Source organism: Streptomyces sp. NPDC004629, from assembly GCF_042873595.1.
Classification (GTDB): domain Bacteria; phylum Actinomycetota; class Actinomycetes; order Streptomycetales; family Streptomycetaceae; genus Streptomyces.
This window is the reverse complement of sequence record NZ_JBIALO010000001.1, coordinates 478076-535144: the sequence shown is the minus strand read 5'-3', so window position 1 is coordinate 535144 and position 57069 is coordinate 478076. Positions and strand designations below refer to the sequence as shown.

Here is a 57069-nt window from a genome sequence, read left to right as displayed (position 1 = left end):
TCCCCTTCCTGAAACCAGCTCATCGTCTGCCGACGTCCCCTGAAGGGGCACGCGCGGTCCGTGCGAGACCCGCGGCACCGGCATCGAACACATTGCTTCCAAGCCATTATCCCGCATCTCAGGACCCGATGACCAACATCGGTCGGCATCGCTTGAGCAACGCGCGCGAGCAAAACCACTCAATTCGGCGATGTGGCTGCGATACTGCGCTGCCACACCGACGCCCCCCGGCCGGATCCCGGCGGAAATTGTTTGACGCAGGTCACACCCCGGGTCCGGCACCGGGCGGAGATCTCCGCCATGCTGTCCCGAGACAACGACGTACTGAGCGGTACGTCAGGGCCGAAACACCGGAGGGGATGCCCCATGGCCGACACCGTGCTCTACGAGGTGAGCGACGGACTCGCGACGATCACGCTGAACCGCCCCGAGGCGATGAACGCGCTGAACATCGCGACCAAGGTCGCCCTCCGGGACGCGGCGCGGGCCGCGGCCGACGACGCCGCCGTACGGGCCGTGCTGCTGACCGCGGCCGGGGACCGGGCGTTCTGCGTGGGCCAGGACCTCAAGGAGCACATCGGGCTGCTGGCCGCCGACCGGGAGGCGGGGTCGGGGCAGACGATGAGCACGGTGCGGGAGCATTACAACCCGATCGTGCGGGCCCTGGCCGGCGCCCCCAAGCCGGTCGTCGCCGCCGTGAACGGGGTCGCGGCCGGGGCCGGTCTCGGTTTCGCGCTCGCGGCGGACTACCGGGTGGTGGCCGAGACGGCGTCCTTCAACACCTCGTTCGCGGGGGTCGCGCTGACCGCCGACTCCGGGATCTCCTGGACGCTGCCCCGGGTCGTCGGCCCCGGCCGCGCCGCCGACCTGCTGCTCTTCCCGCGCAGCGTCAAGGCACCGGAGGCGTACGAGCTGGGCATCGCCAACCGGGTGGTGCCCGCGGACCGGCTGCGGGCCGAGGCCGAGCAGGTCGCCCGTGCGCTCGCCGAGGGGCCGACGGTGGCGTACGCGGCGATCAAGGAGGCGGTGGCGTACGGGCTCACCCACTCCCTCGACGAGACGCTGGACAAGGAGGACGAGCTGCAGACCCGGGCGGGCCGGTCCGAGGACCACGCCATCGCCGTGCAGGCGTTCGTGAACAAGGAGAAGCCTCGGTATCTGGGCCGCTAGGCGCTCCGCTGGATGGGCGGGGGTGGCGCGTCGGTCGGCTGCGGCGCCGTCGTGGCTGGTCGCGCCCGCGCGGCGGAGCCGCAGATCGACACAGCCGGGCCGGGGTGCTGCGTCGGTCGGCTGCGGCGGCGTCGTGGCTGGTCGCGCAGTTCCTCGCGCCCCTTCGGGGACTTCGCCGGACCGGCTTCGTGCTCTGCCCGAAGGGCCGGGGTGCTGCGTCGGTCGGCTGCGGCGGCGTCGTGGCTGGTCGCGCAGTTCCTCGCGCCCCTTCAGGGACTTCGCCGGGCCTGCTTGGTTGTGCTCTGCCGGGAGGGTCGGGGTGCTGCGTCGGTCGGCTGCGGCATCGTCGGGGCTGGTCGCGCCCGCGTGGTGGAGCCGCATATCGATACAGCCCCGCGCCCCTTCGGGGCGCTCAGGCCCCGGTGGTGCGGCTGGTGCAGCGCTCCAGGTGGTCGTTGACCAGGCCGCAGGCCTGCATCAGGGCGTACGCCGTTGTGGGGCCGATGAAGCGCAGGCCGCGCTTCTTCAGGTCCTTCGACAGGGCCGTCGACTCCGGGCTGACCGGAGGGACGTCGGAGAGGGTCTTCGGGGTCGGGCGGGCGGCCGCATCCGGGGCGTACGACCAGATCAGGGCGTCCAGCTCGCCCGGGGACCAGTCGACGAGCACACGCGCGTTGGCGAGGGTCGCGTCGATCTTGGCGCGGTTGCGGATGATGCCGGGGTCGGCGAGGAGGCGTTCACGGTCCTCGTCGGTGAAGGCCGCGACCTTCTGGATGCTGAAGTCGGCGAAGGCGGCCCGGAAGCCCGTGCGGCGGCGCAGGATGGTGATCCAGGACAGGCCGGACTGGAACGCCTCCAGGCTGAGCCGCTCGTACAGGGCGTCGTCGCCGTGGACCGGGCGGCCCCACTCCTCGTCGTGATACGTCACGTAGTCCTCGGTGGACAGGGCCCAGGGGCAGCGCAGCGCGCCGTCGGGGCCGGCCAGGACGGTGCCGTCGGTCACTGCTGGTCCTCCGGGTGTGCGGGCTTGTCCAGCCGGACGTGCGCGGCGGACTGGGCTCCGGCCAGGGCGGACTCCAGGTCGGTGATACGGGCGTCCCGCTCCGCGAGTTCGGCGGCGACGCGGCTGAGGGCGTCGTCCACGTCCGCCATGCGGTAGCCGCGGGCGGACAGCGGGAAGCGGAGTCGCTCCACGTCCGCGCGGCCCACCGGGCGGTCCGGGGGCAGCGGGTCGTGCAGCCTCTCCGGGGCCGCCTCCGGCAGCGGGCCGCTCTCGCCGCCGCCCACCACGGCGAGCGTCACCGCGGCGACCACCACGGCGAGCGCGACGACCAGGAACAAGAACATAACCATCGCCGGCTCCCCACGTTCGGTGTGCTCGGTGCACCCGATGTGCTCGGTGTCGAAAGTGTCAGGGTCCGATCGTGCCATGCGAGTCTGACAGTTAGGGTCACAGGCGGCTGTGCAGCGGGAAGTACCGGGGATGGATGAGAAGAGGTCACAGGGGATGCTCAGGCTGGGCAGGCGGGAATTCGGGCCGCACGAACCGGTGATCATGGCGATCGTGAACCGGACCCCGGACTCCTTCTACGACCAGGGGGCCACGTTCGGGGACGAGCCGGCGCTCGCACGCGTCGAGCAGGCCGTGGCCGAGGGCGCGGCGATCGTCGACGTCGGTGGGGTCAAGGCCGGGCCCGGGCAGGAGGTCACCGCGGAGGAGGAGGCGCGGCGGACCGTGGGGTTCGTGGCGGAGGTACGGCGCCGGTATCCGGACGTGGTCATCAGTGTGGACACCTGGCGGGCCGACGTCGCAGAGGCCGTGTGCGAGGCCGGGGCGGACCTGCTGAACGACGCGTGGGGCGGAGTGGATCCGCGGCTGGCGGAGGTCGCCGCGCGGCACGGGGTGGGGCTGGTGTGCACCCACGCCGGCGCGGCGCGGCCCCGGACCCGGCCGCACCGGGTGGCGTACGACGATGTCATGGCCGACATCCTGCGGGTGACCCTAGGGCTGGCCGAGCGGGCGGTGGCGCTGGGGGTGCCCAGGGAGTCGGTGCTGATCGATCCGGGGCACGACTTCGGGAAGAACACCCGGCACAGTCTGGAGGCGACGCGGCGGCTGGACGAGATGGTGGCGACCGGGTGGCCGGTGCTGGTGTCGCTGTCCAACAAGGACTTCGTCGGGGAGACGCTGGACCGGCCGGTGAAGGAACGGGTGCTGGGTACGTTGGCGACGACCGCGGTGTCCGCGTGGCTGGGGGCACAGGTGTACCGGGTGCACGAGGTGGCCGAGACCCGGCAGGTGCTGGACATGGTGGCGTCCATCGCGGGCCACCGCCCACCCGCGGTGGCCCGAAGGGGCCTGGCATGACCCACCGCCACCGACCGACGCGGGCGTCGACGGCTTGCGGACGGTTGCCGGGAGGCTGAGCGGGCCCTCGGGTGGTCGGGGGCTGCACCGGGGGTGATCGACCCACTCCGACGGGCGCGCCGGCCCCTCGGCGAGGTGAACGGGCCTCTCGGACGGGCGGGGCAACTCCCCGGTCCGGCAGACGGGACGCAGCCGAACGGCTCGGGCGCCGGGTGACCGGGAGATGGGAACCGCCCCGGCCGCTGCCGGGCGGTCGCCCCGGGCGCCGCGCCGCCGACCGACGCGGGCGTCGACCCCGGCAGGACCGCCACGACCGGCGTCCCGCCGAAAGCCACGACGCCCCACCAGCCATGACGGCCGCCCCGACCCGACACCCGCCCGAGCCCGACGCCCCGCAGGGCGTCACTGCCGGCCGAGCATGACGTCTCACACGGCATGGCTCTCGACCGCGTACAACGCCCGGCCAGGCAGGGCTGACGGCCGGGAAGAACACACCGCAGGGCATGGCTCCTCGGCCGCGCACGACGCCCCGCCGGGTGTGGCGGTCAGCCGACCACGACAGCCAGCCACACACAACGCCCGCCCAGCACACCGCTCAGCCAGACCCGACGCCCTCGCACTGGCATGGCACTGGACCCGGCACGGCACCCAACCGGGCACTGCCCGCCGCCAGGCAGGCACCAGAGCGCCAGCGCGGCGTGTCGCGAACTCGCCGGGCTGACGGCCGGGCCCGACGCCCCGCCCGGCATGGCTGCCGGCCAGGCGTCAAGCTCCGCTGGGTCTGACGGCCCGGCGCGATGTCTCGTCAGGGACACTCACCGCCGGACACGACGCCCCGCCTCGGCACCGCACTCCTACCGGCACAGCTGTCAGCCGGGCAGAGCCTTTGGCGAGGTGGGGTGGGGCTTTGCGGGTGGTGGGGGGTGCTGGGTCAGCGGGCTGCTTCCTTGGAGACCAGGGCCACCGCTTCCTCCACGTCGTCCGTGACATGGAACAGGAGCAGGTCCTTCTCCGCCGCCTTGCCCTGGGCCACCAGGGTGTTCTCCAGCCAGGAGACCAGGCCGCCCCAGTACGCGCTGCCGAACAGGACGATGGGGAAGCGGGTGACCTTCTGGGTCTGAACGAGGGTCAGGGCCTCGAAGAGTTCGTCGAGGGTGCCGAGGCCGCCGGGCAGGACCACGAAGCCCTGGGCGTACTTGACGAACATCATCTTGCGGACGAAGAAGTAGCGGAAGTTCAGGCCGATGTCGACGTAGGGGTTCAGCCCCTGTTCGAAGGGCAGTTCGATGCCGAGGCCCACCGAGACACCGCCCGCCTCGCAGGCGCCCTTGTTGGCCGCCTCCATGGCGCCCGGTCCGCCGCCGGTGATCACCGCCCAGCCCGCCTGCACCAGCCCCCGGCCGAGCCGCACTCCGGCGTCGTACTCGAACGACTCGGCCGCCGTACGCGCCGAGCCGAACACGCTGATGGCGGGCGGCAGTTCGGCCAGGGTGCCGAAGCCCTCGATGAACTCGGACTGGATCCGCAGCACCCGCCAGGGGTCGGTGTGCACCCAGTCCGAGGGGCCGCCCGCGTCCAGCAGGCGCTGGTCCGTGGTGCTCGCCGTGACCTGGCCGCGGCGGCGGAGGACCGGCCCGAGGCGCTGCTCCTCCGGCTGCTTCGTGCCCTCCGGGTTCCCAGTGGCCATGTGCGCTCCCTCAGATTGCGGACTTTCCACCTCAGCGTAGATCGGCGCGGGTTACACGCGGGGGACCTGCGCATGTCCGCCGTCGAGCGCCGCGCCCTCACCCCGGCCGTCCGACCCGGCCATGGCATCGGTCATGCCCTCGGTCGCGCCCTCAGACATGCCATCGGTCATGCCGTCAGCCACGCCCGCAGACGGGCCTCCCCCGCCAGAATCTTCCCTGTTTCCACCCTTTCGTCCCTTTTGTGGGCCAAGTGCGGATTTCCCGGGCCGTAGTTGACCGCGGGGATGCCCAGCGCCGAGAACCGCGACACGTCCGTCCAGCCGTACTTGGGCCGCGGCTCGCCGCCCACCGCCTCGATGAAGGCCGCCGCCGCGGGGTGGGACAGCCCCGGAAGCGCGCCCCCGCTGTGGTCGTCGACCACGAACTCCGCCACGCCGCAGTTTGCGAAGACCTCCCGGACGTGCGCGAGCGCCTCCTCCTCCGTGCGGTCGGGCGCGTAGCGGAAGTTCACGGTGACGACGCACTCGTCGGGGATGACGTTGCCCGCCACGCCGCCGCCGATGCCCACCGCGTTCATGCCCTCGCGGTACTCCAGGCCGTCGATCACCGGGCGGCGCGGCTCGTAGGACGCGAGCCGGGCGAGGATCGGGGCCGCCGCGTGGATCGCGTTGGCGCCCATCCAACTGCGCGCCGAGTGGGCCCGCTCGCCCGCCGTCCTGAGCAGCACGCGCAGCGTGCCCTGGCAGCCGCCCTCGACCTCGCCGTCGGAGGGCTCCAGCAGCACCGCGAAGTCGCCGCGCAGCCACTCCGGGTGGGCCTCGGCCACGTGCTTGAGGCCGTTGAGGTCGGCCTGGACCTCCTCGTTGTCGTAGAAGACGAACGTCAGATCGCGGTTGGGAGCCGGGACGGTGGCCGCGATGCGCAACTGCACGGCGACGCCCGACTTCATGTCGCAGGTGCCGCAGCCCCACAGGACGCCGTCGGCGTCGAGCCGCGAGGGCACGTTGCCGGCGATCGGGACCGTGTCGATGTGGCCGGCCAGGATGACCCGCTCCGGGCGGCCCAGGTCCGTCCGGGCGACCACGTTGTTGCCGTACCGGTCCACCGTCAGGTGCGGCAGGGCGCGCAGGGCGGCCTCGATCGCGTCCGCGAGCGGCTTCTCCGTGCCGCTCTCCGAGGGGAAGTCGACGAGTTGCGCGGTGAGCGCGGCGGCGTCCAGCGTGAGGTCAAGCGAGGTGTCGGCCATGGTCCCGACCCTAACGCGCCGCCACGCGCGGGATGTCGCGCACCGGCACGCCGCACCCGGCACGGGGGCCTCAGTGGCCTCCAGTACCTTGTAGGCGTGCCAGAGCCGACCCCCCCTTCCCCCAAGCGTCGTGGCCGCCTCTTCCGCTTCGGCGCGGCCCTCGTCGTCCTGTGCGCGCTCGCGGGCTATCTCGTCGTGCAGTACGTCACCGGTGGTACGCGGACTCCCGCCTGCAAGGTGGTCGCGAACGGGAACGACCGTACGTCGTACCGGTTCACGCCCGAGCAGGCGGTGAACGCGGCGACGATCACCGCCGTCGGCACCGGGCGCGGCGTGTCCGAGCGTGCCGTGGCCATCGCGCTGGCGACCGCGCTCCAGGAGTCCGGGCTGCGCAACCTGGGGCACGGCGACCGGGACTCGCTCGGACTGTTCCAGCAGCGTCCCTCGCAGGGCTGGGGCACCGACAAGCAGATCATGGACCCGGCCTACGCGGCGAGCATGTTCTACGACCACTTGGTCAAGGTGCGCGACTACGAACGGCTCCCGCTCACCGTGGCCGCACAGCGCGTGCAGCGCAGCGGCTACCCGGAGGCGTACGCCAAGCACGAGCCGGACGCCACGCTGCTGGCCGCGGCCCTGACCGGACGGTCGGCGGCCACACTGACCTGCCAGGGGCGCCCCACGGCCGGCGTGGAGGCGGCGGCCCTGGCCACGGGTGCCGACGCGGTACGGACGGCACTGGTACGGGACTTCGGCCCGCGGGACACCCTGGAGGAGGCCGGCGCCGAGGTGGGCGGCTCGAAGCGGCCGTCGCCGGCGCCGACGGTGACCGCCCGGGCAAAGGGCCGGACGGTGACCGTGCCGGTGCCGGAGGGCGCCAGGACCGACGCGGCGGGCCGGACCGAACTGGAGCGGGGCTGGCAGCTCGCGCACTGGGCGGTGGCCAACTCCTCGGCCCTGCGCATCCAGCGGGTGTCCTACGCCGGGCGCGAGTGGTCGGCCGGGAGCACGGACAGCCGGTGGCGTCCGGTCGTCTCGCAGGGCGCCGCGGGCGCGGAGCGGGCCGCGGGGTCCGTGCGGATCGTGACCGGGCAGTAGTACAGCGGCTCACTCTCAGGGGTTACACGACGCGGCTCGAAGTGGACGGCGCGCAGGTGGATGCGCGGTCACCCCCGCGACCGGGAAAACCCTTGGGAATGCGGGGATGCAAGGGTTCTGGAGGCGTCCCCATGGAGCGCTTTTTGCCCGTTTTTATCCACACCCGATAATGCGACGCGTCATCAATTCTTTACCTGGGGCCGCCGCAACCTTCGCGGGCTTCGAGCGGTAGTCACTGCGTCCGCGCCCGGACGATCAACAGCGGTCGGTCAACTTCCGGGTGCGGTCGGATACTTCACAGTTCTCCGTCGAATGGAGCATCATGTCCCTCCCCCTGACCCGCCGGATCGCCCGTACCGCGCTGCTCATCGCAGCGGGAGCGGCAGCCGGGGTCGGTGTGGCCGGCTCCGCCAGCGCTGCGCCGAGCCTCCCGGCCACCCCGAACCTCGGCGGGTTGACCGCCCTGGACGGGGCGGGCGTCGGCAACACCGTCGACGGCGCGGCCCGGCACGTCACCGGGGTCGCCGGCGACACGGGCGGCAAGGCCGTCGAGAAGGCGGTGCCGGTCGCGGGCAAGACCGGCGGCAAGGCCGTGAAGAAGGCGGCGGGCGACGCGGCCGGCACCGCCAGGGGCGTCCTCGGCGAGACGGCCCGGTCGGCCACGCAGGGCGGGCTGCCGACGAGCGACCTCACCCAGGGTGGGCTGCCCACCTCCCAGCTGCCGACGTCCCAGCTGCCGGTGCAGGGGCTCCCGCTGGGCGGCTGAGGCCGACGGTGGCCGATGCCACCGAGACCGAACGGTGCCGGGGTCCAGGACGCCTCCTGGGCCCCGTCGCCGTGTCCGACGGGCCGCGGACCGCCCGCGGTCAGCCGGACAGCCGCGTCGCCCCGACAGCCGTGTCGGCCCGGCAACCGTGTCAGACGGACAGCCATGTCAGTCGGACAGTGTGGGCCCGACAGCCATGCCAGTCCGACAACCGTGCCGGCCCGGCAGCCGCGTCAGTCCGACAGCCGTGTCGGCCCCACAGCCGTGTCGGTCCGGCAGCCATGTCAGACGGACAGCCGTGTCGGCCCCACAGCCGCGTCAGTCCGACAACCGTGTCGGCCCCACAGCCGTGTCGGTCCGGCAGCCATGTCAGTCGGACAGCCGGCGCGCCGCCGCCGCGATCCTCTCGTCCGTGGCCGTCAGCGCCACGCGTACGAACGTCTCGCCCGCCGTGCCGTAGAAGTCACCCGGCGCGACCAGGATGCCCCGCTCGGCGAGGTGGGCGACCGTGTCCCAGCAGGACTCGTCCCGGGTGGCCCACAGGTAGAGGCTCGCCTCGCTGTGCTCGATGCGGAAGCCGTGGGCGAGCAGCGCCTCGCGCAGGACCGTGCGGCGGGCGGCGTAGCGCTCGCGCTGCTCGCGGACGTGCGTGTCGTCGCCCAGGGCCGCCACCACCGCCGCCTGCGTCGGTGCGGAGGTCATCATGCCGCCGTGCTTGCGGATCTCCAGCAGGGGGCCGAGGACGGCCGGGTCACCGGCCAGGAAGGCGGCTCGATAGCCGGCCAGGTTGGAGCGCTTGGAGAGGGAGTGGACGGCGACGATCCCGTCGTACGAGCCGCCGTTGACGTCCGGGTGGAGCACCGAGACCGGGTCGGCGTCCCAGCCCAGTTCGAGGTAGCACTCGTCGGAGAAGACCAGGACGCCGTGCGCGCGGGCCCAGGCCACGATCCGGGTCAGCTCCTGCTTGGCCAGCACCCGGCCCGTCGGGTTCGACGGGGAGTTCAGCCACAGCAGCCTCAGGTTCGCGGGGTCCAGTTCCGTCGGGTCGTCGTAGACCACGTGCTCGGCCCGCGCCAGGCGGGCGCCCACCTCGTACGTCGGGTAGGCGAGGCGCGGGAGGGCCACCTTGTCGCCGGGGCCGAGGCCCAGCTGGGTGGGGAGCCAGGCGACCAGTTCCTTGGAGCCGACGACGGGCAGGACGTGGCGGTGGGTGACGTCGCGGGCACCGAGCCGGCGTGCCACCCAGCCGGTGATCGCGTCACGGAGTTCGGGGGTGCCCCAGACGGTCGGGTAGCCCGGCGAGTCGGCCGCGGCGATCAGCGCCTTCTGGATCAGCTCGGGGACCGGGTCGACCGGGGTGCCGACGGACAGGTCGACGATGCCGTCGGGGTGCGCGGCGGCCATCTTCTTGTACGGCTCCAGCTTGTCCCAGGGGAAGTCGGGAAGCCGGTCGGAGACTGCGGACACGGTGCGGTGGCTCACTTTCGTCGGTACGGCAAACGCCTCGGCCCCGCGCGGCGGCGATCGGGGCGACCGGGCCGTACGGGACCGAGGCGGCGCCTTGGCCCCGGTTGCCGGGAACCGGGGTGGCGGGCCGTCGTGCGGGTTACTCGGCCTGCGGCGGCAGCGCGGCGATGAAGGGGTGGTCGCGCTCGATCAGGCCCAGCTTGCTGGCGCCGCCGGGGGAGCCGAGTTCGTCGAAGAACTCGACGTTCGCCTTGTAGTAGTCCTTCCACTCCTCCGGAGTGTCGTCCTCGTAGAAGATCGCCTCGACCGGGCAGACCGGCTCACAGGCACCACAGTCGACGCATTCGTCCGGGTGGATGTACAAGGACCGCTGGCCCTCGTAGATGCAGTCGACCGGGCACTCCTCGATGCACGCCTTGTCCTTGACGTCGACACAAGGCTGCGCGATGACGTAGGTCACGCTGTCGTTCCTCCTCGATAGGGCGCTGGCGGGCCTCCTCAGGCTCCGCCGCCTGGCGCGCGGGAGCGCGGCGTCGTCGATGCCCGCCCCTAGTATCTCCGTTCTTGGGCATGATCCGAACAGGAGGGGTGAACTGACCTGTGGAAATCTCTGCCGCTGGACGACTTGAGGTCCGTATCACCGCTGCTGACGTGGGTAAACGGGTCTCCGTGCGGCGCCTTTGCGATCCCGGAAGTCCCACGGCGAAGTTCACCGACACGGTGGGTGTTCTCACATCCTGGGACGACGGTGTGCTGCTGATCACACGGAAGGACGGGCAGAGCGTCCGGATCCCGGAATCCGCGCTGGTCGCGGGCAAAACGGTGCCCGCCGCCCCGGCGCGTCGCCGGGGTCCCGCCGCCGCCTACGAGGAACTCGCGCGGGTGTCCGCGCGGGCCTGGCAGCCGGTGGAGAGCGAGCCGCTCGGCGCGTGGGAGCTGCGCGCCGCGGTCCAGGGGACGCCGCGCGAAGCGCGCCCTCGGGAGGCGGTGGCCGGGCGACGGGTGGGATTCACCAGGCGGGCCAACAGCGTGCTGCCGCTCGGCGACCCGGGGCTTCCGCTCGACGCGGCACTGCGGGCCGTACGACGCTGGTACGGCGAACGCGGGCTGCCCGCGTACGTGCAGACCGCGACCGGCGCCGCGGGCACGCAGGAACCGCTGTGCGCGGAGCTGGAACGGCGCGGCTGGCGGCGTGAGGTGACCGCCGAGCTGTGGACCGGGGCGCTCGCACCGGTCGCGGACCGGGCCGAGGGCGGCGAAGTGCTGCTGTCCCGGACCGCGGACGGGACATGGCTGACCAGATACCAGCGCAAGGGGGTGAGCGAGGTGGCCCTGCGGGTGCTGGGCAGCGGGCCGTCGGTGTGGTTCGCGACCGTGCCCGGGGCGGCCGGGGCCGCCCCGGCCGCGATCGGCCGGTGCGTCGTGGACGGGCGGTGGGCCGGGTTCGCCGCCGTCGAGGTGGATCCGGAGCAGCGCCGGCGGGGGCTGGCCACGGCCGTGATGGCCGCGCTGGCCAGGCGCGCCCTCGACGAGGGTGCCTCGGCCGCCTGGCTCCAGGTCGAGTCGGACAACGCGGGGGCGCGGGCGCTGTACGCCGGTCTCGGCTTCGCCGCGCACCACACCTACCACCACTACCGGGAGCCGGATGACACCGGCGGCGCCGACCCCCGGCGCGGACCGTCGTGACCGGGCACGGGCCAGCCGGGCGTCCCCCCTATCCCCCGTCCCCGGAGCGCTCCGCCGAGGTGCGACGCCGGTTCGCCGCGGAGGCCCGCTCGGAGCGGCCCGATCTGTCGCTGCTGTGTCTGCTGCTCGGCGCGGTGGCGGACGGGGCGCTGGACGAGGCGGGCGTGGACGCCGCGCAGCTTGAGCTCGACCGGCTCGCGGGGCAGCTGCCGTACCGTCCGGGCGGGCCGCCGGCCTGGGCCGCGGCGCTGCACCAGCTGCTCGGGGTGCGGCACGAGTTCCACGGCTCCCGGGCCGACTACCGGCGGCTGGAGTCGTCGCTCCTGCACGCGGTGCTGCGGCGGCGGCGCGGGCTGCCGATCCTGCTGTCGGTGATCTGGATGGAGGTGGCCCGGCGGGCGGGGGCGCATGTGTACGGGGTGGCGCTGCCCGGACACTTCGTGGTGGGGTTCGGCGAGGCCGGGGAACAGGTGCTGGCGGACCCGTTCGACGGCGGCCGGGTGCTCACCGGGACGGACACGGAGTTGCTGGTCGCCGGGGCGACGGGGGCTCCGCTGGAGCCGTCCATGCTGGTGCCCGCGGCGCCTGTCGACGTCGTCGTGCGGATCCTGAACAACATCCGGGCGTGGGCGGCGGCGCGGCCGGAGCGGTCGGATGTGGCGCTGTGGGCCGTGGAGCTGTCCCTGCTGGTGCCGTCGCATCCGGCGCGGCTGCGCTATGACCGGGCGCAACTGCTTGTTCAGCGGGGGGAGTTCGCCGCCGGGGCGGCGGAGCTTGATGCGTATGCGGAGGTGCTGGCCGCGGCGGATGAGTCGGGGGCGCGGCGGGTGCGGCGTCAGGCGAATGCGGCGCGGGCGCTGTTGAATTAGGCCGGGTTGGTGGGGTTTCGGGCGGGGGTCGCGTGCGGGTGCGTTTTGGCTGGTTGCGCCGTTCCCCGCGCCCCTATCGGGGCACGGTCTCGGCGTCGAGTGCGGGTGCGTTGTGGCTGAGCGCGCCGCTGCCGGGGCACCGTCTCAGCGTCGGGTGCGGGTGCGTTGTGGCTGAGCGCGCCGTTCCCCGCGCCCCTATCGGGGCACCGTTTCGGCATCGGGTGCGGGTGCGTTGTGGCTGAGCGCGCCGTTCCCCGCGCCCCTGGCGGGGCACGGTCAGGGCCTTGGGTGACTTGTCTGGATATAGGGGACCGTTCGTCCGGGCGATTTGGGGTCAGTTCGGGTTGGTGTCGATGGTTCCGGTGCGCTCGGCCGGCGTCTTGCCGCGCAGGGCCTTGCGCAGCGCGGCGACGACGTCCTGCGGCTGGACGGCGCGCTTCCCGGTCGCGGTCACGATCTGAACGCCGTCGTACGTGCTGCCGTACGCCTGCTTGAGCGCCTCAAGGTCGTAGGTCTCGACTAGCTTGCCGCCGACGGCCTTGACGCCGAGGATCTTCGGCAGGGACAGCGGGCCGAACGGGATGCTGTGCGCCGGGTCGGTCTGCACGTGGACGATGTCGGACATCGCGGGTTCGGCGAACTCCTTCATCATCCGGTCGACCTCGGCGTTGGAGATCGTCGGCTGCTGGGTCGTGGTGGGCACGGTCACCGGGGACGCCGTGCCGGTCTCCACCAGGGTGCGGTAGGCCTGTTCGACGGCCTGCACGGACCGGCCGGCGTCGACGCCCTTGCCCGCCTTGCCGTAGACCGCGACGGCCTTGCCGGACTCGAACTTGATCGTGCCCTCGGTGACGGATCCGGATGCGCCGCCGGCCTCTTTCAGGGCGGCCTGGAGCTTCTCCTCGTCGACCGGCATGTCCGCTTCGACCTGGCGCTTCTGGCCGAACAGGGACCCGACCACGGACATCGGGTTGTAGTCGCTGCGCGCGGCCGTGCTCACCGTGGTCTGGAAGTCGAACTGGAGGCCCGCCTTGTCGGGTGTCAGCGAGACGGTCTTGCCGTCCACCGACAGCTTCAGCGGCTTGCCGACCCGGCTGCCGAACGCGTCGTCGAGCTTCTTGACGGCGTCGTCGCGGGTGCCGCCGCCGATGTCGACGCCGAGCACGGTGGTGCCCTTGGGCACGTCGGAGTGGTTCATCAGCAGCCCGGCGCCGTAGACGCCGGCGCCGAGGAAGACGACGGCACCGCCGAGCAGCACCAGTTTGCTGCGGCCCTTCTTCTTCGGCTTGGCCTCGGGCACGTTCTGTGCGACCGGTTCGGGTGGCTTCGGGGCGGTGTGCGGCACCGGCCCCTCGGCCTGCGGGCCCGGCGCGAACCCGGCATCGGGGCCGGGCGGGACGACCGGGATGCCGCTGGTGACGGTGTGTCCGGAGACGTTGTCGGGCGGGACGCCGTAGCCGGGATCGGCCGGTTCCGGGACCTGCTTCTGCGGGGTGAGGATCGCGGTGTCGTCGCTCAGCCCGCCGCCGGGTCCGTGGTGCGTACCGGGTACGCCCGGCCCTGGGTGGCCGCCGGGGTTCGGGCCGTCGAAGGGCTCACCCGCGGCCAGGCCGTGGTCGCCGCGGACGGCGGGGCCCGCGGCGGGCGGCACCATCGGCCCGTCCCCGGTGACCGGTCCGCTGGTCGGTCCTGCGGGTCCGCCGCGGCCGGCGAGGCCCCCGGGGCCGCCGGGTCCGCCCTGGCCGCCGTGGGTGCCGCCCTGGCCGCCCGCGCCGGGCCCGTTGCCGCCGTGCCCGTTCTCCGAGAAGTACGGCAGGTCGTCGCGGCGCGAGTCGCCTGCGCCGTCCGGGCCGGGCCGCCTGCCGCCGCCCAGGGGGCCCGCGGCGAGCGCCTCGGTCACGTCGAAGGAGCCGGTGCCGCCGCCGTGTCCGGGGGCGACGGGTCCGCCGGTGGCGCCGGGCAGCCCCCCGCCGTTGGTGCCGCCACCGCCGGGCCTGGACCCGCCGGACACGCCCATCGCGCCGACGATCCCGCCGGGCCGGCCGCCGCCGGGCCGCGCCGCGCCGGGCGTGCCCGGGGCCGCGGCCCCGCCGACCGCCGAAGCGCCGGGCGCCGGGGCCCCGTTGGCGTCGGCGCCGCCCGGACCGCCCTTGGCCGGGCCGGACTTGCGGGGGGCGAACCAGTCGCTCGTCTTCTCCTTCTCGGCGGCCGGGGCGGCGGGTTCGGCCGGGGCCTGGCCGGGGCCGGTGGGCGACTGGGCGGGAGCCGGCCGCGCGTCGGCACCCTCGTCGGGACTCTCCGTGTCCGCGACGGGTGTGCGCACGACGACCGGCGGGATGGGCCGCGATCCGGGGATGTTGATCCGGATCCGGGTCGTCAGCGTGGTCTCGGTCTTACGCTCCTCCGGCTGCGCGGCCGAACGGCCCGCGCCCGTGCCGCCGTCGGCTGCCATGGGGGTCCCGTACGGCGGTGTCCCCGACGGGTATGCGGCTCCGCCGCGCCCGTCGGGCCCGGAGGACGGAGTGTCAGTTTCACGACTCAAGGCAGGTTCTCCCGGTTGGCTCCGCCGCCCATGATGACCTCAGTGTGGGGGTCCCCCCGGCACGAGCGGAGTCGAGTGCTTGGGGGAGGCTCGGCGGCGCGCACCACCATACTGTCCGCTTAGGCCGTGTATCCCATGACCACCGGGGAAATCCACACCGGACTCGCACGTGCGTCGCACGGCGAAGTGGTACGTCACTTGCCAAGTCGGGCGGCGCCCCCGTTCGGTTGCCGCCCCGGCCCAAGGGTGGCGCAGATCACAGCAACGGCCATCCCGCCGAGCAGGTACAGATACGAGCCGATTCCGGCGCCGAACAGAAAGTCACCTTCGGGGCGGCTGGCGGTGAGCAGCATGACGGCGATGATCCAGCCGGCGGCGGGCGCGACCGCCCCGGCGCGGGAGCCGATGGCCCGGGCGCCGCCGAGGAACAGCCCGGCCGCGCCCACCAGCGCGAGCAGCAGCCCGCCGGGGAACCAGCCGCTCTGCACCAGCGCCCCGGCCAGCGCGACCACGGCGCCGAGCAGGAGCAGCCCGGCGCAGGCCACGATCCGCCCGGCGGAGGGCCGGTGCAGCGGCTGGGCGAGCGCCGGTCCGTGGCGTTCCCGGCCCGCCCCGCTCATGACGCCTCCTCGGGGGCGAGCCCGGCGAACAGGTCGCTCTCGCGCTCATCCGGCCGCGGGCCCCGCACCAACTCGTAGTACTCCGTGCTGAACAGCGGCTGCGCCAGTTCGTTGGACAGCGCGAACCAGGGCTCGGCGACCTCGATCTGGGTGGCGTGGGCGCGCATCGCGGCGGCCTTGGCCACGGCGTGCGCGGCGCCGTCGACCGCGGTGGTGATCCGGTCGTCGTCCACCACGCCCGGCAGGTCGTCGACGGAGCCGCCCTTGGCGAAGGGGAGGCCGGGCAGTTCCTCCCGGAGCCGGGCGAAGGCGGCCTCGGCGACGGAGCGCGGGATGCGGTTCCAGTAGACCTTGGGGACGCTCCAGCCGGTGCCGGCGGCCAGTTCGACGGCGCGCATGGCGACGCGGTGGGCCTGGATGTGGTCCGGGTGCCCGTATCCGCCGTTGTCGTCGTAGGTGACGAGGACCTGGGGCCGCACCTCGCGGACGATGTCGGCGAGCCGGCCGGCGGCCTCGTCGAGGTCGGCCTGCCAGAAGCAGTCGGGGTCGTCGTTGTCGGGCAGGCCCATCATCCCGGAGTCACCGTAGCGGCCGGCGCCGCCGAGCAGCCGGACGTCCGTGACACCCAGCTCACCGAGGGCGGCCCGCAGCTCGGTCAGCCGGTGCGCGCCGAGTGCGGCTCCGGTCAGCTGCCGCAGCCGCGGCGGAATGACCTCGCCCCGCTCCCCCAGGGTGCAGGTGACCAGCGTCACCTGCGCTCCCTGGGCGGCGTACCGGGCCATGGTCGCGCCGTTGTTGATCGACTCGTCGTCCGGGTGCGCGTGCACCAGCAGCAGACGGCGGGATGGCTGTTCGGTCATGCACCCCACCCTACGCAGCCGCACCGACGGTGCCGGGCCACCTCCCCGCCCGACCGTCACCCTTCCTCGTCGAGTACGTGAGCGATGGCCAGCGCGATGCGCTCGATCCAGTCGATGGCGTCGTTCACTGACGACTCGTCGATGGGGCGGCGCTGCCTCAGGTCCCCGTCGATCAGGTCGGCGTCGTGCGCGATCTTGTTACGCCGCTGAGTGATCTCCAGATAGCGGCTGCGAAGTGTCTTCTCGTTCAGGGAGGTGCGCGCTTGAAAGAACGTCTTGTTGATCCACCCGGCAGACAGATACCAGACCTTTCTGTCCGTGACGAGCTTGAGCACCTCCGAGATCTTTCCAGGGTGCTGGAGAGACTGGGCCGCGAGCTTGTCCCGCAGATGCTCGACCACGGCGCTGGGAAGGGTGACGTCACCCTTCCGCACCGCCTCGACGGTGTGCAGTGGCAATTCGTAGACACGGAGCTGGTAGGGCATGTCGGGACTGTCCTTGGCCCCCAGTTCAGCGACCCGGCGCAGCACCTCCTCGTGCAGCCAGTGGTCGATGGCGGCGACTGCCTGCACCCAGGCCGCACGGTAGAAGTCGTCGATGTCGATCGTCGGGGACTTGAAGGGGGTCAGCATCCGGCCCGCTTCGACCATGCGCCGGGCGTACGACAGGTTCGTCATGAACGCCTCGAACCGAGCCGTACATGCTCCGGTCAAAGTGACCTGTTCTGCCCCCTCCGCTTCCAGATCGTGCCGCTCCAGTCGCCATGGACCCTCAGAAGCCCAGATAGTGATCTGGACGACGTAGATACGCTGGCTCCGTACAACGACCTGATACCTGAACAGCCGCCGGAGACGATGATTTCGCTGCCCTTCGGGTCCATCCCGTCATAGGCCCGGCCGTGGATGTGAAGGATGTCAGCCGCCCTGACCAGTCCTCGGCCAGCGTGAAACAGCGGCCAAGAAGCCCGCCGGAGCGGCGCGGGCGGCCTCTTCTGCCCCGAAGGCGTACTCCCCTTTCCAGCTGACGCCCGCACTGCCTTCAGCGCCTCTTCGAGGACCGCACTCAGCTCGCGAAGGGCCTCCCGCGCGATGGCCGGATCGTCGTGCTCCAGGTTATGGCCTGCATCTCGTCAAGGCGCGCCGGAGCGACGACGGCGAGGGCCGCACGGAGGGCATCCGGTGTCAGCTCGGGACGGGGGATCAGTCGTTTCCGTGGTCGGCGTCTCACGCGGCGGTGGCAATGGAAGTGCGGCAGTCATGACAGCGTCCTGGTTTCGGAGAGCGGAAGGCACGGTCGCAGCCGTCGCAGTTCTGGAGCGGAGCCCGGACGGCAGGTGGTGCGGCCGAGGCCCGGAACGGCGGCGGGGGTGGCAGCTGGGCGGCGAGTCGATGGGCCGGCAGGGCCGTCGGCCGACGAAGCAGCCCCTCGGGTGGCAGGCCCGCGGTGAGCGCGTGCCGTACGGCGACGGTGCTGACGTCACGCTCCAGCCAGGCGGCCACGCCGGGCGCGAGATGGGCCGTGTCTCGGGCGGAGAGGAGCAGGCGTGGGTCGTCGCGATGGAGGGCGGCGAGAAGATCGGTGGCCGCCTGGATGAGCTTGGGATGGGGGTGCGAGGGCCGCGGTACGGCGGGCAGGGGCTTGTGGGGTGCCTTCGATTTCGGCGCCGCCGCCGGTCGCCGTAGAGGCGCGCAAGCAGTGGATCGGGGCTCCCGGCATTCCGCCGTCGGCTGGTTGCAGGAGATGGTCCGGGTGACGATACGGCCGCCGGACACGCGTTCACGTTCGCGGCGCAGGTAGCCGTGGGCCTCCAGCTCGCGCAGCGCGGCGGCGATCCGCGTCGCACCCTCCTGGAAACGGGCAGTGAGGGACTTGATGTCGACGCGAGCGCCCTTGGGCAACGACTGGATGTGACAGCCGAGTCCGATCGCGAGGAGGGACAGTTCCGGGTGTTGGGTGAGGTGGTTGCCGATCACCGCGAAGCGCTCGGTGTGGCGGGTGTTGTCGTGGATGAGGCCGCCGCCGGACGGGGAACCGGTGTGCCGCTTCGGGTGGTTGTTCTCGGCAACACGGGCCTGGGCGCGTGAGGGCGCGCTAGGGTTCTGCGTATCCATCTGGGAAGTTGATGCCTTCCTCGGTGGTCAGGCCCTCGCACTGGGATTGCCGTCCCGGCGGGGGCCGTCGCATGTCTGCGGTTGTGTTGGGCCGAGCGTAGGGCAGGCAAGGGGCCACAAATCCAGTCGAGTTCGCGATGTTCACTCGCGTGAGTGAGCTTGAGCGGCGGGCGGGAGAGGTGGGGCTTGGAAGGGTCCTTTTCCGCCGTCGTGGTCCTTGGGAAAGAGGGCGCCCCTGCCACCGGAGCATGGGCGCCCGGGTTCCGGTGGCAGGCGAACAGGCACGTACACCGTCCGGGACGGCCTGCTCGACGAGTGGGTGGAGAGGTGGCGGGAAGGGATCGTTCCGTTGCGGCTGAAGCTGAGGTTCGCGATCGGGAGTGCGTGGACGGACCGGGAGCACAACCAGTTCATCTGGCTGAACTCGTACGACGGCCCGGGGACCTTCGCCGAGCGCAACGCGCTGTACTGGTCGCCGCCCGAGCGCTCAGCCATGGGCCTGAACCCGGATCACTACCTGGTCGCCGCGGAGGAACGCGCGATCGAGTCCGTGGCGGCGAGCATGGGTCCCGCAGGAAGACCGGCTAACGCCCCATACAGGAATCCCGAAGCCGAACAGACACTCTAGGCGATAATGTCGTCACGCTCAGAGCTGGGCCTTCAACAGATGCTGGCACCTGGAGGAGACATGGCGAAGAAGTGGAAAGCCGATTCCGAAGCGTCCTTTGCGCGGCGACTGGGTAAGTCGTCTCTTGAGCTGGGGCAGACTTCCGGAAACACCGGCTGTCCGGACATGTGGGAGCTGGACAACGGAGATGTCGCGGTCATCGGGTCGGATCTGACCGACTCCTACGAAGGGCGGCTTCCGGACGGCGTACGTGTCGATCCCGGAGAGCGGCTGGTCATCATCCCCAGGGCGACGATCCTTGCGGCCAAGGCGGACATCCCGGATGTGTAGTCCGCTGATCGGCGCCGTCAGCGAGCGTATGGCTCTCAAGGACTACTACGCCGACTTCGAGAAGTACTTCTGGGACTGTGGCGATCTCGGGTTCTGGAAGCTTGAGCGGCGGCAGACATTCAAGGAACCCGGCTACGACAGCTGGGAGGCGTTCTGGCGTGGCGACTGGGATGAGTCTCTGCGCTTGCTGGAAGCGGGCCGCACGGACATGGCGGAGTACCACCGCAAAGTCGAGCAGAACGGCTTCGTGGCCCGGCGGGCCCGCGTGGTCGAGGAACCGCTCAGCGACTACATGCAGTGGGAGCTGCACGCGCTGCGTATCCGGGACCAGTGCGGAGGCCCCATCCATGTCACCGACGCGGACCGGGTGGCCCGGTACGAGCAAGACGGCCCGCTGCCTGAGATCTGCACCCTGGGAAACCAGGTGATGTATCAGGCACTCTATGACGAGCGGGGCATCCTGGTAGCTGCGCTGAAGTTCGTCGACCGCCAGCTCATCCTGCGTTGCCGGGAGCTGATCGTGAGCGTCTACAACGCCGGTGAGCCATTGGCGCACTGGTTCGACGGGCATGTGGCCCCCCTTCCGCCCCCGCAGCAGCAAGCGCCGAGATGAGCGAAGACATCCCGGGGCACGTCAACCGGCTCGACGGCTCGGCTTCGGCACACAATGTCGTGCAGGCTCGCGAGGTCAGTGGCGGGGTGCATTTTCATCACCAGGCGCCGCTGCCCGCGCCGCTCATCGTGCCCCATCAGTTGCGCAGTCCCGTACGTCATTTCGTCAACAGGTCCGAGGAACGGGCCCGCCTGAGCAGTCTTGTGGCGGACCGCCGTGAGGAGCCGCACGTTGTGCGCGTAGCGGCTATCACCGGGACTGCCGGAGTCGGCAAGACCTCGCTGGCGCTGCACTGGGCACACAGCATCCGGTCGCATTTCCCGGGCGGTGAGCTCTACGCCAATCTGCGGGGTTTCACCGCGGGTTCGCCTGCTGCACCCCAGGAGATACTGGGCCGCTTCCTGGAGGACCTCGGTCTCCCCGCCATGCATGTACCGGCCGAACCGGAGCGCCGGGAGACGATGTTCCGGTCGCTGCTCGCCGGGCGCCGCATGCTGCTCGTACTCGACAATGCCGCGGACAGCTCGCAGGTCCGCCCTCTGCTGCCCGCCACCTCCGGTTGCCTCGTCGTCGTGACCAGCCGGGACGATCTGTCCGGCCTGGTCCGCCAGGAGGGCGCACTACGCCTGGACGTCACGACGTTCCCCACGACGGACGCCGTAGAACTGTTGCGTGCGGCCACCGCCGACTACCGGACCAGCGACCGTCGCGGAGACTTGGCAACGCTGGCCCGGCTGTGCGCGGGACTGCCCCTAGCGCTGCGTATCGCCGCCGAACGCGCGGCGGGCTGGCCATCCGTGCCGCTCGGCGAGCTGATCGACGATCTGCGCGACGAATCGGCCCGATGGAGCGTTCTGACAGCCGAGACCGAGGAGGGGTCCGACGCAATGCGCAGCGTTTTCGAGTGGTCGTACCAAGCGCTGTCCGACCCCGCGGCCCGGCTGTTCCGACGACTCGGGCTGCACCCTGGCAACGAGTTCGGCCTGCCCGCAGCCGTGAGCCTCGCCGGGAGCGACCCGTCCATGTGCGGGGCCTGTTGGACACATTGGTGCGATCCCATCTGCTGGAGCGGCGCCCCGGCGGTCGCTACGAGTTCCATGACCTGCTGCGGGCCTATGCGGCGGAGCAGGTCCGGCGGGAGGAGAGCGAGACGGAGCGGACAGAGATCCTCAGGCGCTGTCTCGCTTGGTACCTACACACCGCGTACGCGGCACAGTGCGCCATGGCGCCGTTCGACCGCTACGACATGGACGACCGGATTCCCGCACCCGCCACTGCCCTCCGCTTCGAGAACTACCGGTCCGCGTTCGACTGGTACCGCGCGGAGAGCGCCAACCTCGTCACCGCCACTCGTGCCGCCGCCGATGCCGGATTCCCGGAGATCGCATGGCGATTGGCCGTAGTGCTGCGGGCCGTCTACATGCATCAGAACGCCTTCGACGACTGGGAGGCGACTGCCCGGATCGGCGTCGAGGCCGCAGCACGCACCGGAGAGCAACACGGTGAGGCGGAAGCGCTCGAAACTCTGGGAAAGGCCGCCTTCCAGGCATTGCGGCTCGATGAGGCGGAGGAACATCACCGCGACTCGCTAGCCCTTCGCCGGCGTATCGGCGACCGCCGAGGCATGGCGGTGTCCGTCAACGCTCTCGGCCTGCTCGGACTACGTCGGCGACGGCTCGACGAGGCCAGTGCGCACTTCGCGGACGGCGCGGAGATCTTCCGTGAACTGGGCGACCGCCGATGGACGGCATTAGTACGGAGCAACCTCGCGGAGACGCTGTGCGAACTCGGTCGGGGTGAGGGGGCCCAGGCCCTCATCGAGCAGGTGCTGGCCGACTTCCGCGAACTCGGTGACCGCGCCTGCGAAGGCAATGCTCTATGCCTGCTGAGCTGGGCACAGCGCACATCAGGCGAGGCCGAAGCAGTTGCCCGCTCGATCCACGCTGCCCTGTCGATCGCTGACGACGAGAACAACGAAGTGTGGCAAGGGCATTGGTGGGCCGAGGCGGCACGAGTCGAGCGGGCCCGCGGGAATCGTGAGGAATCCCTCCGCCTGTTCCAGAAGTCCGCCGCCGTTCAGCAGAAGCTCGGTGACGCGTTCAGGGAAGCCAACGCACTGGACGGAGCGGGCGAAGCGTACCAGTCGCTGGGACGCTTCGAGGAGGCAGCAGAGCTGCACCGACGCGCCGCGAATACCTACCGCCGGCTGGACTCCCCCTGGCAGCTCGCCCGCGCCCAGGCACATCTCGCCGACGCGCTGACGTCCTCGGGCGATCACGAATCGGCGCGCGCCACCCGAGAGGAAGCGCTGCACCTGCTCGGTTCGTTCGACGACCCCAGAGCAATCGCGCTGACAGAGAAGGTGGCACAGCGTCTGAGTGATGATGACGGATAGCTAATCGCCAGCTGCCACGAACTCCGAAGCCGTGATCCATACGGGCGCGTCGGCACAGTCCAGACGGATTCCGTCGACTGAGGTGAGACTGGTCCGCAGGACCTTCAAGCGACGGCCGTCGACCGTTGCCGTAGGGCCGAGGCCGGCGCCCATGAACTGGAAAGTCCGTACCTGGTTATGGACCTGACGCGCGGTCATCGTGGTATCGACTGCGAAGAACTCAGGTTCCAGCAACCCCGCATAACTGACGCCGTCGGCGGACTGCGGTTCGCCCGCTGATGGGTCCCGCACCCGTTCCAGGGCAATGGTGAGCTGTTCGCGCAGCACCGGGGACAGACCAGTCCACAGGCTCCGGCGAGTCACATCGTCGGGCAGCGGAACGCCGCCTTGCTGGGCCAGCACCGGGCCGGTGTCGAATTCCTCATCCATGCGGTGAACTGTCACGCCCAGGTCCGGGTCGCCATTACGGATCGCCCAGAGCACTGGAGCCGGGCCGCGATATTTGGGGAGCAGCGAGGAGTGAATATTGAGCACGCCGTAGCGCGGGATCTGCAGTACGGATCGTGGCAGCCGCCACGAGAATCCATAGCAGACGAGCAGGTCAAGACCGTAACCTCGTAACGAGGCACCCAGTCCTTCGGAACTGCCCGGCAGCAGCAGGTCGACGCCCCTCGGCAGCGCTGCGGTGATCTCGCCTGCGATGCGTGCCGCACCCTCGTCCGTGGGCTTGCGGGGGCGCATCGAACGCGAGAACGCGTAGACGACCGGGTCATGGCCCGCTACGGCGCACGTTTCATGTAGGGCGGCGAACTCTGCCGCGCCGAAGGAGACCAAGCCGATACGCATGCCGTCAGCCATGGGCAGGAGCCTAGTGGGACGGGCCACGCTTGTGAGCTGCAATTCGGCCTCCTCACCCTGGCTATGGGCTCTCCCCCAGCGACGCTCTGGCACGGCGTCGTGTCTTACGGTGCTCGTCAGTGTCCCCGTCGGAGCGGCGCCAGGGTTTCGGCCCTGTGGGGCGGGTCAGGCGTACCCCCGTATCACGGTAAGACCCTCACTTCGGCCCAAGTGGTCTTCCGCGGACACAGCCCATGGGTGACGCCCCAGCGATCGGCGAGCGCGTCGACCAGGCACCTTCTCGCCGGCGCCGCCTTCGAAGAGGACGTTGTCGGGGAGGACGACGGCGGCACGGCCCCCGACCGGCGTGAGCGACATGATGCGTTGCAGCAAGTTCAGCTGCTTGTTGGTGGTCGTGGCAGTGAAGTCGTGACGGTCGTACTGGATGTCCTCCTTCTCGTCCTCGCCGTCCTGGCCGATGACGGTGATCGCGGACTTGCGGCCGAAGGGCGGGTTGGCGACGACGAGGGTGGCGTGCCGGCCGCTTGACTTCTCGGCGAGGGCGTCGCCGACATGGATGAGGCTGGGCCCGTCGCTCCTGCCGATTCCGTGGAGGAGCATGTTCACGGCATGGTCGGGAATGCAGGACTGCGCGGCGATGAGGAAGCCGCCAGTGCCGCGGCGGGGTCCGTGATGGTGTCGTCGGGGCCGGGTCGGGTGACGTCGATCAGGGCGCGGGGCGTCGGCGAATATCGTGCCGATGGTGGTGTCGGGGTGCTGGCCTAGGTGTTCGAGGATGTTCCGGTAGTGCTTCTCCAGCTCCGGGCCGCGCTTGCCGACGAGCGACATCGGCGACGTACGCCGACTTCGAGTTCCGCACGCTCTCGATGAGCGCCTCGGCCCGGGCCCGCCGCTCCGCCTCAATGCGGTTACTCGCCTCGGACAGCTTGATGCGTGACTCGGCCAGGGAGCGCCGATGGCCCTCCAGCGCCTCCTGGAGTTCCGCGATCTCCTCGGGGTCGACGGAAGCCGCCTCGACCGAGAGCGTCGGCGAGACGAACGCAGCCACGGTCCGTTTGCCGCCCATGGACCGGTCGAAGAGATCGCCCAGCCGCCAGCACAGATCCAGCGCTTCGAGCGCCTTCGTGGTGTCGAAGAGATGGTTGTGCGCGGCGTCGTTGCGTCCCCGGCGCAGCTTGTCGAACGCCTCACGGCTCCAACCGACGAGCACACCGGCCCGCGTGAGCGCGTTGAGACGGTCGAACTGGGTCGATCCCTGGACGCGCGTGCCCGTACGGGTGACGAACTCCTCGGCCAGTACCTCACCGAACTGCCCCGCGCTGACGTACGCGGCGTGAGGATTGGTGAAGACCGTGAACCGCCTGCGATCCGTAGATGGCCAGAAGAGGCTGGGCCCTAGATCCGCCTATCTTACGGAGCCGGGGACCACGAAACAGCGGAACAGGACAGGTGACGGCCGACCGCCGGTCGCGTCAGCGTCCGGCGGTCCACGCTGAGGCACGGGTCAGAACTTGATGCCGCCGATCATGCTGGCGACGTTCGTGGTCAGCTCGCTGATCGTGGGCGCGATGGTGGAGGAGGCGAGATAGAAGCCGAGCAGGATGCAGACGACCGCATGGCCGCCCTTCAGCCCTGACTTCTTGATCAGCAGGAAGACGACGATCGCCAGCAGCACCACCGCCGAAATCGAAAGTGCCACGGCGGCTCACCTCCAAGGATCCCAGGGACGCGGGGGTTCGGACTATGGGGGTTGTGGATCGGTTGTAGAGCAGAACAGCACATCCATGCAGAAGCCAGCAGGTTCATACCCACTCAGCGGTAGTGATCATAACTATCCGTGCTCGCGCATCGGTCGGCGCACGGCCGCACAAGGGGGCGCATGGCCAATATGGTCAAGGCATGACGACCGAGCCTGACTCCTTCCCCCGGCGGCACGCCCGCACCCAGCGGTTCACCCTCGGCGCGCCGCGCGCGTTCAGCGTGGCGCCCGACGGATCGCGTGTCGCGTTCCTGCGTTCCGAATCCGGTACGGACCGGGCCAACTCCCTGTGGGTGCTCGACACGGAGGACGGCCAAGAGCGCCTTGCGGCCGATCCGCGCGCCCTGTTGGGCGGTGCCGTGGAACACCTGTCGCCCGAGGAGCGGGCCCGCCGCGAGCGCAGCCGTGAGGGCGGTGCCGGCATCGTCGGCTACGCCACCGACACGGCCGTGGAGTTGGCCTCTTTCGCCTTGTCAGGGCGGCTTTTCACGGCGGAGCTGCGGGCCGGCACGGCGCGCGAACTCCCGGTGCCGGGGCCGGTGATCGATCCCCGTCCCGCCCCCGACGGACGGCATGTCGCCTATGTGGCGCGGGGCGCGCTGCGAGTGGTGGACACCGCGGGCGAGCACGACCGGGCGCTGGCGGAGCCGGAGTCGGACGGGGTCGCCTACGGGCTGGCCGAGTTCGTGGCGGCCGAGGAGATGGGGCGGGCGCGGGGCTTTTGGTGGGCGCCGCAGGCGGACCGGCTGCTCGTGGCGCGGGTGGACGACACGCCGGTGCAGCGGTGGTGGATCGCGGATCCCGCCCGGCCGGAGCGTGAGCCACACCACGTCGCCTATCCGGCGGCGGGCACGGCGAACGCGGACGTACGGCTGTTCGTGATCGGTCTGGACGGGTCGCGCACGGAGGTGGTCTGGGACCGGGCGCGCTATCCGTATCTGGCTCGTGTGCACTGGTCAGAGGCGGGTGCGCCGCTGCTCCTCGTGCAGCCGCGCGACCAGCGCAGCCAGCTGTTTCTGGCCGTCGAACCGGAGTCGGGGGCGACCCGGATGGTGCACGCGGATGAAGATCCAACATGGCTTGAACTTTTCCCCGGGGTGCCCTGCTGGAGCCCGTCCGGACAGCTCGTCCGGATCGCCGACGAAGGGGGCGCGCGGGTGCTCGCGGTGGGTGAACGCCCGCTGACGGGAGCACAGTTGCACATCCGTGCGGTGCTCGACGTGGGCTCCGACGACGTGCTGGTCTCGGCCTCGGCCGGCGAGGAGGCCGGCATCGGTGAATCGGCCGAGATCGGGGAGGTGCATGTCTACCGGGTGAACGAGCTGGGCGTGCAGCGGGTGTCGCAGGAGCCCGGTGTGCACACGGCGGTGCGCGCCGGTGGTGTGACGGTGCTGATCTCGGCCGCCCTCGACCGGCCGGGCGCCCGGTGCCAGGTGCTGCGTGACGGAAAACCGCCCGCGACTGTCCGGTCGCACGCCGAAGACCCCGGTTTGTCCCCGCGCGTGACCCTCACCCAGGGGGGCGCACGTCGAATTCCGTGCGCCGTGCTTATGCCGCGGGACTACCCCTCCGACACACTCCTGCCCGTGCTCCTCGACCCCTATGGCGGGCCGCACGGACCGCGCGTGGTCGCCGCGCACAACGCACATCTGACCTCGCAGTGGTTCGCCGACCAGGGCTTCGCGGTGGTCGTCGCCGACGGCCGCGGCACCCCCGGCCGCTCGCCGGCCTGGGAGAAGGCGGTGCACGGCGACTTCACCGTCGCCCTGGACGACCAGATCGAGGCGCTCCAGGACCTCGCCAAGACCCATCCGCTCGACCTGAGCCGGGTGGCGATCCGCGGCTGGTCCTACGGCGGCTGGCTGGCGGCCCTCGCCGTGCTGCGCCGCCCGGACGTCTTCCACGCGGGCATCGCGGGCGCCCCGGTCACCGACTGGCGGCTGTACGACACCCACTACACCGAGCGCTACCTCGGCGACCCGGAGCGCGACGCGCAGGCGTACGCCCGCAGTTCCCTCGTCACCGACGACGGCCTGTCGGCACCGGCCGAACCGCATCGCCCGCTGATGATCGTGCATGGGCTCGCCGACGACAACGTGGTGGTCGCGCACGCGCTGCGGCTGTCCTCCGCGCTGCTGGCCGCGGGCCGCCCGCACGAGGTGCTGCCGCTGTCCGGCGTCACCCATATGACCCCGCAGGAGCAGGTCGCCGAGAACCTGCTGCTGCTTCAGGTGGACTTCCTCAAGCACTCCCTGGCATAGCGGGCAAAAACCCGCGAACCGCCGTAACACACAGGCAACTTCACGGAAGCGGTACCGATATACGGACGCGGGACGCTGAACAGCGTACGGCCGTGCGGGTGCCGTAAACGGGCCGGGGTGCGCCATGTCATCCCGGCCCGTTGCCGTGCTTCTCGACCGGCACCACCTGCTTCTCCTCCGCGAAGTGGCAGGCCGAGTCATGGGCCGCGGGACCGGAGGTGTGCCGGAACGCCTCCGGGACCGCGAGGGCCGGCACCTCCCGCGCGCACCGCTCCTGCGCCTTCCAGCAGCGGGTGCGGAACCGGCAGCCGGAGGGGATGTCCGTCGGCGAGGGCACATCGCCCGTCAGGATGATCCGCTCACGGTGCGCACGGGCCTCCGGGTCGGGCACGGGCACCGCGGAGAGCAGCGCCTGGGTGTAGGGGTGTGTCGGGTGGTCGTAGATCTCCGTGTCGGTGCCGCTCTCCACGATCCGCCCGAGGTACATCACCCCGACCCGGTCCGCGATGTGCCGCACGATCGACAGGTCGTGCGCGATGAAGACGTAGCTGAGGTCGAACTCCGCCTGAAGCCGCTCCATCAGGTTGATCACCTGTGCCTGCACCGACACGTCCAGCGCCGACACCGGCTCGTCGGCGACGATGATCTCGGGACGCAGCGCCAGCCCGCGGGCGATGCCGATGCGCTGGCGCTGGCCCCCGGAGAACTGGTGCGGATAGCGGTTGGCGTACTCCGGGTCGAGTCCGACGACGTCCAGCAGCTCCCGGACCCGCCTGCGCCGATCGCCCTTCGGGGCCGCCTCCGGGTGGATCTCGAACGGCTCCCCGATGATGTCGCCCACCGTCATCCGCGGGTTGAGGGAGGTGTACGGGTCCTGGAAGACCATCTGGATGTTGCGCCGTACGGCCTTCAGGGCGCGCCCGGAGAGCCTGGTGATCTCCTCGCCCTTGAACCGGATCGAACCGGCCGTCGGCCGTTCGAGGCTGCACAGCAGCCGCGCGACCGTCGACTTGCCGCAGCCCGACTCGCCGACCAGGCCGAGGGTTTCGCCCCTGGCCAGCGTGAAGTCGACGCCGTCGACCGCCTTCACCGCGCCGACCTGCTTCCTGAAGAGGATGCCGCGGGTGAGCGGGTAGTGCTTGACCAGCCCGCTGACCGCCAGGATCGGCTCAGCCATCCAGGCACTCCCGCCAGAAGTGACAGGCACTCCCGCGGTTCTCGTCCACGGTGTACAGCGGGGGTTCGTCCGTGCGGCACACGTCCCGCGCCATCGGACAGCGTGGATGGAAGGCGCAGCCGGGCGGGATGTGCATGAGGTTCGGCGGCAGGCCCTTGATCGCGTACAGCTCCCGGCCCTTGCGGACCAGGCGCGGGATGGAGTCCAGCAGCCCCCGGGTGTAGGGGTGGGCGGGGGCCTTGTAGAGGTCGTGCACCGGAGCCGACTCGACGATCCGGCCCGCGTACATCACGGCGATCCGGTCGGCGACGTCCGCGACCACGCCCAGGTCGTGGGTGATCAGGACGAGCCCCATGGTGTACTCGCGCTGCAACTCGGCGAGCAGGTCCATGACCTGGGCCTGGACCGTGACGTCGAGCGCGGTGGTGGGCTCGTCGGCGATCACCAGGGCCGGTTCCAGGGCCAGCGCCATGGCGATCATGATGCGCTGGCGCATGCCGCCGGAGAACTGGTGCGGATAGTCGCGCACCCGCTGCGCCGCGCCCGGGATGCGCACCCGGTCCATCAGCTCGACCGCCCTGGCCCGGGCGTCCCTCTTGGACATGCCGCGGTGCACCACGAACATCTCGCCGAGCTGGTCGCCCACGCTGAGCACGGGGTTGAGGGCGGACAGCGCGTCCTGGAAGATCATGGCCAGTTCGGCGCCGCGGATCCTGCGCCGCCCGTCCTCCTTCAGTTGCAGCAGGTCGCGGCCCTGGAAGAGGATCTCCCCGCCGGTGATCCGGCCGGGCGGCATGTCCAGGATGCCCATCACGGCCTGCGCCGTCACCGACTTGCCGGAGCCCGACTCGCCCAGCACGGCCAAAGTCTCCCCTGCGGCCACCCGGCAGGTGACGCCGTTGACGGCTCGGGCGACGCCGTCCCGCGTCGTGAACTCCACGTGCAGGTCGCGCACTTCGAGCAGCACGCGGCTCACCTCAGCTTCGGGTCGAGGGCGTCGCGCACCGCGTCGCCGAGCATGATGAACGCCAGGACGGTGATCGCCAGGGCGCCGGAGGGCCACAGCAGCGCGTGCGGGGCGTTGCGGATGTACAGGGAGGCGGCAGAGATGTCGATCCCCCAGGACACGCTGGGCGGTTTCAGTCCGACGCCGAGGTACGACAGGGTCGCCTCCAGCGCGATGTAGGTGCCGAGCGCGATGGTCGCCACCACGATCACCGGCGCGACCGCGTTGGGTGCGATGTGCCGCAGCAGGATGCGGGCGGGGGAGGCGCCGAGCGCCCGGGCGGCCTGTACGTAGTCGTTCTGCCGGGCGGTGATCACCGAGCCGCGGGCGATGCGGGAGATCTGCGGCCAGCCCAGCAGCACCATGAACCCGACGACCGGCCAGACCGTGTTGCTGGTCACCACGGAGAGCAGCACCAGACCGCCGAGCACGACCGGGATCGCGAAGAACACGTCGGTGAGGCGGGACAGCACCCCGTCCCACATCCCCCCGAAGAAGCCGGCCAGACCGCCGAGGACCGAGCCGAGGACGGCCACCCCCAGCGTGGCGCAGACGCCGACCGTGACGGACGCCCGGGCGCCGTACACGGTCCGCGTGTAGACGTCGCAGCCCTGGCCGTCGTAGCCGAAGGGGTGGCCGGACATGGGCCCCTCCTGGGCCTTGGAGAGGTCGCAGGCGAGGGGGTTGCCGGAGGCGATCAGCGAGGGCCACAGGGAGATCAGCACGAGGAAGAGGATCACCAGGCCGGAACCGACGAAGACCGGGTCGCGGCACAGGTCGTGCCAGGCGTCGGACCACAGGCTGCGCGGCCTGCCCCGGGGGCCGGTGCCCTCGGGCCCGCCGGGCGTCCGCTCCAGGGTGGCCGCCTCGCTGGCCGCGAGGTCCATCGCGCCGCCCATGCCGGCGGCGGAGATGGCGCCCTCGGGCTCGTGCCGCTCAGGCATAGCGGATCCTCGGGTCGAGTACGGCGTACAGCAGGTCGACGAGCAGATTGGCGATCAGGAAGACCAGCACGAGGACGGTGACGAAGCCGACCACGGTCTGTGTGTTCTGCCGCACGATCCCCTGGTAGAGCTGGTAGCCGACGCCGTGGATGTTGAAGATCCGCTCGGTGACGATCGCGCCGCCCATCAGGGCGCCGATGTCGGCGCCGATGAAGGTGACCACGGGGATCAGGGAGTTGCGCAGCAGGTGCCGGGTGATCACCCGGCGCCGGGGCAGTCCCTTGGCGACGGCCGTGCGCACATAGTCGGCGCGCCGGTTCTCCGCGAGGGAGGTACGGGTCAGCCGGGTGACGTAGGCGAGCGAGACGGAGGCCAGGACGAGTCCCGGCACGATCAGCTCGCCGAAGGCGGCCTCCGGCGGGACCGACGGTCTGATCCAGCCCCACTCGACCCCGAGCAGCAACTGGAGCAGCAGACCGGTGACGAAGGTCGGTACGGAGATGACGACCAGGGTGGCCAGCAGCACGCCCGTGTCGCCGGGCCGTCCGCGGCGCAGTCCGGTCAGCACGCCCAGCGCGACGCCGACGACGATCTCGAAGAGGATCGCCACGACCGTGAGCCGGACGGTGACGGGGAAGGCCGTCGACATCAGCTCGGTGACCGGCTGGCCGTTGAACGCGGTGCCGAAGTCCCCGGTGAAGACCTTCCCCATGTAGGCCAGGTACTGCTGCCACACCGGCCGGTCGAGGCCGAGGTCCCGTTTCAGCTGGGCGGCCGTCGCCGGGTCGCACTGCCGCTCGCCGCACAGGCCGGCGACGGGGTCGCCCATCACGTTCACCATCAGGAAGATCAGCAGCGTGGCCCCGACGAACACCGGGATCATCTGGAGCAGCCGCCGCACGACATAGCGCCCCATGACGGCTCAGCCGACCTTGATCTCGTTGTAGACGGGGACGCTGAAGGGGTTGAGCGCCACGTCGGACAGCCGCCGCGAGTAGCCCGCGCTGCCGTTCTGGTACCAGAGCGGGATGGCGGCCATGTTGTCCCGGACGACCCGCTCGGCCTGCTGGAAGGTGGCGACCGATCTGCGGGTGTCGGTCTCGGCGTTGGCCCTGTCGACGAGCCGGTCGAAGTCCTTGTCGGACCACTTGCCGTCGTTGGAGGAGGCGCCCGTGTAGTAGAGCGGCTGGAGGAAGTTCTGGATGAGCGGGTAGTCCATCTGCCAGCCGGACCGGAACGGGCCCGTCATCCGGTGCCGGCCGATCTGGTTGCGGAAGTCGGCGAAGGTGCCGACCGGGCGGCCGATGCAGGCCCTGTCGTTGCCGAGCGCGTTGTTGATGGAGTTGCAGACGGCGTCCACCCACTCCCGGTGCGAACCGGTGTCCGCGTTGTAGGTGATCGTGACCTGGCCGCCGGGGATGCCGCCGCCCTCCTGGACCAGTTTCCTGGCCTGGGCGGGGTCGTGGTCGCAGGCCCTGCCGCACAGGCCGGCCTGGTGTCCGCCCTCGGTGCCGAGCACGGGCGAGGTCCAGTCGGTGGCCGGGGTGCGGGTGTTCCGGAAGATGGTCTCGGTGATCTGCTTGCGGTTGATCGCCATGGACAGGCCGGTGCGGACCTTCTCCGCGCCGGGCCTGCTCCAGTTCTTGTCGTAGTACGGGAAGGCGAGGGTCTGGATGATGCCGGCGGGGCTGTTGATGTAGCGGCCTTCGAGGTCGCTCCTGACGTTCTTGAGCTGCGCGGCCGGTACGTCGTCGACGAGGTCGAGATTGCCGGCCAACAGGTCGGTGTAGGCGGTGTTGTTGTCCGTGTAGACCGTGAGGTTCACGCCGTCGTTGCGGGCCTTGTCGGCGCCGGGGTAGGCGTCCCACTTCTTCAGGGCCAGCTGGAAGCCCCTGGTGTAGGAGTCGATCCGGTAGGGCCCGTTGCCCACGGGTTTGGCCAGCCAGGCCGCGTGGTCGGTGAAGAACGCCCGGGGCAGCGGGGCGAAGGCCGCGTAGCCGAGGGTGTCCGGGAAGCCGGAGAACTGCTGGTTGAGCCGGACCGTGAAGGTGCGGTCGTCGACGACCCTCAGTCCGGAGAGCGTGTCGGCGCTCTGGGCCCCGGTGTCCGGGTGGACCTTGTCGTAGCCGTCGATGTAGCCGAAGAAGTAGGCGTTCTTCTGGTTGTTCCTCAGGCTCGCGCCGTAGTTCCAGGCGTCGACGAAGGACCTGGCGGTCACCTTCTCGCCGTTGGAGAAGGTCCAGCCGTCCCTGAGCGTGATCCGGAAGTTCCGCGAGTCCGTGGTGTCGATCTTCTGGGCCAGCATGTCCATGGCGCGGCCGGTCTTCGGGTCGTAGCGCTTCAGGCCCCGGAAGATCAGGTCGAGCACCTTGCCGCCCTGGACCTCGTTGGTGTTCGCCGGCTCCAGCGGGTTCTGCGGATCGCCCCAGGATGCGCTGAACACCGAGCCGCGCTGCGCGTCGGTGCCGCTCCCGCCGCAGGCGGCTGCCGCGAGCACCACCGCGGCCGGCAGAGCGACCCGCGTGAGGTGTCTGGCTCTGCGCATGGAGGGCCTCCTCTGGACCACGCGGGTACGCACCGTGACGCCCACCCCTGAGCATCGATCGATCACCCGCTCATATCACCGCAAGAGATGCATAAAAGGCATGAGGGACACTCGTCGGCGCAACAGTCCACCCGTACGAGGGGTGACGCCTACCGTTCGGTTCATCGGCGTGTGACACACTGCCGCGGTGGTCGATCGCTCGTTCAAGGATCTTTCGCTCGCCTCGCTGTACGACACCCTCAATCCATGGGGTCCGGGCGACGACTTCTATCTGGACCTGGTGATGTCCGCCCGCTCGGTGCTCGATGTGGGATGCGGTACGGGCCGGTTGCTGGCGCGGACCAGGCGGGCCGGACACGACGGCCGGCTCATGGGACTGGACCCGGCCGCCGCGATGCTCGTGCAGGCGCGCCGGCGCGAGCCCGGCGTCGACTGGGTGCTCGGCGACCTGCGGACCCGGCTGTGGGACGGCGGGTTCGACCTGGTCGTGATGACCGGGCACGCCTTCCAGACACTCGTGGACGACGAGGAGTTGCGGCTGGCGCTGCGCGCCGTCAGGGCCGCCCTGTCACCCGGCGGCCGGTTCGTGTTCGAGACCCGGCATCCGGCGGCCCACGCCTGGACCGGGTGGAACCCGGAGCGCATACGCTTCGTCGACGATGCGGACGGCCGGGTCGTACGGGTGTGGCACGAGGTCGACGGGCCGCTCCTCGGCGACCGCGTGGCGCTCAAGGAGACGTTCGACAAGGAGGGCTGGGACCGGCCGCGGGTCAGCCGCTCCACCCTGCGCTTCCTCGGCCCCGACGCGCTGACACGGTTCCTCGGCCGGGCGGGACTTGGCGTGGTGGAGCAGTACGGGGACTGGGCGCGCGGGCCGTTGACGCAGGACAGCGCCGAGATCATCACGGTCGCGGCGCCCTCGCGCTGAACGCGGCCGCACCGGCGCCAGCGTGCCACCAGGTCCCCGTCACCGGTCTACACCAATGTTTGCTTCATCGAACATCAACTCGTCGTTTCCGCAGGCCAAAGGCGCTGGACACGGGCCGTTGACGCGCGCAGACCGCCGCTGATAGACACACTCATCACCCGCCCGGCGCCACCAGACCACATCCGGTTGAAGTCCGAACAGGCTGTTCCTGTGCGAGCGATGACGCGAGGTCACGATTCATGAGCACGCAAGACCGGTACGGCAGAAGGCGTTCACAACCGAGAAGCCCGCGATCCCGTACGGCCCGGCTCGTCGCCGCCGCCGGCGCCCTCGCCGTGACGCTCACCGCGGGCCTCGCCACCCCGCTCGACCCGGCGCCCCGGCGGGCGGAGGCCGCCCCGGCCGACAAGGTCCTCACCGTCGCCGTCGCGCAGAGCGTCGACTCGCTCAGCCCCTTCCTGGCGGTACGGCTGGTCAGCACGAGCATCCTGCGGCTGACGTACGAGTATCTGACCGACTACGACCCCGCCGACGCCCACCCGGTCCCCGGCCTGGCCACCAGCTGGGCGCCGTCCGCCGACAAGCTCACCTGGACCTACACGATCCGCTCCGACGCCAAGTGGTCGGACGGACAGCAGGTGACCGCGCAGGACGCGGCCTGGACGTTCAACAAGCTGATGACCGACGAGGCGGCCGCCACCGCGAACGGCAGCTTCGTCACCAACTTCCGCAAGGTGACGGCCCCGAGCCCCACCAAGCTGGTCATCGAGCTGAAGAAGCCCCAGGCCACGATGACCGCGCTGGACGTGCCGATCGTGCCCCAGCACGTCTGGGAGAAGGTCACCGACTTCTCGAAGTTCACCAACGACAAGACCTTCCCCGTCGTCGGCGACGGACCGTTCGTGCTCACCGACTACCGGCCCGACAGCTATGTACGGCTGAAGGCCAACAAGACGTTCTGGCGCGGGGCGCCGAAGTTCGACGAGCTGGTCTTCAAGTACTACAAGGACCAGGACGCGGCGGTGGCCGCGCTGCGCAAGGGCGAGGTCTCCTTCGTCGCCGGCTCACCCTCTCTGACGCCCGCCCAGGCCGCCTCCCTCAAGGGTGAGAAGAACGTCCGCGTCAACGACGCCCCCGGCCGCCGCTTCTACGCCCTCGCCACCAACCCCGGCGCCAGGGCAAAAAACGACGAGAAGTTCGGTGACGGCGATCCCTCCCTGCTCGACCAGCGGGTGCGCAACGCCCTGTTCATGGCGGTCGACCGCAAGGCCCTCGTCGACAAGGTCTTCCAGGGACACGCGGTCGAGGGCCAGGGCTACATCCCGCCCCGCTTCGCCGGCTACTTCTGGAAACCGTCCCCGAGCCAGGAGCTGGCCCACGACCCCGCGAAGGCCGCCCAGCTCCTCGACCGGGCCGGCTACCGGAAGAACAGCGACGGCAAGCGGGTCGGCAAGGACGGCAAGCCGCTGAACTACCGCGTCCTGTGCCACGCCACCGACCCGAACGACAAGGCGGTCGGCCAGTACCTCAAGGAGTGGTGGGGCGAGCTGGGCATCGGCATGCGGCTCGACTGCCTCGACAACGTCACCGACCCCTGGCTCGCCGGCACGTACGACCTCGCCTTCGACGGCTGGTCCGTCAACCCCGACCCGGACTTCGTCCTGTCCATCCACACCTGCGCGGCCCTGCCCGCCGCGCCGAAGGACACCGGGGCCACCGACAACTTCATCTGCGACAAGACGTACGACGACCTGTACGCGCGGCAGCTGGCCGAGTACGACTCCGCCAAGCGGGCCACACTCGTCAAACAGGCCGAGTCGAGGCTGTACGACCTGGGGTACATGAACGTCATGGCGTACCCGAACGCTGTCGAGGCCTACCGCACCGACCAGATCAAGTCGATCACGACGATGCCCAAGGCCGCCGGCAACATCTACGGCCAGGACGGCTACTGGAGCTGGTGGTCGGCGGTCCCGGCCGAAGACTCCCGCTCGTCCGGCGGCGGCGGTTCCACCGGCATTGTCATCGGCGTCGTCGCGGGCGTCGTGGTCCTCGCCGGCGCCGGGCTCTTCCTCGCGAGCCGCCGCCGCGCCACCGCCGACGACCGCGAATAGCCGATGCACCCGACCCTCGCACCCACACAGCGGGCGGCCCGCCATGGCCGCTGACACCGTGTCGACGCCGGCCGAGGCCGCCGGTCCGGTTCCCACCGGGCCGGCGGCCCGGGGGCCGCGGTCCCGCTCCTGGACCGGATACCTGCGCTACGGGGCCGCAAAGGTGGGCGGCGCCGTCGTCTCCCTGCTCGCCGTCCTCGTCACCGGCTTCTTCCTGTTCCGGCTGATCCCCGGCGACCCAGTCAAGACCCTGACCGGCGGCCGGCCCGTCTCCGCCGAACAACTGGCCCAGTACCGGCGTGAGTTCGGGCTGGACCTGCCGCTGTGGGAACAGTTCACGGACTACTGCGGCAAGGCGCTCACCGGCGATCTGGGCACGTCGTACCAGTTCCGCGCCCCGGTCATCGACAAGATCACCGAAGCCCTGCCGAACACCCTGCTGCTGACCGGCACCGCGTTCGTGCTGTACACCGCGCTCGGCATGTACCTCGGCACCCGCTCGGCGTGGCGGCACGGCCGCCTCGGCGACCGGCTGAACACCGGCCTGGCGCTGACCCTGTACTCCGTCCCGCAGTTCTGGCTCGGTCTGCTGCTCATCATCGTGTTCTCGGTGGGCCTCGGCCCCGTGCCCGGACTGTTCCCGACCGGCGGCATGGAGTCGGGCGGCGAAGAGGGCTTCGCCTACGTCCTCGACGTCGCCCACCACCTCGTCCTGCCGGTGCTCACCCTGGTCGCCGTCGAGTACGGGCAGACCCTGCTGGTCACCCGCTCGGCGCTGCTCGACGAGATGGGAAGCGACTATCTGACGACCGCGCGCGCCAAGGGCCTGCGGGACGACCTGGTACGGCGTCGGCACGCCGTGCCGAACGCGCTGCTGCCCACCGTCACCCTCGTCTTCGTCAACCTCGGCCGGACCGTCGCCGGCGTGATCCTGGTCGAGACGGTGTTCTCCTGGCCCGGCCTCGGCGGGCTCTTCTACCAGGCACTGAGCGTGCCCGACCTGCCCCTGGTGCAGGGCCTGTTCCTCTTCTTCGCCTCGGCGGTGATCGTCATGAACACATTGGCCGATCTGCTCTATCCGCTGCTCGATCCGCGGGTGGGCCGATGAGCACCGAGGCGGCACAGCCCGGCCCGCGGGCCCTGGCCCGGCAGCGCCGCCGCCGCTCCGCCGCACGCTTCTGGCAGCAGTACCGCGCCCATCGCGCCGGACTGCTGGGCCTCGCCGCGCTCGTCCTGTTCGCGCTCGCGGCCCTGACCGCACCGCTGACGGTCGGCTCCGACGTCTCCGACGTGACCGACGCGCCCGGCAGTCCCCTGGAGGCGCCGAGCGGGCGGTTCCCGCTCGGCACGGACCGGTTCGGACGCGATCTGCTCGGCCTCGTGATCTGGGGCTCGCGGGTCTCCCTGCTGGTCGGACTGCTCGCCGCCGTGCTGTCGGTGGCGATCGGCGCGGTGGTCGGGATCTGCGCCGGACACTTCCGGGGCGCGTACGGGACCGTGCTGATGCGGATCACGGACTGGTTCCTGGTGATGCCGACGCTGGTGCTCGCGATCGCGCTGGCCACCGTCATGTCCCGCTCCCTGGGCACGGTCGTCCTCGCCATCGGTGTCACCTCCTGGCCGACCACCGCCCGGCTGGTGCGGGCGCAGACGCTGGCGGTGGAGTCCCGTCCGTACATCGAACGGGCCAGGGCGCTCGGCGGCGGCCACTGGCACGTCATGACCCGGCATGTGCTGCCCAACGTCATGCCGCTCGTACTGGCGCAGACCACGCTGATGGTCTCCTCCTCCATCCTCGCCGAGGCGACCCTCGCGTTCCTCGGTCTCGGCGATCCGACGGTCGTCTCGTGGGGCGGACTGCTCCAGGACGCGCGTGAGGCGGGCGCGGTCAGCGCCGGCGACTGGTGGTACCTGGTGCCGCCCGGCATCGCGATCGCCCTGGTCGCGCTGGCGTTCACGCTGTGCGGCCGCGCAGTGGAGTCCGTGCTCAATCCCAGGCTGGGGGTGGCCCGTTGACGCTCCTCGAAGTCCGGAACCTGACGGTGACGTACGCCGGCGGGGCCGCCGCCGTACGCGGCGTGGACCTCTCCGTGGCGGCGGGACAGAAACTCGGGATCGCCGGCGAGTCGGGCTGCGGCAAGTCCACGCTTGCGCTCGCCCTGCTGCGACTGCTGCCCGCCGACGCCCGGGTGAGCGGGGAGATCCTGCTCGACGGCGAGGACGTCCTCGCGATGCGCTGGGGGCGGGTGCGGGCGGTGCGCTGGGCGGGCGCGTCGATCGTCTTCCAGGGCGCCATGCACTCGCTCAACCCCGTGCACCGGGTCGGCGACCAGATCGCCGAGCCGATCCTGCTGCACGGCAGGGCGACCGCGGCGGCGGCGCGGAGGCGGACCGGCGAACTCCTGGAACAGGTCGGCCTGCCCACGGCACGGGCGACGGCGTACCCGCACGAACTCTCCGGCGGCCAGCGGCAGCGTGTCATGATCGCCATGGCGCTCGCCTGCGACCCGCGGCTGGTAATCGCCGACGAGCCGACCACGGCCCTGGACGTGATGATCCAGGCGCAGATCCTGCGGCTGATCGAACAGCTCGTCGCCGAACAGGACCTGGGGCTGATCATGATCAGCCACGATCTGGCGGTGCTCGCCGACACCTGCGACCGGCTGGCGGTGATGTACGCGGGCCGGGTGGTCGAGGAGGGCCCGGCGCGCACCGTCCACGAGGACGCCCGGCACCCGTACGGCAGGGCGCTGTCGACGGCGTTCCCGCACATCGGCGATCCGGCCTCCCGGTTCGCCCCGCAGGGGCTGCCCGGCGACCCGCCCGATCCGTTCGCGCTGCCCTCCGGTTGCGCGTTCCATCCGCGCTGCCCGGTCGCCCTGGACGTCTGCGCCGCCGAGGACCAGGTACTGCGCGAGATGACCGGGGGACGGCGGGCCGCGTGCGTACACGTCCCGGCGGCCGTCCCGGGGCCGGCCGCCGGGGCAGAGGACACCAGGAGCACCGCATGACGACACCAGCGTCTCCCCTGCTCAGCGCCCAGGGGCTGCATGTGACGTTCCCCGGACGACACGGTGCCGCCGCGGCACGCGCCGTGGACGGCGTCGAACTGGACATCCGGCCCGGTGAGATCGTGGCCCTGGTCGGCGAGTCGGGCTGCGGCAAGACGACGCTGGCACGCTCCCTGCTCGGTCTGGAACGGCCCGCCTCCGGAAGCGTGCGCTTCGACGGGAAGCCGCTGACGTACTCCTCGCGGGCCCTGCGGGCCTACCGGCGCCGGGTCCAGCTGGTGCTCCAGGACCCCAGCGGATCGCTCAACCCACGGCACACGGTGTACGACGCGGTGGCCGAGGGGCTGCGCATCCACGGGCATGCGGGGGACGAACGGACGGCGGTCACCGACGCCCTCTCCCGGGCGGGGCTGCGGCCGCCGGAGCGGTTCTTCCTGCGCTACCCGCACGAGTTGTCCGGCGGCCAGCGGCAACGGGTGGTGATCGCGGGCGCGCTCGTCCTGGAACCCGAACTCCTCGTCGCCGACGAGCCGGTGGCCTCGCTGGACGCCTCCGTGCGCGGTGAGATCCTGGCCCTGCTGCTGCGGCTGCGCACCGAACTCGGGCTCGCCGCCCTGGTCGTGACCCATGACCTCGGCCTGGCCTGGAACATCGCCGACCGGGTCGCGGTGATGTACCTGGGCCGGATCGTGGAGACGGGACCGGTCGAGGAGGTGCTGACCGCGCCCCGACACCCGTACACCCAGGCCCTGTTGTCGGTGCTGCCGGAGGCGCCGGGCGAACCGGTCGTGCTCGCCGGTGAACCCCCGGACCCCTCCCGTATCCCGTCCGGCTGCCGCTTCCGGGCCCGCTGCCCGGTCCTGGCGAACGGCGAGGCCGAGCGGGCGGGCATCGCCGACCGCTGCCGCACCGAGGATCCCGGCGTACTGGACGGCAGCGCCACCCCCCAGGCCGCCTGCCACTGGGCCCACACCCGCGTAACCACCTGAACCCCACCCACCGCCACGCATGGTCCGGACCCCGACATCGGCCCCCTCACAGCCGGCCACCCGACACCAAGACACAGCCCAGGCCAGGGCCGGTGGCTGTAGGCCGACGGCAGGCGGCTGAGCACCTACGCCACCGACCGCGAGCACCCGGACCACCCGCCGGCCGGCCATGACCCGTCCGGCGCCGTGGCACCGGACGGCGACCCATGAGACATGGCCGCCGCGGCGAGGCCCCCGGGGTGCGGGACCGCGGCGGCGCGCCCGAGGCCGCCTGCGACCGGGCCACCACCGCAAGGCCAGGCACTCGCCTGCCGACGCACAGCGGCTGGAGCCGCGCATGGTCCGTTTCCCGACATCGGCCCCCTCACAGCCGACCACCCGACACCAAGACACACCCCGGCCACCGCGGCGGCGCGCTGCAAGTCGTCCGTCGCTTGGCGCGCGGCCGTCTGAGCCTGCACGCGCTCCTTCCCGCCGGAGGCTCGTGCCGCAAGGTGTGGCCCGTGAGACGCCGAATCCCGGCGCCTGAAGGAGGTGCCGGGAATCGGGGTGGGGCGGGTGGGGTCAGGCCGCGTGGACTATGTCCTTCTCCTCGGCGAAGTGGCAGGCCGACTCGTGGGCCGCCGGAGCGTCCGAGGTCTTGAAGCGCTCGGGGACCGCCAGCAGCGGGACCTCCTGGGAGCACTTGTCCTGGGCCTTCCAGCAGCGGGTGCGGAAGCGGCAGCCCGACGGCGGGTTGGCCGGGGACGGCACGTCACCGGTGAGGATGATCCGCTCGCGGTTCTCGCGGGCATCCGGGTCCGGCACCGGGACCGCCGACAGCAGCGCCTGGGTGTACGGGTGCGTCGGGTGGTCGTAGATCTGCTCGTCGGTGCCGATCTCGGCGATCCTGCCGAGGTACATCACCCCGACGCGGTCGGAGATGTGCCGGACGATCGACAGGTCGTGCGCGATGAAGATGTAGGACAGGTTGAACTCGTCCTGCAGGCGCTCCATCAGGTTGATGACCTGTGCCTGGACGGACACGTCCAGGGCCGACACCGGCTCGTCGCAGATGATGATCTCCGGGTTGAGCGCGAGGCCGCGGGCGATGCCGATGCGCTGACGCTGGCCGCCGGAGAACTGGTGCGGGTACCGGTTGATGTACTCCGGGTTGAGGCCGACGACGTCCAGGAGTTCCTGCACCTTGCGGCGCCGGTCGCCCTTGGGGGCCGCCTCGGGGTGGATGTCGAAGGGCTCGCCGATGATGTCGCCGACCGTCATCCGCGGGTTGAGCGACGTGTACGGGTCCTGGAAGACCATCTGGATGTTGCGGCGCACGGCCTTCAGGGCGCGCCCGGACAGCTTGGTGATGTCCTGGCCCTTGTAGAAGATCTCGCCGGCCGTCGCCCGCTCCAGGTTCATCAGGAGCTTGGCGACGGTCGACTTGCCGCAGCCGGACTCGCCGACGATGCCCAGGGTCTCGCCCTGGTGCAGGTCGAAGGAGACGCCGTCGACGGCCTTGACCGCACCGATCTGACGCTTGAACAGAATGCCCTGGGTGAGCGGGAAGTGCTTCACCAGGTCGCGTACCTGGAGGATCGGCTCGCCGCGCTCGACGGGCGCCTCGATGGCGGTGACCGCCTCGTCCTCGCTGCGGGCCTCGACGACGTCCACCTCGGAGACGTTCGGCGTGGCGTCCTGCGGCTCGTCGTTCTTGCTGAGCTCAGCCATGGATCGTCTCCTTCCAGAAGTGGCATGCCGAGGCACGGCCCACCAGTTCGGTGCCGTCCTGCTCGGCGACCGGCAGCAGCTCCGGTACCTCGGTGCGGCACACGTCCTGGGCCTTGGGGCAGCGCGGGTTGAAGGCGCAACCGGTCGGGACGCGCAGCAGGTTGGGCGGCAGGCCCTTGATCGCGTACAGCTCCTGGCCCTTCTGGTCCAGGCGCGGGATCGAGTCCAGCAGGCCCCGGGTGTAGGGATGCGCGGGACGCTTGTACAGCTCGTGGACCGGGGCCCGCTCCACGATCCGGCCCGCGTACATCACCGCGATCTTGTCGGCGACGTCGGCGACGACGCCCAGGTCGTGGGTGATGAGGATCAGGCCCATGTTGTACTCGCGCTGGAGTTCCGCGAGCAGGTCCATCACCTGGGCCTGGACCGTCACATCGAGGGCCGTGGTCGGCTCGTCGGCGATGATCAGGTCCGGTTCGAGCGCCAGCGCCATGGCGATCATGATGCGCTGGCGCATACCGCCCGAGAACTGGTGCGGGTAGTCGTTGACGCGGGCCGCCGCGGCCGGGATCTTGACCCGGTCCATCAGCTCGATGGCCTTGGCCTTGGCGTCCTTCTTGGACAGGCCCTGGTGGACCCGGAACATCTCGCCGAGCTGGTAGCCGACGCTCAGCACCGGGTTGAGCGAGCTGAGCGCGTCCTGGAAGATCATCGCGATCCGGCTGCCGCGGAGGGTGCGGCGCTCCTCGGCGCTCATCTTCAGCATGTCGTGGCCGCGGAAGAGGATCTCGCCCTGCGGGATCTTCGCCGGCGGCATGTCGAGGATGCCCATGATGGCCTGCGCGGTGACGGACTTGCCGGAGCCGGACTCGCCGAGCACGGCCAGCGTCTCGCCGGCGTCCACGCTGTAGTTGACGCCGTTGACGGCCCGGACGACGCCCTCACGGGTGTGGAACTCGACGTGCAGGTCACGCACTTCGAGCAGCGGACCGCCGTCCGCGCCGTCGTCGCGGGACGACGGCACGGGAACGACTTCTTCGATGGTGGTCACGTACGCCTCCCTCAGCGCATCTTCGGGTCGAGGGCGTTGCGTACGGCCTCACCGAGCATGATGAACGCCAGCACCGTGATGCTGAGCATGATCGACGGGTAGAGCATGATCCACTGGGCGACGCGGATCTGGGCACCGCCGTCGGAGATGTCGTTGCCCCACGATACGCCGTTGAGACCCAGGCCCAGGAAGGACAGCGTGGCCTCGGCGCCGATGTAGACACCGAGCGAGATGGTCGCGACCACGATCACCGGGGCCAGGGTGTTCGGCAGGATGTGCCGGAACAGGATCCGGGGCGTGCTCGCGCCCAGCGCCTTGGCCGCCTGGACGTAGTCGGCCTGCTTGGTGGTGATGACCGCGCCGCGCATCACGCGGGCGATCTGGGTCCAGCCGAAGAAGCCCAGCGCGCCGATGACGACCCAGGGGGTGCGGTCGGTGAAGGAGTTCAGCACGACCATCGTGCCCAGCAGGAAGGGGATGCCGAAGAACACATCCGTCAGCCGGGACAGGATCGCGTCCACGAGCCCGCCGAAGTAGCCCGCGATCATGCCGACCAGGCCGCCGATCAGGGTGACGACGATGGTGGTGCCGAAGCCGACGGCCACCGAGGCGCGGGTGCCGTAGATCACCCGCGCGAAGACGCTGCGGCCCTGCTGGTCGTAGCCCAGCCAGTCGGCCGCGCCCACGTCCCCGAGGCGCGGCTTTTGCAGATAGTGCTCGGACAGGTCGCCGAGTACCGGGTCCGCGCTGCTGAACCAGCCCGGGAAGAAGGTGATGAGCAGCAGGATCAGGATCAGCACGCTGGAGACGATGAAGATCCAGCTGCGGCGCAGATCGGCCCAGGCGTCGCCCCACAGGCTGCGGGACTTCTCCGGTTTGGTCTCCGGCAGCGGTCCGCCCACCGCCGCGACCGCCGCCTCCTCGGCGGCGGCCTCGGGAACGGTCTTGGTCACGTCAGGCATAGCGAATCCTCGGGTCCAGGACCGCGTACAGCAGGTCCACGAGAAGGTTGGCGACGAGGTAGACGAGGACCAGGACCGTCACCAGACCCACGACGGTGGTCCCCTCGCGGCGCACGATGGACTCGTAGATGGTGCCGCCGACGCCCTTGATGTTGAACAGACCCTCGGTGACGACCGCGCCGCCCATCAGGGCGCCCAGGTCGGTGCCCAGGTAGGTGACGACGGGGATCAGCGAGTTCCGCATCAGGTGGACACCCACCACGCGGCGCCGGGGCAGGCCCTTGGCGACGGCGGTGCGGATGTAGTCGGCGCGCACGTTCTCGGCGATCGACGTCCGGGTGAGCCGGGTCACGTACGCGAGTGACGCGGTGGCCAGGACGATCGCGGGCATCAGTAGCTGGCCGTAGTTCGTCGAGTCGTTGACGTTGGGTTCAAGCCAGTGCAACTGCTCGGCGAAGACCAGCTTCAGGATGAAGCCGAGGACGAAGACGGGCACCGAGATGAAGAGCAGCGTGATGACGAGGACGACGTTGTCCGTCGCCCGGCCGGCCCGCAGGCCCGCCACGACACCGAGGGTGATGCCCAGGACGACCTCGATGGCGAAGGCCAGCGAGGCGAGGCGGAGGGTCACCGGGAAGGCGTCGCCGAGCACATCGGTGACGGGACGGCCACTCGCGATCTGCGTGCCGAAGTCGGCGTGCAGAATCATGCCCTTCATGTAGTCGAAGTACTGCACCAGGATCGGCTGGTCCAGGCCGTACTCATGTCTCAGCGACGCGATGACCTGCGGACTGCCCGCCTTGTCGCCGAAGAGCCCGCGCACGGGGTCACCGGGCAGGGCATAGACCATGAGGAAGATCAGCAGGGTTGTCCCGATGAATACCGGGATCATCTGGAGCAGTCGTCGTGCGACGTAGCGCCCCATCGTGCCTCCATGTCAATCACAGCGGCAGCCGACGGGCCCTTTCCCCGCGCACCGCTGGGCGATGCGTGCGGAAAGGGCCCCCCAGCCACTGCCGTCACCCCGGGGCGCGGGCGCCGCGCCCCGGGACTACGGGCTTGTGGTTACTTCTTGGTGACCTGAACGCCGGTCAGGATCGGGTCGCCGTCCTGGGCGTACTTGACGCCGCTGACGTTCTCCGAGAAGCCCGCGTTGACCTTGTAGTACCAGAGCGGAATGCTCGGCATGTAGTTCGGGAGCTGCTTCTCGATCTCCTGGTACTTCTTCTCCGACTCCTCCAGCGAGCTGGCGGCGTCAGCGGCGGCGATCTCCTTGTCGATCGTCTTGTTGGAGAAGCCGCCCTGGTTGCCGTCCGAATTGGTGCCGAACAGGTCCCGGATGAAGTTGGCGTTGAAGGGGTAGTCCAGCACCCAGCCGGAGCGGTAGAGGGACTTGACCTCCTTGGCGTCACGCGCGTTCAGGTCGGCCTGGAAGTCGGCCTTCGAGTCGCCCGTGCACTTCACGCCGGTGGACTTGGTGATGGAGTTGCAGACCGCCTCCACCCACTCCTTGTGGCCGCCGTCCGCGTTGTACTGGATGGAGATGGCGTTGCCCGGAACGCCGCCGCCGTCCTGGATGAGCTGCTTGGCCTTGGCCGGGTCGTACTTGGTGACGTCACCGGCGGCGTTCGGCTGATAGCCGAGGACGCCCTTGGCGACCCAGCCGGTGGCCGGCTCACGGGTGCCCTGGAGCACCGTCTTGGTGATGGTGTCGCGGTCGATCGCCATCGACAGGCCCTGCAGGACCTTCGGGTCGATGTCCTTCCACTGCTTGGTGTAGAAGGCGACGGCGACGGTCTGGATCGCGGAGTAGGCCTGGTCCACGGCGCGGTCGCCGAGGTCCGACTTGTAGACCGGGAGGTCCTTGGGCGCGATCTGACGCAGGACGTCGACGTTGCCGGACTTCAGGTCCTCGTAGGCCGTCTCCAGGTTGGTGTAGTTCTTGAAGACCACACCACCGTTCTTGGCCTTGTTCGGACCCTGGTAGTCGTCGTTGCGGGTGACCTCGATCTGCTTCTTGTGGTCCCAGCTGACGAACTTGTAGGGGCCGTTGCCGATCGGGTGCTCGCCGGCCGCCTTCGGGTCCTTGTAGAAGGACTCCGGCAGCGGGTCGAAGACCTCGTAGCCGAGCTTGTACACGAAGTACGGGATCGGCTTGCTGAGCGTGATGGTGAAGGTGTTGTCGTCGACGACCTTCAGGCCGGACATCTCCGTGGCCGTCGCCTTGCCCTTGGCCGGGGCGACCTCGTCGTAGCCCTTGATGTCGGAGAACCAGAAGCTGTTGGTCTGCTTGTTGTCCGGGTTGGCGGCCCAGTTCCACGCCTTGACGTAGGACTCGGCGGTCACCGGGGTGCCGTCGTGGAACTTCCAGCCGGGCTTCAGCTTGACCGTGAAGGTCTTGTTGTCCTTGGAGTCGACCGACTGCGCGTTGACGTAGACGATCTTACCGCTCTGGTCGTAGTCGACAAGCCCGGAGAAGAGCGACTTGATGACGATGCTGCCGTTGGACTCCATGGTGTTGGCGGGCTGCAGCGGGTTCTGCGGCTCGCCGACCTCGACCGAGAACTTGCCGTTCGGGTCGACCGCGGCCTTGCCTTCACTGCCCTTGTCCCCGTCTCCACCACCGCAGGCGGTCGCGCCCAGCGCCACAACCGCGGCTATCGCGACCCACTTGGCGCTCTTCGCACCGCGCATGGGTTCCTCCTCATGAGTCCAATGGTTCACCGCATGGAGAGGCACGCGACACGGCACCGTCACCGGTGCCGGAGAGAGTCGAGTGCCCCCGTGCTCGTGAGTCGGCGCCACCTGAAAGCGCATGACCCGTGATCCGAGCTCTACGCGCCTAACTATCTGCCATGAGCGAAGGCCGAACCACATTCCTAAGGTCTCGGTTCGATCACAGCTGGCGCGAACATCTTCCAAAATCCGGACAAAGTGTTTGCCGAAAGATCCCTGCGAAACGGACTTGTTACACATCTATCGGCTCCGGGTGTCCGCATTCCGGATACTCGGGATCGGAAATCCGGTTGCGGTTAGACTCCGATTCGTGCGGGGCCCATTCGGCGTACCCGCACACTCGTGCGATTCGGATACCGGGCGGCGCGCCGAGGCCCCGGGGCCGTCCGGCGCGCGCCGGGGGCACAGCCGCCGCAGACCGCCGCCACAGACTAGTGGGAGTCGGTGGCGGCGTGGCGTCTCCCGGGCGGAACCGAGGGTTTTCCCTAGGGGGACATGACGAGAGGGCCGGGCCTCCCCAGGGAGGCCCGGCCCGTCGTGGTCCGGGGACCGGGTCCGCCTCAGCCGTGCTTGGCGCGGCTCGCGGCGCGGGCCCGCTCGCGGGCGTCCAGGTTCACCTTGCGGATACGGACCGCCTCCGGGGTCACCTCGACGCACTCGTCGTCGCGGCAGAACTCCAGCGACTGCTCAAGCGACAGCTTGCGCGGCGGCACGATCGACTCGGCCACATCGGCCGTCGACGACCGCATGTTGGTGAGTTTCTTCTCTTTGGTGATGTTCACGTCCATGTCGTCGGAGCGGGAATTCTCCCCGACAATCATCCCTTCGTACACCTCGGTGCCCGGCTCCACGAACAGCACGCCGCGCTCCTGGAGGTTGGTCATCGCGAACGCGGTGACGGCACCGGCCCGGTCGGCGACCAGAGAACCGTTGTTGCGGGTCTGGAGCGGGCCGAACCACGGCTCGTGGCCCTCGTGGATGGAGTGGCCGATGCCGGTGCCGCGGGTCTGGGTCAGGAACTCGGTCCGGAAGCCGATGAGCCCGCGCGACGGGACGACGAACTCCATGCGGACCCAGCCCGAGCCGTGGTTGGACATGTTGTCCATCCGGCCCTTGCGGACGCCCATGAGCTGGGTGACCGCGCCCATGTGCTCCTCGGGCACGTCGATCGTCATGCGCTCGACCGGCTCGTGGACCTTGCCGTCGACGTCCTTGGTGACCACCTGGGGCTTGCCGACCGTCAGCTCGTAGCCCTCCCGGCGCATGGTCTCGACCAGGATGGCGAGCGCCAGCTCACCACGGCCCTGGACCTCCCAGGCGTCCGGACGCTCGGTGTCCAGGACGCGCAGCGAGACATTGCCGATCAGCTCGCGGTCCAGGCGGTCCTTGACCTGCCGTGCGGTGACCTTGCGGTCCTTGACGGCCGCCTTGTTGTCGGCGCCCTTGCCGGTGCCGCCGCGGCCGACCAGCGGGGAGGTGTTGGTGCCGATGGTCATGGAGATCGCGGGCTCGTCGACCGTGATCAGCGGCAGCGCGACCGGGTTCTCCGGGTCCGCCAGGGTCTCGCCGATCATGATCTCCGGGATGCCGGCGACGGCGCAGATGTCACCCGGCCCGGCCTTCTCGGCGGGCTTGCGGGTGAGCGCCTCGGTCATCATCAGCTCGGAGATCCGCACGTTCTGCACGGACCCGTCGCGCTTGATCCACGCGACCGTCTGGCCCTTGCGCAGCTCGCCCTGCTCGACCCTGAGCAGCGCGATACGGCCGAGGAAGTTGTCGGCGTCCAGGTTGGTGACATGGGCCTGGAGCGGGGCGTCCGCGTCGTAGGTGGGCGCCGGGATGTGCTCCAGGATGGTGGAGAAGAACGGCTCCAGGCTGGTGGAGTCGGCCGGGACGGTGCCGTTGTCAGGCTTGGTCAGCGAGGCGATGCCGTCGCGGCCGCAGGCGTAGACGATCGGGAACTCGATCTGCTCCTCGTCGGCGTCCAGGTCGAGGAACAGGTCATAGGTCTCGTTGACGACCTCGTCGATACGGGCGTCGGGCCGGTCCGTCTTGTTGATGCACAGGATGACGGGCAGCCGGGCCTGGAGCGCCTTGCGCAGCACGAAGCGGGTCTGCGGCAGCGGGCCCTCGGAGGCGTCCACGAGCAGCACGACACCGTCGACCATCGACAGACCGCGCTCGACCTCGCCGCCGAAGTCGGCGTGGCCGGGGGTGTCGATGATGTTGATGGTGACCGGGTCCTCGCCGTGCTTGGGGTGATACTTCACCGCCGTGTTCTTGGCGAGGATCGTGATGCCCTTCTCACGCTCCAGGTCGTTCGAGTCCATGACGCGGTCGTCGACCTGGTCGAGCTGGTGGGCGGCAAAGGCGCCGGCCTGCTTCAGCATGCCGTCGACGATGGTGGTCTTGCCGTGGTCGACGTGGGCGACGATGGCGACGTTGCGGATGTCGTGACGCGTAGCGGTCACAGCCATAGTGCGGCGTACTCCCGGGGTGTGAGGAAGGCCCTCGCGTCGGTCCGTGTGACGCGGGCCCTGCCGGGCTTGACACGCCACGGCCTCACCCCATGTTACGGGGCGCCGCGGGAGGTGACTTCCTCAGCCCTCGGCGTCTCAGCCCGCGGACGGGCCCGGCGCCCCCTTCTTCAGGAATCCCATGTCCTCGTACAGGGGCGTCTGGAACCCGAAGGAACCCGCGTTGACCAGGTTCTTGCGCGCGGCGGTGAGCTGCGGGCGCTGGTAGAGCGGGATGGAGCCGGCCGCGGCCCAGATGCGGGAGTCGGCCTTGCGGATCAGGGATCGTGACTCGTCCTCGTCGAGCGCGGCGACGGCCTGGTCGAAGAGCTGGTCGACCTGGTCGGTGCCGATCCGGGTGTAGTTCTGCTCGACGTTCACCGAGCCGTCGGCGGCCGGGACCGGCTTGGCGTAGATCGGGCGGGCGTCGGTGGCGGGGAAGGCGGAGGACGGCCAGGAGTACAGGGCGAGGTCGTACTGGCCGGAGGCGATGTGGTCCTTGAAGTAGCTCTCGTCGGGGACCTTGCTGATCTCCGTGACGATGCCGGCCTTGTCCAGCATCTGCGTGATCCGGTCGGCGACGGCCCGCAGGGACTCCGAGCCGGGGCCCGAGGGGAGCACGAAGCGGAGCGTGAGCGCCTTGCCGTCCTTGGCTAGCGGCCCGGCGGCGGGGGCCGGCGCGGCGGTGCCCTGCGGGGCGTACGCGCCGGGCGCCCCGCCCTGCGGCGGGTGCTTGTCGGTGTGCTGCCGGCCGTCCTGCGCGAGGCGCCCCCCGGCCTCGCCGCCCTGCCCGGCCACGCTGTGCTCGTCCGTGGGGTCCGCGGAGTCCTTCGGGTCGTCGCCGGTGGCCCGGTGCGGCGGCTTGTCGTCGCCGGTGGCCCGGTGCGGCGGCTTGTCGTCCTCGCCGACGACATAGGTGCCCTCCTTGCCGCCCTCGGACTCCTTGTCCGCCTGGGCGCCGGCCGCCTTGTCCGTCTTCTTCTCCGTGACCGGACCACCGGGCACCCACCCGGCATCGGCGAGCAGGGCCTGCGCCTCCGCGGTGTCCTGGCTGCCCAGGGAGCCGCTGCCGTCGGCGTAGGCGGACTGGCCGGACAGGGCGAGGTGGCTGCCGACCGGGACCGCGGGCAGGCCGAGGGGGCCGAGCACCACCCTGGCGAGCGCCTTGCGGTCCAGGGCGCGGGCGACGGCGCGACGCACCCGCTCGTCGGCGAGCGGGCCCTTTGAGCCGTTGAGGGCGAGCTGGGTGTAGGCGGGCTCCAGGGACCTGCGGATCTCGACGTCGCGCAGTGCGTCCTGCTCGCGCAGATACGTGGTGATCTTCTGGCGCAGCTGCGCCGTGCCCTCGGGCAGCTCGTGGGACGGGAAGCCGTGCTCCAGGGCCCAGGAGCGCAGCTTCTTCGCGGAGGTGCGCCCGGCGCCCATGAGGGGGGCGCCGCCGCTGCCCCGCGCGGCGAGGCTGATCCGCTCGACGTCCGCGGGGTCGATGTCGGTGAGGTCCACGGTGCCGTTGGCCAGCGCGGTGGCCCGCTGGTCGCGGGGCACGGCGTGCAGCACCAGCTCGGACAGCTTCGCGGGGCGCCCCCACCAGCGCGGGTTGCGGGTCAGGACGATGTCCTGGGCCTTGGTGTCGACCTTGTCGAGCCGGAACGGCCCGGCGGTGACCTGGAGCTTGCGGCGCGCGCCGTCGTTGAAGGCGTCGGGGGTGCCCATGACGTCCTTCGGGTACAGCGGCGAGAACAGCGACTTCCAGTCGGCGTACGGGCGGCTGAAGGTGACCCGGACCTCCAGGTCGTTGGCGCCGCGCTCGATCTTCTCGATGCGGTCGTAGCCGGCGTTGCGGGCGGTCCAGTAGGAGGTGTCCTTGCCGGACAGGGCGCGCCACTGGGCGGCGAAGTCGGCGGCGCCGATCTCCCGGCCGTCGCTCCACACGGCCTGCTGGTTGAGCTTGTAGAGGACGACCTGGCGGGGCTCGGTCTCGATGACCTTGGCGGACTCCAGGTAGTCGGGGTTGCGGACCGGGCGCCCGGTCTCGTCGAGCCGGAACATCGACGGCAGGACGGCCTGGGCGACCCGGTTGGTGCCCGTGTCCGCGTCGGCCTGGAAGGCATTCAGGGTCTCGGGCAGCGCGTCCACGGCCCAGCGCAGGGTGCCGCCGTCGGTGACCTCGTCACGGGCGACGGCGGCGATGTCCTGCCTGGCCAGCGGGCGGCTCGCCGCGTCTTCGGAGCTGCACCCGGCGAGGACGGACACCGCGAGCACGCCCGCGGTGAGGAAGGCGGCCGAGCGCATGATCGCGCGCGGTCCGACGCCGACGTGGGACATCGTGCTACCTCCGGGGAGCCCGGTGACAAAGGTGGGTTCTGATCACATTTGGCGGTATTTTGGAGCTGATCAGATCTACGGATCCACTGAAAAGGAAAGGGTCCGCCGGCCGGGGGCGACACGGCGACGGGCGCTGCCAAGCCCACCCGTGCGGCGCAACTCGTGCCCCGGCGCACACAGAGCGCGTGCGGGCGTGCGGCGGTGGAGCACGATCCGCCAATCGCTGCACATGCCTTCACATGGACAGGTGTGACGCGCAACACTCGCAGGCGCATGAACGTTGCCGCCTTGGACCGTGAGGTCCGCGGAAGTGAGGTCACGTCATGTCCGTGCACGACGACCTGACGTCAGTCCAGCGCAACCTCGACGATCTGTTGCGGTCCGTCGGCCGCCTGGAGCAGCAGCTCGGGAGCGGCGGCGGACTGGAGATGCGCCGCGTCCGCGCGGACGCCGATCATCTGCGCGAGAGCGTGGCGCTGCTGCGGGAGGCGGCCCCCGGGCTCACCCCGCCGCGCCGCCCCGATCTCGTCACCATCTCCGACGCGCCGTACGACATCAGCCTGTGGACGGACTCGGACGACGAGGGTCTCGGCGCCCGCGACCGCCACGCCCCCTAGGAGCGACCGCCGGCCCGCCCCGGGCCGGCACCACAGGCCCCGCCATCCGAACCCGACCGGAGTCATCCATTGGCCACTGGTACGGAATCCCCTAGCACCGGCGGCGGCGTACGCACCCGTACGCGCGCCGCGATCGCCGCACCGCATCTGCGGACCGACCGCTGGTGGCTGGCCCCCGCCGTCACCGCGGCCGGCCTGTTCGCCTTCGTCGTGTACTCGACCTGGCGGGCCTTCGCCAACGCCGACTACTACTCGGCGCCGTACGTCTCGCCCTTCTACTCGCCCTGTCTGGCGGAGAACTGCACGACGATGCGCGCCGGCCCGAACGCCGACCTGTTCGGCGGCTGGTGGGGGATCTCCCCCGCGATCATCATCCTGATCTTCCCGCTCGGCTTCCGACTGACCTGCTACTACTACCGCAAGGCCTACTACCGCAGCTTCTGGGCGTCCCCGCCGGCCTGCGCGGTCGCCGAGCCGCACAAGAAGTACACCGGCGAGACCCGCTTCCCGCTGCTGCTGCAGAACCTCCACCGGTACTTCTTCTACGCCGCGCTGCTGGTCGCCGGGGTCCTCACCTACGACACCGTGCTGTCCTTCCGCGACGCGCACTACCGGTGGGGCCACATGGGTCTCGGCACCCTCGTGTTCCTCGCCAACATCGTGCTGATCTGGGCGTACACCCTGTCCTGCCACTCCTGCCGGCACATCGTCGGCGGCAAGCTCAGGCACTTCTCCAAGCACCCCGTGCGCTACCGGGCGTGGCAGTTCATCGGCCGGCTCAACGCCCGGCACATGCTGCTGGCCTGGGCGTCCCTGGTGAGCGTGGCGCTCGCCGACTTCTACGTGTACCTGCTCGCCTCCGGTGTCTTCGACGATCCGCGCTTCTTCTAGATTGGGGTAGGGCCTACTGATGTCCGTGGTCGACCGACAGGAGTGGGACGTCGTCGTGGTCGGCGCCGGCGGTGCCGGGCTGCGCGCCGCCATCGAGGCGCGCGAGCGCGGCGCCCGTACGGCGGTGATCTGCAAGTCGCTGTTCGGCAAGGCGCACACGGTGATGGCCGAGGGCGGCATCGCGGCGGCGATGGCCAACGTCAACGAGCACGACACCTGGCAGGTGCACTTCCGCGACACCATGCGCGGCGGCAAGTTCCTCAACCAGTGGCGGATGGCCGAGTTGCACGCGCAGGAGGCCCCGGACCGGGTGTGGGAACTGGAGACCTGGGGCGCGCTGTTCGACCGGACGAAGGACGGGAAGATCTCGCAGCGCAACTTCGGCGGCCACGAGTACCCGCGCCTCGCACACGTCGGCGACCGCACCGGCCTGGAGCTGATCCGCACCCTCCAGCAGAAGATCGTCGCCCTCCAGCAGGAGGACCACCGGGCGACCGGCGACTACGAGTCCCGGCTGAAGGTCTTCCAGGAGTGCACGGTCACCAGGATCCTCAAGGACGGGGAGCGAAGCGAGATGGGGGTCCCCCCGGCCGAAGGCCGGGGGAGGGTCTCCGGTGTCTTCGCCTACGACCGCGAGACCGGCCGCTTCTTCGTCCTGAAGGCGCCCGCCGTGGTGATCGCCACCGGCGGCATCGGCAAGTCCTTCAAGGTCACGTCGAACTCGTGGGAGTACACCGGCGACGGGCACGCGCTCGCGCTGCTCGCCGGGGCGCCGCTGCTGAACATGGAGTTCGTGCAGTTCCACCCGACGGGCATGGTCTGGCCGCCGTCCGTGAAGGGCATCCTCGTCACCGAGTCGGTGCGCGGCGACGGCGGCGTGCTGCGCAACTCCGACGGCAAACGGTTCATGTTCGACTACATCCCCGACGTCTTCAAGGAGAAGTACGCCGAGTCCGAGGAGGAGGGCGACCGCTGGTACGACGACCCGGACCACAACCGGCGTCCCCCCGAACTGCTCCCCCGCGACGAGGTCGCCCGCGCCATCAACGCCGAGGTCAAGGCGGGCCGGGGCTCCCCGCACGGCGGGGTCTTCCTGGATGTGTCGACCCGCATGCCCGCCGAGGTGATCCGGCGCCGGCTGCCCTCCATGTACCACCAGTTCAAGGAGCTGGCCGACGTCGACATCACCGCGGAGGCCATGGAGGTCGGACCGACCTGCCACTACGTGATGGGCGGCATCGCCGTCGACTCCGACACGGCGGCGGCGCGCGGCGTGCCCGGCCTGTACGCGGCAGGCGAGGTGGCCGGCGGCATGCACGGCTCCAACCGGCTCGGCGGCAACTCGCTCTCCGACCTGCTGGTCTTCGGGCGCCGGGCCGGCCTGCACGCGGCCGAGCACGCGGCGGCGTCGGCGGACGACCGGCCGCGGGTGTCCGACGAGCAGGTCGACGCGGCGGCGGCCGAGGCCCTGCGGCCGTTCTCCGCGGGCGGCGAAGCGGCGGCGGGCGGCGGCGAGACGGCGGGCGGCGGTGAGGCGGCGGGCGGTCCGCCCGAGAACCCGTACACCCTGCACCAGGAACTCCAGCAGACGATGAACGACCTGGTCGGCATCATCCGCCGCGAGCCGGAGATGGAGCAGGCCCTGAAGAAGCTGGCCGAGCTGCGGACCCGGGCGCGGCGGGCCGGCGTCGAGGGGCACCGCCAGTTCAACCCCGGCTGGCACCTCGCCCTCGACCTGCGGAACATGCTGCTGGTCAGCGAGTGCGTGGCCCGCGCGGCCCTGGAGCGCACGGAGTCGCGCGGCGGGCACACCCGCGAGGACCGTCCGGCGATGGACCGGGCATGGCGCAACATCAACCTGCTGTGTGCGCTCGCCCGCCCCGCCGACGGGCTCGCGGACGCCGACACGGACCCGGCGCGCGGCCGGATCGCCCTCACCCGCGAGACCACCGCGCCCATCCGCCCCGACCTGCTCGCCCTCTTCGAGAAGGAGGAGCTGGTCAAGTACCTCGCCGAAGAGGAGCTGTACGAGTGAGCAGCTACGAGGCCCGTTTCAAGGTGTGGCGGGGCGACGCCGAGGGCGGCGGCCTGGAGGACTTCCGGGTCGAGGTCAACGACGGCGAAGTGGTCCTGGACATCGTCCACCGCCTCCAGGCCACCCAGGCGCCCGATCTCGCGGTGCGCTGGAACTGCAAGGCGGGCAAGTGCGGTTCGTGCTCGGCCGAGATCAACGGCCGGCCCCGGCTGCTGTGCATGACCCGCATGTCGGTCTTCGACCGCGACGAGACGATCACCGTCACCCCGTTGCGGGCCTTCCCGGTGATCCGCGACCTGGTGACCGACGTCGGCTTCAACTACCAGAAGGCCAGGGAGGTGCCGGCGTTCGTGCCGCCCGCGGGCCTCGGTCCGGGCGAGTACCGGATGATGCAGGAGGACGTGGACCGTCCGCAGGAGTTCCGCAAGTGCATCGAGTGCTTCCTGTGCCAGGACACCTGCCATGTGGTGCGCGACCACGAGGAGAACAAGAAGGCGTTCGCGGGGCCGCGTTTCCTGATGCGCGTCGCCGAACTGGACATGCACCCGCTGGACGCCGCCGCCGAGACCGGCCTGGACCGGCGGGCCACCGCGCAGGACGAGCACGGCCTCGGCTACTGCAACATCACCAAGTGCTGCACCGAGGTGTGCCCCGAGGGGATCAAGATCACGGACAACGCCCTGATCCCGATGAAGGAGCGGGCCGTCGACCGCAAGTACGACCCGCTGGTGTGGCTGGGCTCCAAGATCAGGCGGCGCAGCGGCGCGAGCTGAGCGCGCCGCGGGAAGGGCCGAGCTGTCGTCGGCCGGCCGCGGCGGCATCGCGGCCGGCCGCTCCCCTTCGGGCGCTGCCGCAGCGGACTTCGCTCGGCCGGGGCGCCGGGGGTCACCGGACCCAGTCCGAGCGGTAGGCCGCCCAGTCCGCCTCCGTCGCGGCGAAGTCCACGTACAGGGCGACGCCGAAGCGGGCCCGGTCGGCGTCCGTGCGGGACAGTCCCAGCCGGACGCCGCGCACGGCGGCCGGGACGGTCTCGGCGTGCGCCCAGTGTCCGAAGCGGTTCTCCCGGAAGAACGGCAGTCCCATGAGCAGGTCGGTGGAGTCCGGGGTGACCTCCAGGGCCAGGGCGGTCTGCTGGGCGACATAGCCGCCGTACAGGCTCTCCAGCGGCTGCATGGTGTCGTACGACATCACGGCGATCTGGTCGACGCGGCGCGCCACCTGCCCGAAGTACGCCTGCGACCACCACTTGGGGTGGCCGGTGACCGCGCCGAAGACGGAGTGCAGGGCGGGCAGCGGGTCGATCTGGTGGGCGGCGACGGAGAGCAGGGCGCCGTGCCGGCGGGTGACATCGCGCAGGTCGTCCAGCAGGGAGAGGTAGTCGCGGTCGCCGGAGTGCAGCGGCTCCAGGTCGAAGTGGGCGCCGTCGAACCCGGCGGCGAGGATCTGCCGGGTGCTGTCGACGACCGCCGCCCGGGTCCCGGCGCGCTCCAGGCGCAGCCCGTCGGGGCTCTCGGTGGCCAGCACGTCGCCCAGCCAGGCCTGGACGCGGACGCCGGGGATCGCGCGGTGCACGGCGTCGGTCAGCCAGCGCGCCCTCGGGTGGGCCGACTCGGGCAGCGTTCCGTCGTGCTCCAGCGGCCCGGAGTGCACATACAGATCACGGATGCCGGTGCCGTGCAGCCGCCGCGCGAGCGCCGCGACATCGGCGTCCTTCTTCCGCCCGTCCACCCAGGCGTGCCCGAGCCAGATCGCGTCCCGGTTCCGCGTGTACGTACCGTCGGCCGGCTCCCCCGCGTAGTTCACCCGCAACGCGATCCCCGCGGCGAGCAGAGGCAGAACCAGGACAAGCACCACCCCACCCACAACCCACCGCCCCCACCGCCGCAACCTGCGTCCGCCGACACCCCGCCGGGCAACAGCGCCGGGCGCGCCTTGGGGGGTGGACGCGTCGGAGCCGTGGTCGGCAACGGCGCCGGACGCGGCTTGGGCGGCGAGCGCGGCGGGGTTGCGCTCTGCTACGGCGCCCGATCCGGCTTGAGTGGCCGGCGGTGCGGAGGTGGCCGGTGCATCGAGTGCGGCGGAGCCGTGGTCGGCAACGGCGCCGGACGCGGCTTGGGCGGCGAGCGCGGCGGGGTTGCGCTCTGCTACGGCGCCCGATCCGGCTTGAGTGGCCG

General features: G+C 70.8%; 49 protein-coding genes and 1 pseudogene. 22 read left to right on the top strand and 28 right to left on the bottom strand.

Annotated features, from left to right (window positions below):
* Nucleotides 1–366 precede the first annotated feature (366 nt).
* Nucleotides 367–1170, top strand: a complete 804-nt coding sequence (locus ACFYTE_RS02315) for an enoyl-CoA hydratase/isomerase family protein (RefSeq protein WP_388703693.1) — start codon at nucleotides 367–369, stop codon at nucleotides 1168–1170.
* Between the two features lie 412 nt (nucleotides 1171–1582).
* Here the strand turns inward: ACFYTE_RS02315 and ACFYTE_RS02310 are convergent, their stop codons facing one another.
* Together ACFYTE_RS02310 and ACFYTE_RS02305 are read right to left on the bottom strand one after the other, a co-directional pair.
* A complete protein-coding gene (locus tag ACFYTE_RS02310) occupies nucleotides 1583–2173 on the bottom strand; it encodes a DNA-3-methyladenine glycosylase I (RefSeq protein WP_388703691.1) in 591 nt (196 codons plus the stop codon).
* Nucleotides 2170–2523, bottom strand: coding sequence for a DivIVA domain-containing protein (locus ACFYTE_RS02305; protein WP_388703688.1), 354 nt, complete (start codon nucleotides 2521–2523; stop codon nucleotides 2170–2172). Before ACFYTE_RS02305 ends, ACFYTE_RS02310 begins: the two co-directional genes overlap by 4 nt.
* A 154-nt stretch (nucleotides 2524–2677) precedes the next feature.
* On the opposite strand from ACFYTE_RS02305, the gene folP reads away from it, so the two are divergent.
* Nucleotides 2678–3538 (top strand): dihydropteroate synthase, encoded by an 861-nt coding sequence (gene folP / locus ACFYTE_RS02300; protein ID WP_388704035.1) that lies wholly within the window; start codon nucleotides 2678–2680, stop codon nucleotides 3536–3538.
* 931 nt (nucleotides 3539–4469) lie between these two features.
* Here the strand turns inward: folP and ACFYTE_RS02295 are convergent.
* Both ACFYTE_RS02295 and dapE read right to left on the bottom strand, forming a co-directional pair.
* Nucleotides 4470–5225 carry a TIGR00730 family Rossman fold protein gene (locus ACFYTE_RS02295; protein WP_388703686.1) on the bottom strand — a complete coding sequence of 252 codons (756 nt, stop codon included), beginning with the start codon at nucleotides 5223–5225 and terminating at the stop codon, nucleotides 4470–4472.
* A gap of 167 nt (nucleotides 5226–5392) precedes the next feature.
* Nucleotides 5393–6472 (bottom strand): succinyl-diaminopimelate desuccinylase, encoded by a 1080-nt coding sequence (dapE, locus tag ACFYTE_RS02290; protein ID WP_388703683.1) that lies wholly within the window; start codon nucleotides 6470–6472, stop codon nucleotides 5393–5395.
* A gap of 96 nt (nucleotides 6473–6568) precedes the next feature.
* Between dapE and ACFYTE_RS02285 the strand changes: the two genes are divergently transcribed.
* Both ACFYTE_RS02285 and ACFYTE_RS02280 read left to right on the top strand, forming a co-directional pair.
* A complete protein-coding gene (locus ACFYTE_RS02285) occupies nucleotides 6569–7570 on the top strand; it encodes a heavy metal transporter (RefSeq protein WP_388703680.1) in 1002 nt (333 codons plus the stop codon).
* A 322-nt stretch (nucleotides 7571–7892) separates the two neighbouring features.
* Nucleotides 7893–8336: an ATP-binding protein gene (locus ACFYTE_RS02280; protein ID WP_388703678.1), complete on the top strand. Its 444-nt coding sequence runs from the start codon at nucleotides 7893–7895 to the stop codon at nucleotides 8334–8336.
* A 369-nt stretch (nucleotides 8337–8705) separates the two neighbouring features.
* Here the strand turns inward: ACFYTE_RS02280 and ACFYTE_RS02275 are convergent, their stop codons facing one another.
* Together ACFYTE_RS02275 and fdxA are read right to left on the bottom strand one after the other, a co-directional pair.
* Nucleotides 8706–9803: a bifunctional succinyldiaminopimelate transaminase/glutamate-prephenate aminotransferase gene (locus tag ACFYTE_RS02275; RefSeq protein ID WP_388703675.1), complete on the bottom strand. Its 1098-nt coding sequence runs from the start codon at nucleotides 9801–9803 to the stop codon at nucleotides 8706–8708.
* Between the two features lie 139 nt (nucleotides 9804–9942).
* Nucleotides 9943–10263 (bottom strand): ferredoxin, encoded by a 321-nt coding sequence (gene fdxA, locus ACFYTE_RS02270; RefSeq protein ID WP_030929316.1) that lies wholly within the window; start codon nucleotides 10261–10263, stop codon nucleotides 9943–9945.
* Nucleotides 10264–10403: 140 nt separating this feature from the next.
* Here fdxA and ACFYTE_RS02265 point away from each other — a divergent pair, with 140 nt between their 5' ends.
* Nucleotides 10404–11489 (top strand): GNAT family N-acetyltransferase, encoded by a 1086-nt coding sequence (locus ACFYTE_RS02265; protein ID WP_388703672.1) that lies wholly within the window; start codon nucleotides 10404–10406, stop codon nucleotides 11487–11489.
* Nucleotides 11486–12358: a tetratricopeptide repeat protein gene (locus ACFYTE_RS02260; RefSeq protein ID WP_388703670.1), complete on the top strand. Its 873-nt coding sequence runs from the start codon at nucleotides 11486–11488 to the stop codon at nucleotides 12356–12358. The genes ACFYTE_RS02265 and ACFYTE_RS02260 overlap by 4 nt, the downstream gene beginning before the upstream one ends.
* A gap of 334 nt (nucleotides 12359–12692) precedes the next feature.
* On the opposite strand, the gene ACFYTE_RS02255 is transcribed toward ACFYTE_RS02260, so the two are convergent.
* From ACFYTE_RS02255 to ACFYTE_RS02235, 5 genes are all read right to left on the bottom strand, one after another.
* Entirely contained in the window at nucleotides 12693–14900 is a 2208-nt protein-coding gene (locus tag ACFYTE_RS02255; RefSeq protein ID WP_388703667.1) for a hypothetical protein, read from the bottom strand.
* Between the two features lie 194 nt (nucleotides 14901–15094).
* Complete coding sequence (locus tag ACFYTE_RS02250) at nucleotides 15095–15520, bottom strand: DUF6113 family protein (protein WP_388703665.1); 426 nt, start codon at nucleotides 15518–15520, stop codon at nucleotides 15095–15097.
* The gene (gene mshB, locus ACFYTE_RS02245) at nucleotides 15517–16380 is read right to left on the bottom strand and encodes an N-acetyl-1-D-myo-inositol-2-amino-2-deoxy-alpha-D-glucopyranoside deacetylase (protein WP_388703662.1); all 864 of its coding nucleotides are present in this window, start codon (nucleotides 16378–16380) and stop codon (nucleotides 15517–15519) included. The genes ACFYTE_RS02250 and mshB overlap by 4 nt, the downstream gene beginning before the upstream one ends.
* 56 nt (nucleotides 16381–16436) lie before the next feature.
* A complete protein-coding gene (locus ACFYTE_RS02240) occupies nucleotides 16437–17057 on the bottom strand; it encodes a hypothetical protein (RefSeq protein ID WP_388703660.1) in 621 nt (206 codons plus the stop codon).
* 546 nt (nucleotides 17058–17603) lie between these two features.
* Nucleotides 17604–18491, bottom strand: coding sequence for a helix-turn-helix domain-containing protein (locus ACFYTE_RS02235; RefSeq protein ID WP_388703657.1), 888 nt, complete (start codon nucleotides 18489–18491; stop codon nucleotides 17604–17606).
* 349 nt (nucleotides 18492–18840) lie between these two features.
* Here ACFYTE_RS02235 and ACFYTE_RS02230 point away from each other — a divergent pair, with 349 nt between their 5' ends.
* The 5 genes and pseudogenes from ACFYTE_RS02230 (at nucleotide 18841) to ACFYTE_RS02210 (ending at nucleotide 22457) form a co-directional block, all read left to right on the top strand.
* Nucleotides 18841–19119, top strand: coding sequence for a hypothetical protein (locus ACFYTE_RS02230; protein WP_388703654.1), 279 nt, complete (start codon nucleotides 18841–18843; stop codon nucleotides 19117–19119).
* 60 nt (nucleotides 19120–19179) lie between these two features.
* Nucleotides 19180–19449 (top strand): hypothetical protein, encoded by a 270-nt coding sequence (locus tag ACFYTE_RS02225; RefSeq protein WP_388703651.1) that lies wholly within the window; start codon nucleotides 19180–19182, stop codon nucleotides 19447–19449.
* Between the two features lie 28 nt (nucleotides 19450–19477).
* Complete coding sequence (locus tag ACFYTE_RS02220) at nucleotides 19478–20062, top strand: DUF6879 family protein (protein ID WP_388703648.1); 585 nt, start codon at nucleotides 19478–19480, stop codon at nucleotides 20060–20062.
* A pseudogene (locus tag ACFYTE_RS02215) lies at nucleotides 20059–20781 on the top strand (NB-ARC domain-containing protein); the annotation flags it as partial. The gene ACFYTE_RS02220 and the pseudogene ACFYTE_RS02215, both read left to right, overlap by 4 nt.
* Nucleotides 20782–21110: 329 nt before the next feature.
* Nucleotides 21111–22457: a tetratricopeptide repeat protein gene (locus tag ACFYTE_RS02210; RefSeq protein ID WP_388704032.1), complete on the top strand. Its 1347-nt coding sequence runs from the start codon at nucleotides 21111–21113 to the stop codon at nucleotides 22455–22457.
* Here ACFYTE_RS02210 and ACFYTE_RS02205 read toward each other — a convergent pair whose 3' ends face one another.
* From ACFYTE_RS02205 to ACFYTE_RS02190, 4 genes are all read right to left on the bottom strand, one after another.
* The gene (locus ACFYTE_RS02205) at nucleotides 22458–23315 is read right to left on the bottom strand and encodes a methionyl-tRNA formyltransferase (RefSeq protein ID WP_388703645.1); all 858 of its coding nucleotides are present in this window, start codon (nucleotides 23313–23315) and stop codon (nucleotides 22458–22460) included.
* 165 nt (nucleotides 23316–23480) lie between these two features.
* Entirely contained in the window at nucleotides 23481–23915 is a 435-nt protein-coding gene (locus tag ACFYTE_RS02200; RefSeq protein ID WP_388703642.1) for an N-6 DNA methylase, read from the bottom strand.
* A gap of 106 nt (nucleotides 23916–24021) precedes the next feature.
* Complete coding sequence (locus tag ACFYTE_RS02195) at nucleotides 24022–24525, bottom strand: hypothetical protein (protein WP_388703639.1); 504 nt, start codon at nucleotides 24523–24525, stop codon at nucleotides 24022–24024.
* 294 nt (nucleotides 24526–24819) lie between these two features.
* A complete protein-coding gene (locus ACFYTE_RS02190; protein ID WP_388703637.1) occupies nucleotides 24820–25014 on the bottom strand; it encodes a hypothetical protein in 195 nt (64 codons plus the stop codon).
* Between the two features lie 200 nt (nucleotides 25015–25214).
* Here ACFYTE_RS02190 and ACFYTE_RS02185 point away from each other — a divergent pair, with 200 nt between their 5' ends.
* Entirely contained in the window at nucleotides 25215–27335 is a 2121-nt protein-coding gene (locus ACFYTE_RS02185) for a prolyl oligopeptidase family serine peptidase (RefSeq protein ID WP_388703634.1), read from the top strand.
* Nucleotides 27336–27462: 127 nt separating this feature from the next.
* Here the strand turns inward: ACFYTE_RS02185 and ACFYTE_RS02180 are convergent, their stop codons facing one another.
* The 5 genes from ACFYTE_RS02180 to ACFYTE_RS02160 are packed head-to-tail and all read right to left on the bottom strand — an operon-like array spanning nucleotide 27463 to nucleotide 33007.
* On the bottom strand, nucleotides 27463–28512 hold the full coding sequence (locus tag ACFYTE_RS02180; protein ID WP_388703631.1) for an ABC transporter ATP-binding protein: 1050 nt from the start codon (nucleotides 28510–28512) through the stop codon (nucleotides 27463–27465).
* On the bottom strand, nucleotides 28505–29479 hold the full coding sequence (locus ACFYTE_RS02175; RefSeq protein WP_388703628.1) for an ABC transporter ATP-binding protein: 975 nt from the start codon (nucleotides 29477–29479) through the stop codon (nucleotides 28505–28507). The genes ACFYTE_RS02180 and ACFYTE_RS02175 overlap by 8 nt, the downstream gene beginning before the upstream one ends.
* 5 nt (nucleotides 29480–29484) lie before the next feature.
* Complete coding sequence (locus ACFYTE_RS02170; RefSeq protein ID WP_388703626.1) at nucleotides 29485–30462, bottom strand: ABC transporter permease; 978 nt, start codon at nucleotides 30460–30462, stop codon at nucleotides 29485–29487.
* Nucleotides 30455–31378 carry an ABC transporter permease gene (locus tag ACFYTE_RS02165; RefSeq protein WP_388703623.1) on the bottom strand — a complete coding sequence of 308 codons (924 nt, stop codon included), beginning with the start codon at nucleotides 31376–31378 and terminating at the stop codon, nucleotides 30455–30457. The genes ACFYTE_RS02170 and ACFYTE_RS02165 overlap by 8 nt, the downstream gene beginning before the upstream one ends.
* A 6-nt stretch (nucleotides 31379–31384) precedes the next feature.
* Nucleotides 31385–33007: an ABC transporter substrate-binding protein gene (locus tag ACFYTE_RS02160; protein WP_388703620.1), complete on the bottom strand. Its 1623-nt coding sequence runs from the start codon at nucleotides 33005–33007 to the stop codon at nucleotides 31385–31387.
* A gap of 187 nt (nucleotides 33008–33194) precedes the next feature.
* Between ACFYTE_RS02160 and ACFYTE_RS02155 the strand changes: the two genes are divergently transcribed.
* From ACFYTE_RS02155 to ACFYTE_RS02130, 6 genes are all read left to right on the top strand, one after another.
* Nucleotides 33195–33935 carry a class I SAM-dependent methyltransferase gene (locus ACFYTE_RS02155; RefSeq protein WP_388703618.1) on the top strand — a complete coding sequence of 247 codons (741 nt, stop codon included), beginning with the start codon at nucleotides 33195–33197 and terminating at the stop codon, nucleotides 33933–33935.
* Nucleotides 33936–34174: 239 nt separating this feature from the next.
* Complete coding sequence (locus tag ACFYTE_RS02150) at nucleotides 34175–36049, top strand: ABC transporter substrate-binding protein (protein WP_388703615.1); 1875 nt, start codon at nucleotides 34175–34177, stop codon at nucleotides 36047–36049.
* A 43-nt stretch (nucleotides 36050–36092) separates the two neighbouring features.
* Nucleotides 36093–37157: an ABC transporter permease gene (locus tag ACFYTE_RS02145; protein WP_388703612.1), complete on the top strand. Its 1065-nt coding sequence runs from the start codon at nucleotides 36093–36095 to the stop codon at nucleotides 37155–37157.
* Nucleotides 37154–38065, top strand: coding sequence for an ABC transporter permease (locus tag ACFYTE_RS02140; protein WP_388703609.1), 912 nt, complete (start codon nucleotides 37154–37156; stop codon nucleotides 38063–38065). Before ACFYTE_RS02145 ends, ACFYTE_RS02140 begins: the two co-directional genes overlap by 4 nt.
* The gene (locus ACFYTE_RS02135; protein WP_388703607.1) at nucleotides 38062–39060 is read left to right on the top strand and encodes an ABC transporter ATP-binding protein; all 999 of its coding nucleotides are present in this window, start codon (nucleotides 38062–38064) and stop codon (nucleotides 39058–39060) included. Before ACFYTE_RS02140 ends, ACFYTE_RS02135 begins: the two co-directional genes overlap by 4 nt.
* Nucleotides 39057–40049 carry an oligopeptide/dipeptide ABC transporter ATP-binding protein gene (locus tag ACFYTE_RS02130; protein ID WP_388703604.1) on the top strand — a complete coding sequence of 331 codons (993 nt, stop codon included), beginning with the start codon at nucleotides 39057–39059 and terminating at the stop codon, nucleotides 40047–40049. Before ACFYTE_RS02135 ends, ACFYTE_RS02130 begins: the two co-directional genes overlap by 4 nt.
* Before the next feature lie 564 nt (nucleotides 40050–40613).
* Here ACFYTE_RS02130 and ACFYTE_RS02125 read toward each other — a convergent pair.
* From ACFYTE_RS02125 to ACFYTE_RS02095, 7 genes are all read right to left on the bottom strand, one after another.
* Nucleotides 40614–41762, bottom strand: a complete 1149-nt coding sequence (locus ACFYTE_RS02125; protein ID WP_388703601.1) for an ABC transporter ATP-binding protein — start codon at nucleotides 41760–41762, stop codon at nucleotides 40614–40616.
* A complete protein-coding gene (locus tag ACFYTE_RS02120) occupies nucleotides 41755–42813 on the bottom strand; it encodes an ABC transporter ATP-binding protein (RefSeq protein ID WP_388703599.1) in 1059 nt (352 codons plus the stop codon). Before ACFYTE_RS02120 ends, ACFYTE_RS02125 begins: the two co-directional genes overlap by 8 nt.
* Nucleotides 42814–42824: 11 nt before the next feature.
* The gene (locus ACFYTE_RS02115) at nucleotides 42825–43775 is read right to left on the bottom strand and encodes an ABC transporter permease (protein ID WP_388703596.1); all 951 of its coding nucleotides are present in this window, start codon (nucleotides 43773–43775) and stop codon (nucleotides 42825–42827) included.
* The gene (locus ACFYTE_RS02110) at nucleotides 43768–44700 is read right to left on the bottom strand and encodes an ABC transporter permease (RefSeq protein WP_388703594.1); all 933 of its coding nucleotides are present in this window, start codon (nucleotides 44698–44700) and stop codon (nucleotides 43768–43770) included. Before ACFYTE_RS02110 ends, ACFYTE_RS02115 begins: the two co-directional genes overlap by 8 nt.
* Nucleotides 44701–44840: 140 nt before the next feature.
* Nucleotides 44841–46469: an ABC transporter substrate-binding protein gene (locus ACFYTE_RS02105; protein ID WP_388703592.1), complete on the bottom strand. Its 1629-nt coding sequence runs from the start codon at nucleotides 46467–46469 to the stop codon at nucleotides 44841–44843.
* A gap of 602 nt (nucleotides 46470–47071) precedes the next feature.
* Nucleotides 47072–48988, bottom strand: coding sequence for a translational GTPase TypA (gene typA, locus ACFYTE_RS02100; protein WP_388703590.1), 1917 nt, complete (start codon nucleotides 48986–48988; stop codon nucleotides 47072–47074).
* A gap of 138 nt (nucleotides 48989–49126) precedes the next feature.
* On the bottom strand, nucleotides 49127–51352 hold the full coding sequence (locus tag ACFYTE_RS02095; protein WP_388703588.1) for an ABC transporter family substrate-binding protein: 2226 nt from the start codon (nucleotides 51350–51352) through the stop codon (nucleotides 49127–49129).
* Nucleotides 51353–51675: 323 nt separating this feature from the next.
* Between ACFYTE_RS02095 and ACFYTE_RS02090 the strand changes: the two genes are divergently transcribed.
* From ACFYTE_RS02090 to ACFYTE_RS02075, 4 genes are all read left to right on the top strand, one after another.
* Complete coding sequence (locus tag ACFYTE_RS02090) at nucleotides 51676–51969, top strand: hypothetical protein (RefSeq protein WP_388703586.1); 294 nt, start codon at nucleotides 51676–51678, stop codon at nucleotides 51967–51969.
* Nucleotides 51970–52038: 69 nt separating this feature from the next.
* Complete coding sequence (locus ACFYTE_RS02085; protein WP_388703584.1) at nucleotides 52039–52860, top strand: hypothetical protein; 822 nt, start codon at nucleotides 52039–52041, stop codon at nucleotides 52858–52860.
* A gap of 19 nt (nucleotides 52861–52879) precedes the next feature.
* The gene (locus ACFYTE_RS02080) at nucleotides 52880–54895 is read left to right on the top strand and encodes a fumarate reductase/succinate dehydrogenase flavoprotein subunit (protein WP_388703582.1); all 2016 of its coding nucleotides are present in this window, start codon (nucleotides 52880–52882) and stop codon (nucleotides 54893–54895) included.
* Nucleotides 54892–55668, top strand: a complete 777-nt coding sequence (locus ACFYTE_RS02075) for a succinate dehydrogenase/fumarate reductase iron-sulfur subunit (protein WP_388703579.1) — start codon at nucleotides 54892–54894, stop codon at nucleotides 55666–55668. Before ACFYTE_RS02080 ends, ACFYTE_RS02075 begins: the two co-directional genes overlap by 4 nt.
* A gap of 112 nt (nucleotides 55669–55780) precedes the next feature.
* On the opposite strand, the gene ACFYTE_RS02070 is transcribed toward ACFYTE_RS02075, so the two are convergent.
* On the bottom strand, nucleotides 55781–57069 hold a 1289-nt coding region (locus tag ACFYTE_RS02070; protein ID WP_388703576.1), incomplete at its 5' end, for a hypothetical protein.

Bases quoted from the DNA above. Each gene is read 5' to 3' on its own strand.
- ACFYTE_RS02125 (WP_388703601.1), bottom strand. From the start codon at position 41,762: ATGGCTGAGCTCAGCAAGAACGACGAGCCGCAGGACGCCACGCCGAAC.
- ACFYTE_RS02080 (WP_388703582.1), top strand. From the start codon at position 52,880: ATGTCCGTGGTCGACCGACAGGAGTGGGACGTCGTCGTGGTCGGCGCC.
- ACFYTE_RS02250 (WP_388703665.1), bottom strand. From the start codon at position 15,520: ATGAGCGGGGCGGGCCGGGAACGCCACGGACCGGCGCTCGCCCAGCCG.
- ACFYTE_RS02090 (WP_388703586.1), top strand. From the start codon at position 51,676: ATGTCCGTGCACGACGACCTGACGTCAGTCCAGCGCAACCTCGACGAT.
- ACFYTE_RS02115 (WP_388703596.1), bottom strand. From the start codon at position 43,775: ATGCCTGACGTGACCAAGACCGTTCCCGAGGCCGCCGCCGAGGAGGCG.
- ACFYTE_RS02130 (WP_388703604.1), top strand. From the start codon at position 39,057: ATGACGACACCAGCGTCTCCCCTGCTCAGCGCCCAGGGGCTGCATGTG.
- typA (WP_388703590.1), bottom strand. From the start codon at position 48,988: ATGGCTGTGACCGCTACGCGTCACGACATCCGCAACGTCGCCATCGTC.
- ACFYTE_RS02205 (WP_388703645.1), bottom strand. From the start codon at position 23,315: ATGGCTGACGGCATGCGTATCGGCTTGGTCTCCTTCGGCGCGGCAGAG.
- ACFYTE_RS02165 (WP_388703623.1), bottom strand. From the start codon at position 31,378: ATGGGGCGCTATGTCGTGCGGCGGCTGCTCCAGATGATCCCGGTGTTC.
- ACFYTE_RS02225 (WP_388703651.1), top strand. From the start codon at position 19,180: ATGGCGAAGAAGTGGAAAGCCGATTCCGAAGCGTCCTTTGCGCGGCGA.
- ACFYTE_RS02140 (WP_388703609.1), top strand. From the start codon at position 37,154: ATGAGCACCGAGGCGGCACAGCCCGGCCCGCGGGCCCTGGCCCGGCAG.
- ACFYTE_RS02110 (WP_388703594.1), bottom strand. From the start codon at position 44,700: ATGGGGCGCTACGTCGCACGACGACTGCTCCAGATGATCCCGGTATTC.
- ACFYTE_RS02280 (WP_388703678.1), top strand. From the start codon at position 7,893: ATGTCCCTCCCCCTGACCCGCCGGATCGCCCGTACCGCGCTGCTCATC.
- ACFYTE_RS02105 (WP_388703592.1), bottom strand. From the start codon at position 46,469: ATGCGCGGTGCGAAGAGCGCCAAGTGGGTCGCGATAGCCGCGGTTGTG.
- ACFYTE_RS02095 (WP_388703588.1), bottom strand. From the start codon at position 51,352: ATGTCCCACGTCGGCGTCGGACCGCGCGCGATCATGCGCTCGGCCGCC.
- ACFYTE_RS02315 (WP_388703693.1), top strand. From the start codon at position 367: ATGGCCGACACCGTGCTCTACGAGGTGAGCGACGGACTCGCGACGATC.
- ACFYTE_RS02160 (WP_388703620.1), bottom strand. From the start codon at position 33,007: ATGCGCAGAGCCAGACACCTCACGCGGGTCGCTCTGCCGGCCGCGGTG.
- ACFYTE_RS02305 (WP_388703688.1), bottom strand. From the start codon at position 2,523: ATGGTTATGTTCTTGTTCCTGGTCGTCGCGCTCGCCGTGGTGGTCGCC.
- ACFYTE_RS02170 (WP_388703626.1), bottom strand. From the start codon at position 30,462: ATGCCTGAGCGGCACGAGCCCGAGGGCGCCATCTCCGCCGCCGGCATG.
- ACFYTE_RS02295 (WP_388703686.1), bottom strand. From the start codon at position 5,225: ATGGCCACTGGGAACCCGGAGGGCACGAAGCAGCCGGAGGAGCAGCGC.
- ACFYTE_RS02240 (WP_388703660.1), bottom strand. From the start codon at position 17,057: ATGACGAACCTGTCGTACGCCCGGCGCATGGTCGAAGCGGGCCGGATG.
- ACFYTE_RS02220 (WP_388703648.1), top strand. From the start codon at position 19,478: ATGGCTCTCAAGGACTACTACGCCGACTTCGAGAAGTACTTCTGGGAC.
- folP (WP_388704035.1), top strand. From the start codon at position 2,678: ATGCTCAGGCTGGGCAGGCGGGAATTCGGGCCGCACGAACCGGTGATC.
- ACFYTE_RS02150 (WP_388703615.1), top strand. From the start codon at position 34,175: ATGAGCACGCAAGACCGGTACGGCAGAAGGCGTTCACAACCGAGAAGC.
- ACFYTE_RS02235 (WP_388703657.1), bottom strand. From the start codon at position 18,491: ATGGATACGCAGAACCCTAGCGCGCCCTCACGCGCCCAGGCCCGTGTT.
- ACFYTE_RS02185 (WP_388703634.1), top strand. From the start codon at position 25,215: ATGACGACCGAGCCTGACTCCTTCCCCCGGCGGCACGCCCGCACCCAG.
- ACFYTE_RS02180 (WP_388703631.1), bottom strand. From the start codon at position 28,512: ATGGCTGAGCCGATCCTGGCGGTCAGCGGGCTGGTCAAGCACTACCCG.
- ACFYTE_RS02145 (WP_388703612.1), top strand. From the start codon at position 36,093: ATGGCCGCTGACACCGTGTCGACGCCGGCCGAGGCCGCCGGTCCGGTT.
- mshB (WP_388703662.1), bottom strand. From the start codon at position 16,380: ATGACCGAACAGCCATCCCGCCGTCTGCTGCTGGTGCACGCGCACCCG.
- ACFYTE_RS02200 (WP_388703642.1), bottom strand. From the start codon at position 23,915: ATGCTCCTCCACGGAATCGGCAGGAGCGACGGGCCCAGCCTCATCCAT.
- dapE (WP_388703683.1), bottom strand. From the start codon at position 6,472: ATGGCCGACACCTCGCTTGACCTCACGCTGGACGCCGCCGCGCTCACC.